This is a genomic window from Luteimonas huabeiensis HB2, assembly GCF_000559025.1.
Classification (GTDB): domain Bacteria; phylum Pseudomonadota; class Gammaproteobacteria; order Xanthomonadales; family Xanthomonadaceae; genus Luteimonas; species Luteimonas huabeiensis.
The window spans coordinates 113,523-169,759 of record NZ_JAAN01000026.1; the positions used below are offsets into that span (position 1 = coordinate 113,523).

At 74.0% G+C, this 56,237-nt stretch carries 52 protein-coding genes and 1 tRNA gene (1 of these 53 only partly in view); 20 read left to right on the plus strand and 33 right to left on the minus strand.

The features are described from left to right. The 14 genes from nuoG to Z164_RS0111390 all read right to left on the minus strand — a co-directional run. Positions 1-1,638, minus strand: the 5' portion of a protein-coding gene (gene nuoG / locus Z164_RS0111325; RefSeq protein ID WP_024890813.1) for an NADH-quinone oxidoreductase subunit NuoG. 591 nt of this gene lie to the left of the window's left edge; only the first 1,638 of its 2,229 coding nucleotides appear in the window; its start codon is at positions 1,636-1,638; its stop codon lies beyond the left edge, outside the window. A gap of 109 nt (positions 1,639-1,747) precedes the next feature. Further along, positions 1,748-3,115 carry an NADH-quinone oxidoreductase subunit NuoF gene (nuoF, locus tag Z164_RS0111330; RefSeq protein WP_024890814.1) on the minus strand — a complete coding sequence of 456 codons (1,368 nt, stop codon included), beginning with the start codon at positions 3,113-3,115 and terminating at the stop codon, positions 1,748-1,750. Positions 3,116-3,126: 11 nt separating this feature from the next. Beyond that, positions 3,127-3,654 carry an NADH-quinone oxidoreductase subunit NuoE gene (gene nuoE, locus Z164_RS0111335; RefSeq protein WP_024890815.1) on the minus strand — a complete coding sequence of 176 codons (528 nt, stop codon included), beginning with the start codon at positions 3,652-3,654 and terminating at the stop codon, positions 3,127-3,129. 109 nt (positions 3,655-3,763) lie between these two features. Further along, complete coding sequence (locus Z164_RS0111340) at positions 3,764-5,071, minus strand: NADH-quinone oxidoreductase subunit D (RefSeq protein ID WP_024890816.1); 1,308 nt, start codon at positions 5,069-5,071, stop codon at positions 3,764-3,766. Continuing rightward, entirely contained in the window at positions 5,068-5,829 is a 762-nt protein-coding gene (locus tag Z164_RS0111345; protein ID WP_024890817.1) for an NADH-quinone oxidoreductase subunit C, read from the minus strand. The genes Z164_RS0111340 and Z164_RS0111345 overlap by 4 nt, the downstream gene beginning before the upstream one ends. Continuing rightward, positions 5,826-6,410: a NuoB/complex I 20 kDa subunit family protein gene (locus Z164_RS0111350; protein ID WP_024890818.1), complete on the minus strand. Its 585-nt coding sequence runs from the start codon at positions 6,408-6,410 to the stop codon at positions 5,826-5,828. Before Z164_RS0111350 ends, Z164_RS0111345 begins: the two co-directional genes overlap by 4 nt. Continuing rightward, positions 6,401-6,757 (minus strand): NADH-quinone oxidoreductase subunit A, encoded by a 357-nt coding sequence (locus Z164_RS0111355; protein WP_024890819.1) that lies wholly within the window; start codon positions 6,755-6,757, stop codon positions 6,401-6,403. The genes Z164_RS0111350 and Z164_RS0111355 overlap by 10 nt, the downstream gene beginning before the upstream one ends. Before the next feature lie 404 nt (positions 6,758-7,161). Beyond that, a tRNA-Leu gene (locus Z164_RS0111360) sits at positions 7,162-7,246 on the minus strand. A gap of 55 nt (positions 7,247-7,301) precedes the next feature. Further along, entirely contained in the window at positions 7,302-7,724 is a 423-nt protein-coding gene (gene secG / locus Z164_RS0111365; RefSeq protein ID WP_024890820.1) for a preprotein translocase subunit SecG, read from the minus strand. A gap of 16 nt (positions 7,725-7,740) precedes the next feature. Beyond that, complete coding sequence (tpiA, locus tag Z164_RS0111370; protein ID WP_024890821.1) at positions 7,741-8,496, minus strand: triose-phosphate isomerase; 756 nt, start codon at positions 8,494-8,496, stop codon at positions 7,741-7,743. A 323-nt stretch (positions 8,497-8,819) separates the two neighbouring features. Next, positions 8,820-9,773, minus strand: coding sequence for an isopenicillin N synthase family dioxygenase (locus tag Z164_RS0111375; protein WP_024890822.1), 954 nt, complete (start codon positions 9,771-9,773; stop codon positions 8,820-8,822). A 26-nt stretch (positions 9,774-9,799) separates the two neighbouring features. Further along, a complete protein-coding gene (gene glmM, locus Z164_RS0111380) occupies positions 9,800-11,149 on the minus strand; it encodes a phosphoglucosamine mutase (RefSeq protein WP_024890823.1) in 1,350 nt (449 codons plus the stop codon). Continuing rightward, positions 11,146-12,027, minus strand: coding sequence for an acetyl-CoA carboxylase, carboxyltransferase subunit beta (accD, locus tag Z164_RS0111385; RefSeq protein WP_024890824.1), 882 nt, complete (start codon positions 12,025-12,027; stop codon positions 11,146-11,148). The genes glmM and accD overlap by 4 nt, the downstream gene beginning before the upstream one ends. 185 nt (positions 12,028-12,212) lie before the next feature. After that, a complete protein-coding gene (locus Z164_RS0111390) occupies positions 12,213-13,055 on the minus strand; it encodes a 2OG-Fe(II) oxygenase (protein ID WP_024890825.1) in 843 nt (280 codons plus the stop codon). 267 nt (positions 13,056-13,322) lie between these two features. Here Z164_RS0111390 and Z164_RS0111395 point away from each other — a divergent pair, with 267 nt between their 5' ends. From Z164_RS0111395 to gspN, 14 genes are all read left to right on the plus strand, one after another. Then, positions 13,323-14,789, plus strand: a complete 1,467-nt coding sequence (locus Z164_RS0111395) for a hypothetical protein (protein ID WP_024890826.1) — start codon at positions 13,323-13,325, stop codon at positions 14,787-14,789. Between the two features lie 91 nt (positions 14,790-14,880). After that, on the plus strand, positions 14,881-17,508 hold the full coding sequence (locus tag Z164_RS0111400) for a TonB-dependent receptor domain-containing protein (protein WP_024890827.1): 2,628 nt from the start codon (positions 14,881-14,883) through the stop codon (positions 17,506-17,508). Between the two features lie 129 nt (positions 17,509-17,637). Further along, positions 17,638-18,489, plus strand: a complete 852-nt coding sequence (locus Z164_RS0111405; RefSeq protein WP_024890828.1) for a type II secretion system protein N — start codon at positions 17,638-17,640, stop codon at positions 18,487-18,489. Next, a complete protein-coding gene (gene gspD / locus Z164_RS20430) occupies positions 18,480-20,606 on the plus strand; it encodes a type II secretion system secretin GspD (protein ID WP_043689919.1) in 2,127 nt (708 codons plus the stop codon). The genes Z164_RS0111405 and gspD overlap by 10 nt, the downstream gene beginning before the upstream one ends. Positions 20,607-20,626: 20 nt before the next feature. Next, positions 20,627-22,084: a type II secretion system ATPase GspE gene (gspE, locus tag Z164_RS0111415; protein WP_024890829.1), complete on the plus strand. Its 1,458-nt coding sequence runs from the start codon at positions 20,627-20,629 to the stop codon at positions 22,082-22,084. Position 22,085: 1 nt separating this feature from the next. After that, the gene (gspF, locus tag Z164_RS0111420) at positions 22,086-23,279 is read left to right on the plus strand and encodes a type II secretion system inner membrane protein GspF (RefSeq protein ID WP_024890830.1); all 1,194 of its coding nucleotides are present in this window, start codon (positions 22,086-22,088) and stop codon (positions 23,277-23,279) included. A gap of 402 nt (positions 23,280-23,681) precedes the next feature. Further along, complete coding sequence (gene gspG / locus Z164_RS20435) at positions 23,682-24,203, plus strand: type II secretion system major pseudopilin GspG (protein WP_425477223.1); 522 nt, start codon at positions 23,682-23,684, stop codon at positions 24,201-24,203. Between the two features lie 3 nt (positions 24,204-24,206). Next, positions 24,207-24,695 carry a GspH/FimT family pseudopilin gene (locus Z164_RS0111430; protein ID WP_024890832.1) on the plus strand — a complete coding sequence of 163 codons (489 nt, stop codon included), beginning with the start codon at positions 24,207-24,209 and terminating at the stop codon, positions 24,693-24,695. Between the two features lies 1 nt (position 24,696). After that, complete coding sequence (gene gspI / locus Z164_RS0111435) at positions 24,697-25,071, plus strand: type II secretion system minor pseudopilin GspI (RefSeq protein ID WP_024890833.1); 375 nt, start codon at positions 24,697-24,699, stop codon at positions 25,069-25,071. Continuing rightward, positions 25,071-25,661, plus strand: a complete 591-nt coding sequence (gene gspJ, locus Z164_RS0111440; RefSeq protein WP_152540927.1) for a type II secretion system minor pseudopilin GspJ — start codon at positions 25,071-25,073, stop codon at positions 25,659-25,661. Before gspI ends, gspJ begins: the two co-directional genes overlap by 1 nt. Then, positions 25,652-26,650 carry a type II secretion system minor pseudopilin GspK gene (gspK, locus tag Z164_RS0111445; RefSeq protein WP_024890835.1) on the plus strand — a complete coding sequence of 333 codons (999 nt, stop codon included), beginning with the start codon at positions 25,652-25,654 and terminating at the stop codon, positions 26,648-26,650. The genes gspJ and gspK overlap by 10 nt, the downstream gene beginning before the upstream one ends. Beyond that, positions 26,647-27,831, plus strand: coding sequence for a type II secretion system protein GspL (gene gspL / locus Z164_RS21385; protein WP_024890836.1), 1,185 nt, complete (start codon positions 26,647-26,649; stop codon positions 27,829-27,831). Before gspK ends, gspL begins: the two co-directional genes overlap by 4 nt. Continuing rightward, the gene (gene gspM / locus Z164_RS0111455; protein ID WP_024890837.1) at positions 27,828-28,301 is read left to right on the plus strand and encodes a type II secretion system protein GspM; all 474 of its coding nucleotides are present in this window, start codon (positions 27,828-27,830) and stop codon (positions 28,299-28,301) included. The genes gspL and gspM overlap by 4 nt, the downstream gene beginning before the upstream one ends. Beyond that, complete coding sequence (gene gspN, locus Z164_RS0111460) at positions 28,298-29,017, plus strand: type II secretion system protein N (protein WP_024890838.1); 720 nt, start codon at positions 28,298-28,300, stop codon at positions 29,015-29,017. The genes gspM and gspN overlap by 4 nt, the downstream gene beginning before the upstream one ends. 65 nt (positions 29,018-29,082) lie before the next feature. On the opposite strand, the gene trpA is transcribed toward gspN, so the two are convergent. The 9 genes from trpA to prmB all read right to left on the minus strand — a co-directional run bounded on the left by trpA (position 29,083) and on the right by prmB (position 39,050). Continuing rightward, positions 29,083-29,907: a tryptophan synthase subunit alpha gene (trpA, locus tag Z164_RS0111465; RefSeq protein WP_024890839.1), complete on the minus strand. Its 825-nt coding sequence runs from the start codon at positions 29,905-29,907 to the stop codon at positions 29,083-29,085. A 169-nt stretch (positions 29,908-30,076) separates the two neighbouring features. Further along, positions 30,077-31,309 carry a tryptophan synthase subunit beta gene (trpB, locus tag Z164_RS0111470; RefSeq protein ID WP_024890840.1) on the minus strand — a complete coding sequence of 411 codons (1,233 nt, stop codon included), beginning with the start codon at positions 31,307-31,309 and terminating at the stop codon, positions 30,077-30,079. Further along, a complete protein-coding gene (locus tag Z164_RS0111475) occupies positions 31,306-31,986 on the minus strand; it encodes a phosphoribosylanthranilate isomerase (protein WP_024890841.1) in 681 nt (226 codons plus the stop codon). Before Z164_RS0111475 ends, trpB begins: the two co-directional genes overlap by 4 nt. Beyond that, a complete protein-coding gene (truA, locus tag Z164_RS0111480; protein ID WP_024890842.1) occupies positions 31,983-32,780 on the minus strand; it encodes a tRNA pseudouridine(38-40) synthase TruA in 798 nt (265 codons plus the stop codon). Before truA ends, Z164_RS0111475 begins: the two co-directional genes overlap by 4 nt. A gap of 174 nt (positions 32,781-32,954) precedes the next feature. Beyond that, positions 32,955-34,769 carry a motility hub landmark protein FimV gene (locus Z164_RS0111485; protein WP_081770156.1) on the minus strand — a complete coding sequence of 605 codons (1,815 nt, stop codon included), beginning with the start codon at positions 34,767-34,769 and terminating at the stop codon, positions 32,955-32,957. A gap of 76 nt (positions 34,770-34,845) precedes the next feature. Continuing rightward, positions 34,846-35,880, minus strand: coding sequence for an aspartate-semialdehyde dehydrogenase (locus Z164_RS20445; RefSeq protein ID WP_043689868.1), 1,035 nt, complete (start codon positions 35,878-35,880; stop codon positions 34,846-34,848). 93 nt (positions 35,881-35,973) lie between these two features. Continuing rightward, complete coding sequence (locus Z164_RS20450; protein ID WP_043689869.1) at positions 35,974-37,002, minus strand: 2-hydroxyacid dehydrogenase; 1,029 nt, start codon at positions 37,000-37,002, stop codon at positions 35,974-35,976. Next, entirely contained in the window at positions 36,995-38,095 is a 1,101-nt protein-coding gene (gene aroC / locus Z164_RS0111500) for a chorismate synthase (protein WP_024890844.1), read from the minus strand. The genes Z164_RS20450 and aroC overlap by 8 nt, the downstream gene beginning before the upstream one ends. A 7-nt stretch (positions 38,096-38,102) precedes the next feature. Further along, entirely contained in the window at positions 38,103-39,050 is a 948-nt protein-coding gene (gene prmB, locus Z164_RS0111505) for a 50S ribosomal protein L3 N(5)-glutamine methyltransferase (protein ID WP_024890845.1), read from the minus strand. 144 nt (positions 39,051-39,194) lie between these two features. Here prmB and Z164_RS0111510 point away from each other — a divergent pair, with 144 nt between their 5' ends. After that, complete coding sequence (locus Z164_RS0111510; protein ID WP_024890846.1) at positions 39,195-39,833, plus strand: SCO family protein; 639 nt, start codon at positions 39,195-39,197, stop codon at positions 39,831-39,833. A gap of 5 nt (positions 39,834-39,838) precedes the next feature. Beyond that, positions 39,839-40,717, plus strand: a complete 879-nt coding sequence (asd, locus tag Z164_RS0111515) for an archaetidylserine decarboxylase (protein WP_024890847.1) — start codon at positions 39,839-39,841, stop codon at positions 40,715-40,717. A gap of 288 nt (positions 40,718-41,005) precedes the next feature. Here asd and Z164_RS0111520 read toward each other — a convergent pair whose 3' ends face one another. The 4 genes from Z164_RS0111520 to pmbA all read right to left on the minus strand — a co-directional run bounded on the left by Z164_RS0111520 (position 41,006) and on the right by pmbA (position 44,707). Next, a complete protein-coding gene (locus tag Z164_RS0111520; RefSeq protein ID WP_024890848.1) occupies positions 41,006-41,446 on the minus strand; it encodes a DUF4870 domain-containing protein in 441 nt (146 codons plus the stop codon). Between the two features lie 94 nt (positions 41,447-41,540). After that, on the minus strand, positions 41,541-42,746 hold the full coding sequence (locus Z164_RS0111525; protein ID WP_152540928.1) for a hypothetical protein: 1,206 nt from the start codon (positions 42,744-42,746) through the stop codon (positions 41,541-41,543). A 107-nt stretch (positions 42,747-42,853) separates the two neighbouring features. Beyond that, positions 42,854-43,201, minus strand: coding sequence for a DUF4870 domain-containing protein (locus Z164_RS0111530; RefSeq protein ID WP_024890850.1), 348 nt, complete (start codon positions 43,199-43,201; stop codon positions 42,854-42,856). 126 nt (positions 43,202-43,327) lie between these two features. Continuing rightward, positions 43,328-44,707, minus strand: a complete 1,380-nt coding sequence (gene pmbA / locus Z164_RS0111535) for a metalloprotease PmbA (protein WP_024890851.1) — start codon at positions 44,705-44,707, stop codon at positions 43,328-43,330. 107 nt (positions 44,708-44,814) lie between these two features. Between pmbA and yjgA the strand changes: the two genes are divergently transcribed. Then, positions 44,815-45,351, plus strand: coding sequence for a ribosome biogenesis factor YjgA (gene yjgA / locus Z164_RS0111540; protein WP_024890852.1), 537 nt, complete (start codon positions 44,815-44,817; stop codon positions 45,349-45,351). Between the two features lie 86 nt (positions 45,352-45,437). On the opposite strand, the gene tldD is transcribed toward yjgA, so the two are convergent. From tldD to Z164_RS0111570, 4 genes are all read right to left on the minus strand, one after another. Continuing rightward, complete coding sequence (tldD, locus tag Z164_RS0111545; protein ID WP_024890853.1) at positions 45,438-46,889, minus strand: metalloprotease TldD; 1,452 nt, start codon at positions 46,887-46,889, stop codon at positions 45,438-45,440. Positions 46,890-46,953: 64 nt separating this feature from the next. Then, complete coding sequence (locus Z164_RS0111550) at positions 46,954-50,775, minus strand: YhdP family protein (RefSeq protein WP_024890854.1); 3,822 nt, start codon at positions 50,773-50,775, stop codon at positions 46,954-46,956. 90 nt (positions 50,776-50,865) lie between these two features. After that, a complete protein-coding gene (gene rng, locus Z164_RS0111555) occupies positions 50,866-52,374 on the minus strand; it encodes a ribonuclease G (RefSeq protein WP_024890855.1) in 1,509 nt (502 codons plus the stop codon). Between the two features lie 235 nt (positions 52,375-52,609). Next, positions 52,610-53,173 carry a Maf family protein gene (locus Z164_RS0111570; RefSeq protein WP_024890856.1) on the minus strand — a complete coding sequence of 188 codons (564 nt, stop codon included), beginning with the start codon at positions 53,171-53,173 and terminating at the stop codon, positions 52,610-52,612. Positions 53,174-53,297: 124 nt separating this feature from the next. Between Z164_RS0111570 and Z164_RS0111575 the strand changes: the two genes are divergently transcribed. From Z164_RS0111575 to Z164_RS0111585, 3 genes are all read left to right on the plus strand, one after another. Next, a complete protein-coding gene (locus Z164_RS0111575) occupies positions 53,298-54,047 on the plus strand; it encodes an SIMPL domain-containing protein (protein WP_024890857.1) in 750 nt (249 codons plus the stop codon). An 11-nt stretch (positions 54,048-54,058) separates the two neighbouring features. Continuing rightward, a complete protein-coding gene (locus tag Z164_RS0111580; protein ID WP_024890858.1) occupies positions 54,059-54,244 on the plus strand; it encodes a hypothetical protein in 186 nt (61 codons plus the stop codon). A 361-nt stretch (positions 54,245-54,605) separates the two neighbouring features. Beyond that, a complete protein-coding gene (locus Z164_RS0111585) occupies positions 54,606-55,292 on the plus strand; it encodes an energy transducer TonB (RefSeq protein ID WP_024890859.1) in 687 nt (228 codons plus the stop codon). Between the two features lie 46 nt (positions 55,293-55,338). Here Z164_RS0111585 and rlmH read toward each other — a convergent pair whose 3' ends face one another. After that, positions 55,339-55,809 (minus strand): 23S rRNA (pseudouridine(1915)-N(3))-methyltransferase RlmH, encoded by a 471-nt coding sequence (gene rlmH / locus Z164_RS0111590; RefSeq protein ID WP_024890860.1) that lies wholly within the window; start codon positions 55,807-55,809, stop codon positions 55,339-55,341. A 13-nt stretch (positions 55,810-55,822) separates the two neighbouring features. Continuing rightward, a complete protein-coding gene (gene rsfS / locus Z164_RS0111595) occupies positions 55,823-56,221 on the minus strand; it encodes a ribosome silencing factor (protein WP_024890861.1) in 399 nt (132 codons plus the stop codon). Between the last annotated feature and the right edge of the window lie 16 nt (positions 56,222-56,237).

A 56,237-nucleotide genomic window follows, 5' to 3' on the forward strand; every position in this document is an offset into this window, starting at 1 on the left:
GACGACCTGCGCGCCGGCCAGCGCCTGCATCGCCAGCGCCTGGTCGGCGAAGTCCAGGCCGGGCTCGATGCCGTACAGCACGTAGGCCGAGCGGCGGTCGGCCAGCATCGCCTGGGCGTCGCGCGAGGCCGGCAGCACGCCGTAGCGGGCCAGGCCCAGCGCGTTGGCGCCCTGCGGGATCCGGCACAGCGCGGCGCCGTGCGCGGAGGCGAACGCCGCGGCGGCCTCGCGGATCGCGCCGGCGTGGGCGCCGGACTCCGCCAGCGCGCCGACGATCACCACCATGCGGTCGGCCTCGCCGACCGCGGCGGCCAGCTCGGCCCCGCCCAGCGTCGCGGCGATCGCCGACGGCGGCACGATCGCCCTGGACGCGACGTCGAAGGTGAAGTCGAAATCGACCGGGTTGACCACGTGCACCTTGGCGCCGCGCCGCCAGGCCTGACGCACCCGATGGTGCAGCAGCGGCACTTCGTGGCGCAGGTTGGAGCCGACGATGACGATGGTGCCGGCACGGTCGATCTCCCCCACCGGCAGGCCGAACGGCGCGGCGACGGCGTCGCCGGACAGGTCGCGCTGGCCGATGCGGTGGTCGAGGTTGCCGGTGCCCAGGCCCTCGGCCAGGCGCGCGAGCAGCGCGCCCTCCTCGTTCGAGGTCGCCGGGTGCACCAGCATGCCCAGATCGTCGGCGGCGTTGTCGCGCAGGATCTGCGCGGCGCGCGCCAGCGCCTCGTCCCAGCCGGCCTCGCGCCAGGCGTCGCCGTCGCGCAGCAGCGGCCGGGTGGCGCGATCCTCGGCGCCCAGGCCCTGGTGCGAGTAGCGGTCGCGGTCCGACAGCCAGCATTCGTTGACCGCGTCGTTGTCGCGCGGCACCGTGCGCAGCACCTCGCCGCGGCGCACGTGCACGAACAGGTTGCTGCCCAGGGCGTCGTGGTAGCCCAGCGACTCCTTGGCGATCAGCTCCCACGGCCGCGCGCGGAAGCGGAACACCTTGTTGGTCAGCGCGCCGACCGGGCACACGTCGATCACGTTGCCCGAAAGCTCCGTGGTCAGCGGCTTGCCGTCGTAGGTGCCGATCTGCAGGTTCTCGCCGCGCTGCATGCCGCCCAGCTCGTAGGTGCCGGCGATCTCGGCGGTGAAGCGGATGCAGCGCGTGCACTGGATGCAGCGCGTCATCTCGGTGGCCACCAGCGGGCCGAGATCCTCGTCGGGCACCACGCGCTTGCGCTCGGCGAAGCGGCTGACCGAGCGGCCATAGCCCAGCGACAGATCCTGCAGCTCGCACTCGCCGCCCTGGTCGCAGATCGGGCAGTCGAGCGGATGGTTGATCAGCAGGAATTCCATCACGTTGCGCTGCGACTTCAGCGCCTTGTCGCCGCGCGTGCGCACCTGCATGCCGTCCATCACCGGCGTGGCGCAGGCCGGCGCCGGCTTGGGCATCTTCTCCACCTCGACCAGGCACATGCGGCAGTTCGCCGCGATGGCCAGCTTGTCGTGGTAGCAGAAGCGCGGGATCGGAATGCCGGCCTTGTCGGCGGCCTGGATGATCATCGAGCCCTTGGGCGCGGCCAGCTCGACGCCGTCGATGAAGACGGTGACGTGGTCGGGCGGCAGGTTCGGGTTGACGGGCTGCGCGCTCATGGCTGCGCTCCAGGGATCAGGGGCCGGAGGCCAGGGACCAGGGAAAAACGCACCGGCACGGCGATCTCCGGCCTCTGGCCTCTGGTCCCTGGCCTCTGCTGCATCGCGTTCATGCCGCCACCGCCTTCGGCACCACGGTGCCGTTGCGCTCGTCGTCGACCAGGAAGCGCTTGTTGACGATCGCGTATTCGAACTCGTCCCAGAAATGGCGCAGGAAGCCCTGCACCGGCCAGGCGGCGGCCTCGCCGAAGGCGCAGATGGTGTGGCCTTCGATCTGGCCGGCGGCGGCGCGCAGCATCTCCAGGTCCTGCAGCGTCGCCTTGCCCTCGACGATGCGGGTCAGCATGCGGTACATCCAGCCGGTGCCCTCGCGGCACGGCGTGCACTGGCCGCAGGACTCCTTGTAGTAGAAACGGGCGATGCGCTGGCAGGCGCGCACCATGCAGGTGGTGTGGTCCATGACGATCACCGCGCCCGAACCGAGGCCCGAGCCGGCCTTCTGGATCGCGTCGTAGTCCATCGTCAGGCCCATCATCACCTCGCCGGGCAGCACCGGCATCGAGGAGCCGCCCGGGATCACCGCCTTGATGCGGTTGCCGTTGCGGATGCCGCCGCACAGGTCCAGCAGCTCCGCGAACGGCGTGCCGAGGCGGATCTCGTGGTTGCCCGGGCGGGCGACGTGGCCGGAGACCGAGAAGATCTTGCAGCCGCCGTTGTTGGGCTTGCCGAGGCTCATGAACCACTCGGGGCCGTTGCGCACGATCGCAGGCACCGAGGCGTAGGTCTCGGTGTTGTTGATGGTGGTCGGCTTGCCGTACAGGCCGAAGTTAGCCGGGAACGGCGGCTTGAAGCGCGGCTGGCCCTTCTTGCCTTCCAGCGATTCCATCAGCGCGGTTTCCTCGCCGCAGATGTAGGCGCCGGCGCCGAGCGCGTTGTAGATGTCGATGTCGATCCCGGAACCGAGGATGTTCTTGCCCAGCCAGCCGTTGGCGTAGGCCTCGGCGGTGGCTTCCTCGAGGTGCTCGAACGGCTCGTGGTGGAATTCGCCTCTGAGGTAGTTGTAGCCCACGCTCGAGCCGGTCGCGTAGCAGGCGATCGCCATGCCCTCGATGACCGCGTGCGGGTTGTAGCGCAGGATGTCGCGGTCCTTGGCGGTGCCCGGCTCGGATTCGTCGGAGTTGCAGAGGATGTACTTCTGCATGTCGCCCTTGGGCATGAAGCTCCACTTCAGGCCGGTCGGGAAGCCCGCGCCGCCGCGCCCGCGCAGGCCGGACTGCTTGACCATCTCGATCACGTCGGCGGGCGGGATCTTCTCGGTCAGGATCCGGCGCAGCGCCTGGTAGCCGCCGGTCTTGAGGTAGTTCTCGTAGGACCAGGGCTTGTCGAAGTGCAGCGTCGTGTAGACGGCCTGGTGCGCCTGCGGCGCCGGACCGACCGGGCCGTAGCCTTCGGAAACCTTGGGGTGGTGATGCGCCATCTCGCGTCGCCTCACTTCAATCCGTCGAGCAGCTCGTCGACCTTCTCGGGCGAGAGCTTCTCGTGGTAATGGCCATTGATCACGACGACCGGCGCGCCGCAGCAGGCGGCCACGCACTCCTCCTCGCGCTTGAGGTAGACCCGGCCGTCGGCGGTGGATTCGCCGAGCTTGCAGCCGAGCTTCTTCTCCGCGTGCGCGACCAGCTCCTCGGCGCCGTTGAGCCAGCAGCTGATGTTGGTGCAGAAGGCGACGTTGTTGCGGCCGACCTTCTCGGTCTCGAACATCGAATAGAACGTCGCCACCTCGTAGGCCCAGACCGGCGGCAGGTCGAGGTACTTGGCGACCGCGGCGATCAGCTCGTCGGAGAGCCAGCCGCCGTTCTGCTCCTGCGCCGCGTGCAGGCCCTGCAGCACCGCCGATCGCTTGCGGTCGGGCGGGAACTTGGTCAGCCAGTGGTCGATGTGCGCGCGCGTCTGGTCGCTCAGCACCACCATCGGATCGACGTTGCGCGCGTTTTCGAAGTTGCCGGTTGCTTTCATGCTTGTACTCGCCGGGGCCGGAGGCCAGAGGCCAGAGGCCAGGGAAGAACGGAGGGCCGCGATACGAAGGCGCCTCCCTGCCCTCTGGCCTCTGCCCCCTGTTCCCTGTTCATCGATCGATCTCGCCGAACACGACGTCGTAGGTGCCGATCATCGCGACCACGTCGGCCAGCATGTGCCCCTTCACCACCGCGTCCATCGACGACAGGTGGGCGAAGCCGGGCGCGCGCAGGTGGACGCGGAAGGGCTTGTTGGCGCCGTCGGAGACCAGGTAGCAGCCGAACTCGCCCTTGGGCGCCTCGACCGCGCGGTAGGTCTCGCCGGCCGGGACCGAGTAGCCCTCCGAGAACAGCTTGAAGTGGTGGATCAGCGCTTCCATGTCGTCCTTCATCTCCTCGCGGGAGGGCGGCGCGACCTTGTAGTTGTCCACCATCACCGGGCCCGGGTTGGCCTTCAGCCAGGCCACGCACTGCGCGATGATCCGCGCGGACTGGCGCATCTCGGCCACGCGTACCAGGTAGCGGTCGTAGCAGTCGCCCTCCACGCCCACGGCGATGTCGAAATCGACCTCGGCGTACTTGGCGTAGGGCTGCTTCTTGCGCAGGTCCCAGGCCACGCCCGAGCCGCGCAGCATCGGGCCGCTCATGCCCCAGGCCTTGGCCAGCTCCGGGCTGACCACGCCGATGCCGACGGTGCGCTGCTTCCAGATGCGGTTGTCGGTGAGCAGGGTCTCGTACTCGTCCACGCGCTTGGGGAACTCGCGCGCGAAGTGCTCGAGGTAGTCCAGCATCGACCCCTCGCGCCAGGCGTTGAAGCGCTTGAGCTTCTCGCCCTTGCGCCACGGCGACTCGCGGTACTGCGGCATGCGATCGGGCAGGTCGCGGTAGACGCCGCCGGGCCGGTAGTAGGCCGCGTGCATGCGCGCGCCGCTGACCGCCTCATAGACGTCCATCAGCTCCTCGCGCTCGCGGAAGGCGTAGAGCATCACCGCCATCGCGCCCAGGTCGAGCGCGTTGGAGCCGATCCACATGAGGTGGTTCAGGATCCGCGTGATCTCGTCGAACATCGTGCGGATCCACTGCGCCCGCTCCGGCGCCTCGATCCCCAGCAGGGTCTCGATCGCGAGCACGTAGGCGTGCTCGTTGCACATCATCGACACGTAGTCCAGCCGGTCCATGTAGCCGATCGACTGGTTGAAGGGCTTGGATTCGGCCAGCTTCTCGGTCCCGCGGTGCAGCAGGCCGACGTGCGGGTCGGCGCGGACCACGGTCTCGCCGTCCATCTCCAGGATCAGGCGCAGCACGCCGTGCGCGGCCGGGTGCTGCGGGCCGAAGTTCATGGTGTAGTTGCGGATCTCCTGGCGGAGTTCCGACGGGCTGCTCGCGAAGCCCTCGCTGGCCTGGTGCACGGTGCTCATTTCCGGATCTCCGCCTTGCGCGCCTGCGACTCGCCGGCGGCGGTGGCGTAGCGCGCGTCGTTGCGCACCACGCGCGGCACGCCCACGCGCGGCTCGACCGAGGTCACCGGCTCGTAGACCACGCGCTTCTTCTCCGCGTCGTAGCGGACCTCGACGTTGCCGATCAGCGGGAAGTCCTTGCGGAAGGGGTGGCCGACGAACCCGTAGTCGGTGAGGATCCGGCGCAGGTCCGGGTGGCCGCGGTAGACGATGCCGAACAGGTCGAACGCCTCGCGCTCGAACCAGTTCGCGCCCGGCCACACCGGGGTCACCGAATCCACGATCGGCAACGCGTCGTCGGCGGCGCGCACGGTCACCCGCAGGCGGCGGTTGTGCTCGATCGACAGCAGTTGCGCCACCGAGGCGAACCGCTGCTCGGGCCGCTCCAGCGCGCCCTCGCCCTCCGGCTCGTCGAGCTGGCGGCTGGGCGACTCGCCGTAGCGGAAGCGCCCGGGGCCGCGCCCCTCGACGCCGCGGCTGAAGCCTTCGGAGGACACCTCGGTGTCCCATTCGTCGCTGCCGTAGCCGAGGTAGTCCACCCCGCACAGATCGATCAGCGACTCGAAGCCGAATTCGTCGCGCAGCGCGATGCAGCCGGCCAGGTAGTCATCGGCGGAAAACACGATGCCGACCTCGCCGCGCGGCTCGGACACCGCCACTTCGGCGGCCGGGAAGCGCTCGCGCAGCCTGGCGACGAAGGCGTCCACGGTCTCGTTCATCCGCGCATCCCCGTCTTCTGCTCGCCGAAGTTGCTGGCGCGGCGGATCTTGCGCTGCAGCTGCAGGATCCCGTAGACCAGCGCCTCGGCGGTGGGCGGGCAGCCGGGGACGTAGATGTCGACCGGCACGATGCGGTCGCAGCCGCGCACCACCGAGTAGGAGTAGTGGTAGTAGCCGCCGCCGTTGGCGCAGCTGCCCATCGAGATGACCCACTTGGGATCGGGCATCTGGTCGTAGACCTTGCGCAGCGCCGGCGCCATCTTGTTGACCAGGGTGCCGGCCACGATCATCACGTCGGACTGGCGCGGCGACGGGCGGAACACCACGCCGTAGCGGTCCAGGTCCAGGCGCGCGGCGCCGGCGTGCATCATCTCCACCGCGCAGCAGGCCAGGCCGAAGGTCATCGGCCACATCGAGCCGGTGCGCGCCCAGTTGAGCAGGATGTCGGAGCTGGTGGTGACGAAGCCGCGCTCGAGCAGCGGGTTGTCGCCCTGCGGGCGCAGGATGTCGTCGACGCGACCTTCGGGCAGCGGATTGCTGGCGACGTCGGCGACCTTCTGGATGGCCTGGATCACTCCCATTCCAGCGCTCCCTTCTTCCACACGTAGATGAAGCCGAGCAAGAGCATGCCGGCGAAGATGGCCATCTCGACCAGGCCGACGACGCCCAGGTCGCGGAACACGGTGGCCCAGGGCACGATGAAGATGATCTCCAGGTCGAAGATGATGAACTGGATGGCGATGAGGTAGTAGCGCACGTCGAACCGCATGCGCGCGTCCTCGAACGCGTTGAAGCCGCACTCGTAGGGCGAGAGCTTCTCCGCGGTGGGGCGCTTGGGTCCCAGGACGTTGCCGACGATCAGCAGGGCGATGCCGATGCCGGTGGCAACGATCAGGAACAACAGGGTCGGCAGGTATTCGGCCAGCACGTGATGTTCTCTCGGCTACTTGCCGCCAGCGGCGGCCGTTGCTCGGCGCTCGCGCGCCTTCCACGCGAAGCGCCGGGCGCTCGCGCGTCGTTTGCGCAGGGAGTCCGACATATCCGGGTCGCTCCGCCCTGCCCGCCCCGAAGGACGTGTTCCGGCGGGGCTGCCCGCGGTGGCCGCGACGGATGTCGCAGGCCACGCTCGAAACAGCGCAATTGTACCGTTTCGTGAACTGGGGAGTAAACGATTTATCGGGCTTCTCCACATGTCCGCGGACGCGTCGCATTCGCGTCGCGCATCGGCTCACGCGCGCTTCACGCGCGGCCGCGGCTGCGACGGCGCACGCAACGAAAAAACCCCGCCGCGGCGGGGTGATCTCGTTCGACGGCTCGCGCCGCCGAAGGTGCTGGTGCCCAAGAGGGGACTCGAACCCCTACGACTCTCGTCGCTACCACCTCAAGGTAGTGCGTCTACCAATTCCGCCACCTGGGCCTGGATGTCTCCCGCAGCGCCGGCGGTCGCCGCGGCGGGTGCGCATTGTAAGCGCTTATTGCTCGTTTTGCGGAGCCGGGGCCGGTTGCGGCTGCTGCACGGGCGCCTGCTGCTGCGGCGGCGCCGGCACGGCCTGGCTGCCGGTCGGCGCGGGCGCCTGCGGCACCGCCCCCTCCGACGGCGCGGCCGGGGCCTGCGGCACCGACGACATCACCCCGAGATCCTGCTGCACCACCGGCTGCGCCTGGCGGGTCGCGTACCAGGCCATGAACAAGGTGATCGCGAAGAAGCTGATCGCCAGCCACTTGGTGGCCTTGGACAGGAAGTTGGACGAGCCGCGCGCGCCGAACACGGTGGCGGAGGCGCCGCCGCCGAAGCCGGAGCCGGCCTGCGCGCCGGCGCCGCGCTGCATGAGGATCAGCGCGATCATGGCGATCGCGATCAGGACGAAGAGCACGTTCAGGACCAGGAGCAGCATCGCATTCGGGACCGGTTCAGTTCGCCGCGGCGGCCGCGGCGATGGCGAGGAAGTCGGAGGCCACCAGCGAGGCGCCCCCGATCAGGCCGCCGTCCACGTCGGGCTGCGAGAACAGCTCGGCCGCGTTGGCGGGCTTCACGCTGCCGCCGTACAGGATCGGCAGCGAATCGGCGATTTTAGCATCCCGGGCCGCGACCTCGCTACGGATGAAGGCGTGCACCGCCTGGGCCTGTTCCGGGGTGGCGGTGCGGCCGGTGCCGATCGCCCAGACCGGCTCGTAGGCGACCACCGCGTCGGCGAAGGCGGCCGCGGTCACCAGGTCCAGCACCGGGCGCAGCTGCGAGGCGATGGTGTCCTCGGTCCGGCCGGCCTCGCGCTGCTGCAGCGACTCGCCCACGCACAGGATCGGCCGCAGGCCGGCGTTGACCGCGGCCAGGAACTTGCGCGCGACGTGTTCGCTGCTCTCGTTGTGGTACTGGCGGCGCTCGGAGTGGCCGACCAGGCCGAAGCGGGCGCCGACGTCGACCAGCATCTTCGCCGAGACCTCGCCGGTGTAGGCGCCCTCCTGGTTGCTGCTCACGTCCTGCGCGCCGAACTGCAGCGGGCGCCCCTCGAAATCCTCCACCAGGTCGCCCAGGTAGGGCAGCGGCGGCAGGATCACCACCTCCACGCCGTCGATCGGCAGCGATTCCGCGATGCGCGAGACCAGTTCGGAGGCGAACTGCCTGCTGCCGTGCAGCTTCCAGTTGCCGGCGACGATGCGTGGACGCATGGCGATCCTCGAATGGGTCGGGGGCGCCGATTCTAGGCCCTGCCGTGCGGCAGGGGTAGCGCGCGGCCCGCAGGCCTGCCCCGGTGCCGCCCCCGCCCCGCCGCATCGCGCTCGTCCCTTCTCCCGCAAGAGCGCCGGATGAGGGCCGCTCTGCGCGCCTGCGGCGTGTCCCCATCCGCCTTCGGCACCTTCCCCCGCTTGCGGGGGAAGGAAAAACAGGATGGCCCCCGCTTGCGGGGGAAGGGAAAAACAGCTTGGCCCCGCCTGCGGAGAAGGATCGCCTTTCCGCGCGGAATGCCGATACGTCCCGGGGCCCGCCAGCGCTAGCGCAGCTTGATCTCGCGCAGCCGCTCTTCCAGGTAGCCCTGGGCGGTGATCGGCTCGGGATAGCGGCTGGGGTTGTCGGCGGTGACCGTGGACGGCAGCACGTCGATGACGAAGTCGGGGTTGGGATGCAGGAAGAACGGCACCGAGTAGCGCGGCTTGCGCGCCTCCGCCTCCGGCGGGTTGACCACCCGGTGGGTGGTGGAGGGATACACGTGGTTGGTCAGCCGCTGCAGCATGTCGCCGATGTTGACCACGATGGTGTCGGCATCGGAGGTGAACGGCACCCACTCGCCCTTCTTCGACAGCACCTCCAGCCCGGCGGCGCTGGCGCCGACCAGCAGGGTGATCAGGTTGATGTCCTCGTGGGCGCCGGCGCGCACGTTGGGGATGTCGGGGGTCGTGATCGGCGGGTAGTGGATCGGGCGCAGGATCGAGTTGCCGGAGTCGGTCTTGTCGGCGAACCAGTCCTCCGGCAGGCCGATGTGCAGCGCCAGCGCCGACAGCACCTTCGAGCCCAGGGCGTCGAGCGCCTGGTAGAGCCCGTAGCCGTGCTCGCGGAACCCGGGGACCTCATCGGGCCACAGGTTGGGCGGCATCACGTCGCGGTACTTCGAGTCGTCCGGGATCTCGCGGCCGATGTGCCAGAACTCCTTGAGGTCGTAGTGCTGGGCGCCCTTGGCGGTCTCGATGCCGAACGGCGTGTAGCCGCGCGCGCCGCCGCCGCCGGGCACGTGGTACTTGCGCTTGACCTCCTCGGGCAGCGCGAAGAACGCCTTGAACGCGTCGTAGGCGGCGTCGATCTCCGCCTGCGGGATGCCGTGGCCGTTGATGCCGGCGAAGCCCCATTCGCGGTAGGCCGCGCCCAGCTCGGCGACGAAGGCGTCGCGGTCGGCGGGGCTGGCCGGATCGGTGAAGCGGCGGATGTCGAGGGTCGGGATACGGGAGGTCATGGCGGTCACCGGGACGGTCGGCGGGATCAGGCGGCCGCCGCGCGCACGGCGTCAGCCAGGGAGTCGAGGGTGGACTGCATCAGGGCGGCGTCGTCGGCCTCGACGGTGACGCGCACCACCGGTTCGGTGCCCGAGGGGCGCAGGAAGGCGCGGCCGCGGCCGGCGACGGCCGCCTGCGCGCGCGACAGCGCCGCCTGCACCGCCGGCGCCTCGGCCGGGCGCGCGCCGTTGGCGTAGCGCACGTTGACGGTCCGCTGCGGGTAGCGGTGCAGGCCCGCCAGCGCCTCGTGCAGGCCGATCCCGCGCCGCTGCAGCACTTCCAGCACCTGCAGCGCGCTGACGATGCCGTCGCCGGTGCTGGCGCGGTCCAGGCACAGCAGGTGGCCGGAGGCCTCGCCGCCGAGCACGCCGCCGTGCTCGATCAGCGCCTGGTGCACGTAGCGGTCGCCGACGCGGGCGCGGACGAAGCCGATGCCGTGCCGCTCCAGCGCCTGCTCCAGCCCGTAGTTGGTCATCAGGGTGCCGACCACCGGCCCCTGCAGGCGGCCGCTGGCCCGCCAGTCCAGCGCGAGGATGTAGAGCAGGTCGTCGCCGTCGACGACGCGGCCGTCGTCGGCCACGAACAGCACCCGGTCGCCGTCGCCGTCGAAGGCGATGCCCAGCGCGGCGCCGGTGGCGCGCACGCGCTCGGCCAGCGCCTGCGGGTGGGTGGAGCCGACGCCGTCGTTGATGTTGAGGCCGTTGGGCTCGATGCCGATGGCGTCCACCCGCGCGCCGAGCTCGCGCAGCACCAGCGGGCCGATCTGGTAGGTCGCGCCGTTGGCGCAGTCCATGGCGATGCGCAGGCCCTGGAGGTCGAAGCCGCGCGGCAGCGAATTCTTGCAGGCCTCCAGGTAGCGGCCCACCGCGTCGCGCGTGCGCACCGCCCTGCCCAGCTTGTCGGAGGCGACGGTGCGGAACGGCGCGTCCAGCGCGGCCTCGATCGCCAGCTCGGTGGCGTCGTCGAGCTTCTCGCCGTCGGCGGAGAAGAACTTGATGCCGTTGTCGTGGTGGGGGTTGTGCGAGGCGGAGATGACGATGCCGCCGTCGGCGCGCAGCGAGCGGGTCAGGTGCGCCACCGCCGGGGTCGGCATCGGCCCCATCAGCTCCACGTCCACGCCGGCCGCGACCAGCCCGGCCTCCAGCGCGGCCTCGAACATGTAGTTGGAGATGCGCGTGTCCTTGCCGATCACCACGAAGGGCTTGCGCCAGGCGGCCTCGCCGGCATGCAGGACGTGGCCGTAGGCGTTGCCCAGGCGCAGCACGAAGTCGGCCGAGATCGGCCCTTCGCCGACGCGGCCGCGGATGCCGTCGGTGCCGAAGTAGCGCCGGCTCATGCCGCGTCCCGGGCCGGCGCCGGCTGCCGGGTCAGCAGCGCCAGCAGCGAGGCGATGCGATCGCGCAGTTCGCGGCGGTCGCAGATCTGGTCGATCGCGCCGTGCTCGAGCAGGAACTCGGCGCGCTGGAAGCCCTCGGGCAGCTTCTCGCGCACGGTCTGCTCGATCACCCGCGGGCCGGCGAAGCCGATCAGCGCCTCCGGCTCGGCGATGTTGATGTCGCCCAGCATCGCGAACGAGGCCGAGGCGCCGCCGAAGGTGGGGTTGGTCAGCACCGAGATGTAGGGCAGGCCCGCCGCGCGCAGGCGGCCCAGCGCCGCCGAGGTCTTGGCCATCTGCATCAGCGAGAACAGGCTTTCCTGCATGCGCATGCCGCCGCTGGCGGCGAAGCAGACCAGCGGCGCGCGCGCGGCCAGCGCCTGCTCGGCGGCCAGCGCCAGCTTCTCGCCGCCGACCGAGCCCATCGAGCCGCCCATGAAGGCGAACTCCATCGCGCAGGCCACCAGCGGGCGCTGCTTGAGCGTGCCCTGCATGGCCACCAGCGCGTCGCGCTCGCCGGTGGCCTTCTGCGCGGCCTTGAGGCGGTCGCCGTAGCGCTTCTGGTCGCGGAACTTCAGCACGTCCACCGGCGACAGCGCGGCGGCGATCTCGGTGGTCGAGTGCGGGTCGAAGAACGCCGCCAGCCGCACGCGCGCGCGGATCGGCCGGTGGAAGTCGCACTTCGGGCAGACCTCGAGGTTCTCTTCCAGCTCCGGTCGGTACAGCACCGCGCCGCAGCGCTCGCACTTCTCCCACAGGCCCTCGGGCACGCTGCGCTTGCGCTGGGTACCCGGCTCGGTGCGGATGCTCGACGGCATCACTTTCTTCAGCCAGCTCAAATCGTTCTCACTCTGTCGGCGGCGCGCGGCGCCGGCGGAAAGCCGAGCCGCGGCCAGGGGCAAGAGCGCAAGTCTAGCAGGACGCCGGACCCGGCCGGTCGCCGGCGGCGGCCGCGCAAGCCACTGATTCGATTGAAGAAGGCCGCCCGGAATGCGGCGACCGGCGGCGCCGGACGGCCGCGCCGTCAGTCGTAGCGCCGCTCGCGCAGCCATTTGGTGGCGATCCACTTCTCCCCGGCCAGCACCGGCGCGCCGCCGTGCAGGGTCCGCGTCATCGGGTGCGGCCGGTCGTAGCTGAAGAACACCGCGTTGCCGCGTACCGCGGCGACCTCGAAATGCGCATCGGGGAACACCGTCGCGCCGCCGCGCGCCGGGGTGTTGAGGTACATCACCAGCGACGCCACGCGCTGGCCGCCGCGCGCCAGCACGCGCTGGCTGCCGGGCTGCTGCGGGTCGAAGTAGTCGTAGTGCGGCTTGTACTCGGCGCCCGCGCCGTAGCGCAGCACCTGCAGGCCCTCGCCGTTCTCCAGCGGCCAGTCGAGCAGCCGCGCGATGCGCGCCTCCACGCGCGCGACCGTCTCGTCCTCGCCGCGGCGGAAGAACATGCCCTCGCTGCTGCGGTCCGGGTGCGGCCGGTCGCCGCCGGTGCGCATGTCCACGGTGCGCGAACGCTGCAGACGCGCGCGGGCGCGCTCGATCAGCGCATCGCATTCGTCGCCGGAGAGCAGGCCGCCGAACACCACGACCTGCGGAAGGACCAGGTGCGCCAGGACCTGGACCTCGCGATCGCCGGCATCGATGGCGGCGGTGTCGTTCCAGGCCACCGGCGCCGGCACCCGCACCGGCGGCGGCACGCCGGCTTCGCGGGCGTGCCGGTCCAGATGGCGCCGGATCGCGGCCTCCACCGCGTCGATCGCGTCCTGCTCCGCCCAGCCCCGCTCGAGCAGCGGCGCGACCACGCGCTCGGGCGATTCCCCGGCGCGGATGCGCGCCAGGATCCAGTCGTCGATGTCCGCCGTGGTGGTCATTGCCTCGCCCGCTTCCGGCGCCGCGCCGCGACGCCGCCCGGCGCGCAGGGTAGCGCGTCGCGAAGGCGCCGGCACCGTCCGCCGGGTGGCGCGCGCCCGTCGACGGCGTCGCGCGATCGCAAGAATCCGGTCACATGCGCCCCCTATAACGGCAGCCGAACTTCACTCCAGGGGCCAGCGAACTCCATGCCGGTGCGCCGACGCGCCCCGGCCTCGCTTGACCTGCGTGCGTCGACCCCCCCGAAACCTCGATCGGAGAGATCCCAGATGGCTGCCAACAACTACCGGACCCTGCTGATGAGCTTCGGCGCGGTCCTCGCCCTCAGCGGCTGCGGCAACGGCGCCGACCGCGTCGCCAGCCCCGGCGAGGGCGCGTTCCCGCCGGCCCCGGCGCCGGCGCCGACGCCCGCCCCGGCCCCCTCGCCCACCCCGGCCCCGCCGCCGTCTGGCGGCCCGGCCGAGGGCTGCCCCAGCGGCTTCACCGACATCGGCACCGTCGCCGACGGCGGCCTGCGCGCCTGCCGCCTGCCGCAGCTGATCACCGGCAACCTCACCGTGCCCAGGCGCGACGGCACGGTCTACGCGATCTCCGGCAGCGTCAACGTCGGCCAGGACCAGGGCGGCGACGCCGGCAACCCGCACGCGGTGCCGCGCGGCGTGCTCACCGTCGAGCCGGGCGTGACCGTGTTCGCCTCGTCCGGCAACGACTACCTGATCGTCAACCGCGGCTCCGAGATCCATGCCGAGGGCACCGCCGAGGCGCCGATCGTGTTCACCGCCCGCCAGGACATCGAGGGCGAGACCGGCCCCGACACCATCGGCCTGTGGGGCGGCCTGATCCTCGCCGGCCGAGCGCCGATCAACGCCTGCCCCGGCGAGACCCAGTCCGGCACCCCGCAGTGCCAGAGCCAGGTCGAGGGCACCAACGCGTTCTACGGCGGCAACGCCCCCAGCGACAGCAGCGGCGTGATCCGTTACGTGCAGGTGAAGTACTCCGGCTTCGAGATCTCGCCCAACAACGAGCTGCAGGGCATCACCGCCGCCGGCGCCGGCAGCGGCACCACCCTGGAGTACTTCCAGATCCACAACAGCTCCGACGACGGCATCGAGATCTTCGGCGGCACGCTCAACGCCCGCTACCTCGTGGTGACCGGCGCCGACGACGACTCCATCGATACCGACACCGGCTGGAACGGCGGCATCCAGTTCGGCATCGTGATCCAGCGCGCCGGCGGCGGCGACCGCATGAACGAGTGGAGCAGCATCAACCGCCAGCCCTACTCGCAGCCGAGGGTGGCCAACATCACCTACGTCGGCCGCCCCGGCGGCGGTGCGGCGATCCACCTCAACCAGGGCACCCAGGCCTCGTTCTACAACAGCGTGGTCACCCGCGCGGCCGGCGGCACCGGCTCCGGGGAGCGCTGCCTGGAGATCCGCGACGCGAATACCACCGGCACCTTCCACTCGGTGCACTTCTCCTGCCCGGTGGCGTTCGAGGACGCCCGCGCCCAGGAAGCCTTCGAGAGCGGGACCAACAACGTGGTCGGCACCTCGAGCCTGGTCAACGGCTTCGTCAACGGCCCGCAGGAGCGCGCGGTGCCGGCGTACCAGGGCCTGGAGGCCGCGCACCCGTTCTTCCGCCAGGTGGACTACATCGGCGGCGTGCGCGACGCCAGCGACACCTGGTGGCAGGGCTGGACCTGCGGTCTGACGCAAGACGCCCCGGCCTGCTGACGGATCGACCGAAGCACGGCGGGGCGGCGGCGACGCCGCCCCGCCGCGATGGCAACCCGGGACTCCTCCGTCCGCAGTCAAGGCCCTCCCCATGAAGACGACCCCGACCCGAAACCGCCCGGTCCGGCGGCACCTGCCGTTGGCCATTTCCGCGCTGCTGGCGCCCTGCCCCGCGCTGGCCCAGGACGCCCCGCCGAGCCCGGCCGCGCAGACCGCGACCCAGCTCGATACGCTGGAGGTGCGCGGCCGCTACATCCCCGAGCCGATGCTGCAGACCTCGGAAGTGGCCTCGTTCATCACCCGCGAGGATTTCCGCCGCACCGGCGACGCCGACGCGGCCGCCGCGCTGACCCGCGTCACCGGCCTGAGCCTGGTGCGCGACAAGTTCGTCTACGTCCGCGGGCTCGGCGAACGCTATTCCTCGGCGCTGTTCAACGGTTCGCCGCTGCCCAGCCCGGAGCCGCTGCAGCGCGTGGTGCCGCTGGACCTGTTCCCGAGCGAGGTGCTCGAGGGGGTGACCGTGCAGAAGACCTATTCGGCGCGCTACCCCGGCGAGTTCGGCGGCGGCGTGATCGACCTGCAGTCGCTGACGGTACCCGATGCGCCGTTCCTGAACCTGTCGGTCGGCACCGGCGGCAACAGCGTCACCACGTTCGAGAAGGGCCTGACCTACTTCGGCTCGGACGACGACTTCTGGGGCTACGACGACGGCACCCGCAAGATGCCCAGCGAACTCTCCGACGCGATCGCCACCGGCCAGCGCGTGGACCTGGGCAACTTCTCCCGCGAGGACATCCGCCGCATCGGCCGCAGCATGCAGAGCGCCAACATCCGCGTGCTGCAGGAAAAGGACAGCATCGACCCCGACGTCAGCTTCGGCGGCAGCGCCGGCTACTCGCTGGACCTGGCCGACAGCGGCAGGCTCGGCTTCATCGCCGTGGCCGGCTTCGACAACGAATGGCGCACCCGCTTCGGCGTGCAGCAGGACCCGGTGTTCGTCGGCGAGACCGTGCAGTACAACGACCGCTACGACTTCCTCTCCACCTCCAACAACGCCAAGGTCAACGTCCTGCTCGGCGCCGGCTGGGAGAGCGAGCGGCACCGCATCGCGCTGACCACGCTGTACGTGCACGACACCATCAAGGAGGCGCGCAGCCGCTCCGGCATCGACAACCTGGCCGGCTTCGAGGTGCGCGACGACTACACCGAGTGGTTCGAGCGCGAGCTGCTCAACAACCAGATCAGCGGCGAGCACCGCTTCGGCGAGTACGACGACCTGAAGATCGAGTGGCGCGGCGCCATCGCGCGCGCCACCCGCGACGCGCCGTACGAGAGCGGCATCCGCTACGAGCTGGTGGACGGCTACTGGGCCCACGACGCCTCGCGCGTGCGCAACTACTTCCGCTTCAGCGACGTCGAGGACGAGGTGGCCAGCGGCGGCATCGACGTGACCTGGCGCCTGCCGGTGGAGCGCGACGTCACCCTGATGGGCGGCGTGGCCTATTCCGACAACGACCGCAACGCCGAGAACCGGGAATTCCGCTTCACCGCCAACGGATCGCTGCCGTTCTACAACCGCTACCAGCGCGTGGACTACCTGTTCTCGGACTACAACCTCAGCCAGGACCTGCTGCGCATCCAGGAGGTCACCGGCGGCTCGGGCGACGCCGCCTACGACGCCACGCTGAAGGTCAAGGCCGGCTACCTGCAGGCCGAGGCCGAGATCACCCCGTACGTGCGCGCCACCGTCGGCGTGCGCTACGAGGACGCGGTACAGGCCGTGCATACCTACGACATCTTCAGCGGCCAGCGCCAGGGCGGCGTCGATCCGCTGCGCAACAGCTACGTGCTGCCCGCGGCCACGCTGACCTGGAACTTCCGCGACGACCAGCAGATCCGCTTCGGCGCCTCGAAGACGATCGCCCGGCCGCAGTTCCGCGAGCTGTCGCCGCTGCAGTACCTCGATCCGGACAACGACCGCATCTTCTACGGCAACCCCTACCTCGTCGACAGCGAGCTGCTCAACCTCGACGCCCGCTACGAGTGGTTCTTCGGCTCCGGCGAGTACTTCACCGCCGGCGTGTTCTACAAGGACATCGACAAGCCGATCGAGAGCAACGTCAGCGACGCGCCCGGCGGCGGCATCCTGCAGAGCTTCCTCAACGCCCCCTCGGCCACGCTGTACGGCGCCGAGATCGAGGCGAAGAAGTACGTCGCGCTGCCGATCGAGGCCAACTGGTGGGGCGACAAGCGCCTGTACGTCGCCGCCAACTACACCTGGTCGAACTCCGAGGTGAACGTGGACGACGGCGACACCGTGCACCCCTACGGCTTCCAGACCCCCCAGCAAGCGCGCCTGTTCGTGCGCGACGGCAGCGTGCTGCAGGGCCAGTCCGACCACATCGCCAACCTCCAGTTCGGCATCGAGAGCGAAAGCACGCGCACCCAGGCCACCCTGATCGCCAACTACGTGGGCGAGCGCATCAGCGCGCGCGGCCGCCCCGGCCAGCCCGACTACGTGGAGAATCCCGGTGCGTCGCTCGACCTGGTGCTGCGCAAGGGCTTCGACCTCGGCGGCACCGAGATGACGCTCGGCTTCAGCGCCCGCAACCTGCTGGAGGCGGACTACCGCGAATACCAGGACGGCATCGAGCGGGTCGACGTCTACCGCTACAACCCCGGCGTGTCCTACTCGCTGAGCCTGTCGGCCTCGTTCTGAGCGCCCGAGCCGCGCGGCCCGTCCCCGGATGCGGGGGCGGGCCGCCTGCGTTCGCGGGCATCGCGCCGCCCGCTCGCGCGCCGGCGGCCGAATGTGGCAGCCGCAGTCAAACCGTCACAAAAGATTCTCATGCTGTTCGCACTCCAGGCCGCCCGTCGCGCCCCCGTGCCCAGAACGCCGCTCACGCCGTCGTCCATCCGCCTGCCGCGAGATCCGGCGATGCTGCGCACCGGCGTCGAACTCGCGCTGGTCGTGCTGCTCGCCGCGCAGGCGGCGCGGCTGATCTGGCTGCTGGCCGTGCCCTCCGGCCCGATCGGCGCCGCGGCCGCGGCCCCCGCGGCCGTGGATGCCGGCGCGCCCGCGCTGGCGCTGGCATCCGACCCCTTCCATCCCGGCGCCTACGCGCGCCCGGCGGCGCAGGCCGAGGTGTCCGGGTTGCGCCTGCACGGCCTGCGCGTCGCCGGCGCGCTGGGCGCTGCGATCCTCTCCGCCGGCGACGGGCCGCAGGCGGCGTTCCGGGTCGGCGACGAGGTCGCACCGGGCATCGTGCTGCAGGCGGTGGCCGCCGATCATGCGCTGCTGCGCACGGCCGGCGGCGAGCGCCGGCTCGAGCTCGACGCCGCGCCGGCGCCGGCGAGCGCGCGTCCGGTCGCGCACCGGCCGGCGCCCGCCCCCACCGTCGCGCGCGCCGGCGCCGGCGCCGTGGATCCCGCCGCGCTTCTCGCCCAGGCCGGCCTGAGCGCACGGACCGAAGGCGGCCGGATCACCGGCTACGCGCTGATCCCGCGCGGCGACGGCGCGCTGCTGCGGCAGGCCGGGCTGGAACCGGGCGACGTGCTGCTGGCCGTCAACGGCAATCCGCTCACCCCCGAGCGCCTCGGCGAGCTGGAATCCGAACTCGCCCGCGGCGGCCAGGCCCGGCTCACCGTGGAACGCGACGGACGCGCGCGCACCCTCAGCCTGCGGACGACATCGCCTTGATCCCCAGACCCGTTCCGCTCGCGCTCGCCGCCGCGCTGGCGCTGGGCGCCGCCCCGCCGACGCTCGCGCAGGACCCGCCGGCCGCGTCCGCGGCGCCGGCGCTCGACGTCCGCAACGCCGACATCCGCGCCTTCATCCAGGACGTGGGACGCGCCACCGGCACCACCTTCCTGATCGACCCGGCGGTGCAGGGCACCATCACCCTGTCCAGCGAGGACGCGCTGACCGAGCCGGAACTGCTGGGCATCCTGGTCGCGACGCTGCGCGCCAACGGCCTGGTCGCGGTGCCCGCCGGCGATGGCGTGTACCGCGTGGTGCCGGACGAGCAGGCCGCGCGCCAGCCGGGCGCGCTGGCGGCCGGCGGCGCCGGCTTCGCCACCGAGGTGTTCCGGCTGCGCCACGTCGATGCCGCGGCCGCGGTGGAGACCGTGCAGCCCCTGGTCGGCCGCGGCGGCGTGGTCCTGGCCACGCCGCAGGGCAACGGCCTGCTGGTGGCCGACTACGCCGACAACCTGCGCCGCCTGCGCGGATTGATCGCGCAGATCGACCAGGATCGCGCCCGGGTCGAGGCGGTGAGCCTGCGCAACAGCTCCGCGCGCGAACTGGCCGCGGTGGTGGCGGGGCTGTACGGCCAGGGCGGCGGCGCGGCGCTGGCGGTGCTGCCGGTGGAGAGCAGCAACGCGGTCCTGCTGCGCGGCGATCCCGCGCTGGTGGAAACGGTGCGCCGGGTGATCGAGGACCTCGACCGTCGCGCCGAGAACAGCGGCGACGTGCGGGTGATCCGCCTGCAGCACGCCAACGCCGAGGAACTGCTGCCGGTGCTGCAGCAGGTGATCGGCCACCGCGGCGAGGGCGACGCCGACCCGCCGGCCGTGGCGGGCGCGGCGGCGGGCGCGGGCCGGCTGTCGATGCCGGCGCGCGACGGCGCCTCGATGTCCTCCCCCGGCCTGCCCGCGGCCGGCGCCGACGGTACCGCACCGCTGGCCGCCTCGGTGACGCTCGCGCCGGGGCGCCGCGCCACCATCGCCCGCTATCCCGGCGCCAACGCCATCATCATCAACGCCGACCCGGAGACCCAGCGCCTGCTGGTGGACGTGATCAACCAGCTCGACACCCGGCGCGAGCAGGTCCTGGTCGAGGCGCTGGTGGTGGAGATCTCCGACGAGGCCGCGCGCCGTCTCGGCGCGCAGTTGCTGATCGCCGGGCGCGACGGCCGCATCCCGTTCGGCTACACCAACTTCCCCGGCGGCGCGCCCGGCGCCGGCGCGCTCGCCGCGGCCGCGCAGCGCATCCGCGACGGCGACACTTCCTCGTCCACGGTCAACCAGGCGCTGCGTTCGCTGCTCGACTTCAACGGCGGCCTCGGCGGCATCGCCGGCCAGACCGGCAGCGCGGTGTTCGGCCTCATCATCGACGCGGTCCGCAGCGACACCGCCTCCAACCTGCTGTCCACGCCGTCGATCCTGACCCTGGACAACGAGGAGGCGCGCATCCTCGTCGGCCAGGAGATCCCGATCACCACCGGCGAGGTGCTGGGCGATTCCAACAGCAATCCGTTCCGCACCATCCAGCGCCAGGACGTGGGCATCCAGCTGGTGGTGCGCCCGCAGATCAACGCCGGCGGCGGCATCACCCTCGCCCTGCGCCAGGAGGTCTCCGCCGTGGCCGGCCCGGTCAGCGAGGACTCCAGCGAACTGCTGGTCACCAAGCGCGAGATCGAGACCCGGGTGCTGGCCGACGACGGCGCGATCGTGGTGCTCGGCGGCCTGCTCGACCAGGCCGACCGCAACACCGTGAACAAGATCCCGGTGCTGGGCGACATCCCCGGCCTGGGCGCGCTGTTCCGCTCCACCTCGCGCGCGCGCAACAAGACCAACCTGATGGTGTTCCTGCGCCCGACCATCGTGCGCGACGCCGCGCAGGCGCAGGCGGTCACCGCGCCGCGCTACGACTACATGCGCGCCCAGCAGCTGGGCAGCGGCGGTACCGACGGCAGCGGCCGCGCCCTGCTCGATGCGCTGATCCAGGACTATTTCGGCACCGTCGCGCCGGTGGTGCCCCCGCCCGCGCTGCCACGCCCCGCAGCGCCGCCGGCGCCGGCCGGCCCCAGCCCGTGAACGCCGCCGCGCCCGAGGCGATGCCGCTGGCCTACGCGTTCGCGCGCCGGCACGGGCTGCTGTTGCTGGAAGCCGGCGCGCGCGCGCGCGTCGGCCTGCGCGAGGGCTCGCCGCCGGACGGGCTGGTCGAGGCGCGGCGCGCGCTCGGGGTGCCGCTGGAGGTCGAGGTCCTGCCGCGCGCGGCCTTCGACCGCCGGCTCTCGGAAACCTATGCCGGCAACGGCCTGGCCGATGCCGGCGGCCTCGAGGGCGCGACCGATCTCGACGCCCTGGCCGAGGACCTGCCGGCCGCCGCCGACCTGCTCGACGCCCAGGACGATGCGCCGGTGATCCGGCTCATCAACGGGCTGATCGCCGAGGCCGCGCGCAACGGCGCCTCCGACGTGCACATCGAGCCGTTCGAGAGCGCGCTGCGGGTGCGCCTGCGCGTCGACGGGGTGATGCGCGAGGCGCTGAGCTTAGCGCCGCGGCTGGCGCCGATGCTGGTGTCGCGGGTCAAGGTGATGGCGCGGCTGGACATCGCCGAGCGGCGGGTGCCGCAGGACGGGCGGATCTCGGTCACGATGGGCGCCAAGGCGCTGGACGTGCGCGTCTCCACCCTGCCCGCCCGGCACGGCGAGCGCGTGGTGATGCGCATCCTCGACAAGGACCAGGGCGCGCGCGCGCTCGACGCGCTGGGCATGCCGGACGCGGTGCTGGCCGCGTTCCGCGCCGCGCTCGCGCAGCCCAACGGCATCGTCCTGGTCACCGGCCCCACCGGCTCGGGCAAGACCACCACGCTGTACGCCGGCCTGCAGGCGCTCAACGACGGCAGCCGCAACATCCTCACCGTGGAGGACCCGGTCGAGTACGCGGTCGAGGGCGTGGGCCAGACCCAGGTCAACGCCCGCGTGGGCATGAGCTTCGCCGCCGGCCTGCGCGCGATCCTGCGCCAGGACCCGGACGTGGTGATGGTCGGCGAGATCCGCGACCCGGAGACCGCGCAGATCGCGGTGCAGGCCAGCCTCACCGGCCACCTGGTGCTGTCCACCGTGCACACCAACGACGCCCTCGGCGCGATCACCCGCCTGCGCGACATGGGCACCGAATCGTTCCTGCTCGCCAGCACCGTGCGCCTGGTGCTGGCGCAACGGCTGATCCGGCGCCTGTGCCCGCACTGCCGGCGGCCGCGCGCGGCCGATGCGCTCAGCGCGCGGCTGATGGGCGCCGCCCATGCCGGCCCGCTGTACGCCGCCGGCGGCTGCGCGCATTGCCAGCACACCGGCTTCGCCGGGCGCATCGGCGTCTACGAGGCGGTGACCGTGGACGAGCGCCTGCGCGCGCTGATCGCCGCCGGCGCCGACGAGGACGCGCTGGCGCGCGAGGCGGCGGTGTCCGGCGACTGGCTGGCCGATTCCGCGCGCGCCTGCGTGGCCGCCGGCGTCACCACGCCGGAGGAGGCGCTGCGCGTGGTGCGCCAGGACGAGCGGAGCGGCTGACGTGGCCGCGTTCGACTACGCCGCCCTCGACGCTCGCGGCCGCACCCGCACCGGCACCGTGTCCGCGGCCAGCGAACGCGAGGCGCGCGCGCGCCTGGCCGGGCGCCGGCTGGTGCCGGTGCGGCTCTCGCCGGCCGCGCCGGCCGCGCGCGGCCGCGGCCGCTTCCGTGCCCGCGACCTGGCCCTGGTCACCCGCCAGCTCGCCACCCTGGCGGCGGTGGCGCCGGTGGAGGAAGCCCTGCGCACGCTCGGCCAGCAGGCCGAGCGCGCCGCGGTGCGGCGGGTGCTGCTGGCCACCCACGCGGCGGTGGTCGAAGGGTTCCGCCTGTCCGAGGCGATGGCGCGCCAGGGCCGCGCGTTCCCGCCGCTGTACCGCGCGATGGTCGCCGCCGGCGAAGGCACCGGCGCGCTGCCGGAGATCCTGGAACGCCTGGCCGACCTGCTCGAACGCCAGCAGCAGGTGCGCGGCCAGCTGGTCGCCGCGCTGGTCTACCCGGCCGCGCTGGCGGTCACCGCGCTGGCGGTCCTGGCCGCGCTGATGACCTTCGTGGTCCCGCGGGTGGTGGAACAGTTCGACTCGATGGGCCGCAGCCTGCCGTGGCTGACCCGCGCGGTCATCGCGGTGTCCGAGGCATTCACCGGCTGGGGCCCGCTGCTGCTGGCCCTGGCCGTCGCCGCCGCGCTCGCCGCGGGCGCGGCGCTGCGGCGGCCGGGCCCGCGCCTGCGCTTCGATGCGGCGATGCTGGCCGCGCCGCTCGTCGGGCGGCTGCTGCGCGACCTGCACGCCGCGCGCATGGCCCGCACCCTGGCGATCATGCTCGCCGGCGGCCTGCCGCTGATGGAGGGCCTGCGGATCACCGCCGGCACCGTCGGCAACCGCGTGCTGCGCCAGGCCACCACCCGCATGGCCGACGACATCCGCGAGGGCGCCAGCCTCGCCAGCGCCATGCGCCGGGCCGGCGCGTTCCCGCCCACCCTGCTCTACATGGCCGCCAGCGGCGAGGACAGCGGGCGCCTGGCGCCGATGCTCGAGCGCGCGGCCGACTATCTCGAACGCGAGTTCAACACCTACACCGCCACCGCGATGAACCTGCTCGAGCCGGCCATCATCGTCGCCATGGGCGCGCTGGTGGCGCTGATCGTGCTCGCGATCCTGCTGCCGATCCTGCAGTTCAACACGATGGTGCTGGGCTGATCCCATTTTTCCCGGAGCGATTTCATGTCGTACGGTAATCCCGCGTTCCTTGTGCTGGCGATGCGGCTTTTCCCTTCTCCCGCGAGCGGAAGTCCATACCGGTTTTCCCCTTCTCCCGCGAGCGGGAGAAGGTGCCCCGAAGGGGCGGATGAGGGTGCTTTTCGATCCACTGCCGCGCCGCAGGTAGCCCCACCCGCTACCGCGAGGCGGGAACGGGGCATCGGTGGGATCCGCGGCGCGTCCGCCCTCACCCTACCGTCCGCTCCGCGGACGGTCCCCCCTTCTCCCGCTGGGCGGGAGAGGGGCATCGGTGGGGTCCGCGACGCGTCCGCCCTCACCCCACCGTCCGCTCCGCGGACGGTCCCCCCCTCTCCCGCGAGGCGGGAGAGGGGCATCGGTGGGATCCGCGGCGCGCCCGCCCTCACCCCACCGTCCGCTCCGCGGACGGTCCCCCCCTCTCCCGCTGGGCGGGAGAGGGACGTCGGCGGGCGGCCTGCGGCCGCCGTTTTACAGGGGGGGTTCACCCTGGTCGAGCTGATGGTGGTCATCGTCATCATCGGCCTGCTCGCCACCGTGGTGATGATCAACGTCATGCCCAGCCAGGACCGCGCGATGGCCGAGAAGGCGCGCGCGGACATCGCCGTGCTGGAGCAGGCGATCGAGACCTACCGGCTGGAGAACCTCAGCTACCCGGGCAACCAGGACGGCCTGCAGGCGCTGCTGCGGCCGCCGGCCGGGCTCGCCCGCCCGGAGCGCTACCGGCCCGGCGGCTACATCCGCCGGCTGCCCGAGGATCCGTGGGGCCACCCGTACCAGTACCGCCAGCCGGGCCGCCACGGCGGCGCGTTCGACGTGTATTCGTTCGGCGCCGACGGCCGCGAGGGCGGCGAAGGCGACGCCGCCGACATCGGCAACTGGCACTGAGCCATGCCCGCGCACGGCACGCGACGGCCCGGCGCGATCCCGCCCGCAGCGGCGGCCGGCTTCACCCTGGTCGAGCTGATGGCGACCCTGGCCGTGATCGGCCTGCTCGCGGCCGCGGTCGCCCTCACCGCGCCGGCCCCGGTGCCTGCGCTGCGCCGCGACGCCGAAGCGCTGGCCGGCACGCTCGCGCGCGCGCGCGAGGAGGCGATCCTCGGCGGCCGCCGGGTGCGGGTGGAGGCCGATCCGCTCGGCTACCGCGTCGCCGTGGCGCGCAGCGGCGGCTGGCAGCCGCTGTCGGCCCCGCCGTTCGCGCCGGTGCGCTGGCGCGATGGCGTGACGCCCGCGCTGGCCGACGACCCGGCGCTCCGCGGGTTCGCGTTCGATCCGCTCGGCGGCGCCGAGCCGGCGGCGCTCGAACTGGCCCAGGGCGGACGCCGCGCGCGCGTGGAGGTGGCCATCGACGGCAGCGTCCACCTGTCGGAGGCGCGTTGACATGGGCCGCGCCCGCCGCCGCGCGCGCGGCTTCACCCTGCTGGAACTGCTGGTCGCGCTGGCGGTGTTCGCGCTGGCGGTGCTGGCGCTGCTGAACCTCGCCGGGGAAACCACCCGCACCGCGGCGCTGGTGGAGGAACGCGTGCTGGCGGGCATCGTCGCCGGCAACCGCGCGGTCGAAGCCAGCGTGGAACCGTTGCCCGCGCTCGCCGCCCGGGCCGAGGGCGAGGAACGCCAGGGCGACCGCGACTGGCGCTGGTCGCGCACGCTCGAACCCACCGACGACGCCGCGCTCGTGCGCATCGAGATCCTGGTGCGGCCGGCCGGCAGCACGCACGTCGCCGCCCAGGCGGTGCTGCTGCGCGGGGCGCGCTGATGCGCGCGCGCGGCTTCACCCTGCTGGAAATGCTGGTCGCGCTGGCGGCGTTCGCGCTGCTGGCCGCGGCCGGGGTCGGGGTGATGGGCTACGCGGCCGGTCACCAGGGCGTGGCCCAGGCGCGCATGGCGCGGGTGGGCGAGCTGCAGCGCGCGCGCGCGCTGCTCGGCGCCGACCTGGCCCAGGCCGCGCCGCGGCGCACCCGCGACGCCGCCGGCCAGGCTGCGGTGCAGGCGTTCGCCGGCACCGCGCGGCCCGGCGACGGGGTGCTGTTCGCGCTGGTCAGGCGCGGCTGGGAGAACCCCGCGCAGGCGCCCCGCGCCTCGCTGCAATACGTGGAATACCGGCTGCGCGACGGCCGCCTGGAACGCGCCGCGCGGCCGATGCTCGACGGCGCGCGGCTGCAGCCGCCGCAGGTGGTGATCGCGGGGGTGCGCGGCGTCGAGGTCGCCTACCGCTTCCAGGGCGAGTGGATGGACGGCTGGCCCGGCGGCGCCGACCGCGTCCCCGAGGCGCTGCGGCTGGCGCTGGACCTCGAGGGACTGGGCCGGGTCGAGCAGGCGTTCGCGATGCCGGGGAGCTGGCCGTGAGCGCGGGCGGGCGCCAGCGCGGGGTGGCGCTGCTCACCGTGCTGCTGCTGGTGGCCACGATGTCGGTGCTGGTGGTGGCCATGCTCGACGACGTGCGCTTCGCGCTGCGGCGTACCGCCAACGCCGAGGCGCTGGCGCAGGCGCAGTGGTACGCGCTGGGCGCCGAGGCGCTGGCCGCCGCGCAGGTCGAGCGCCTGGTCCGCCGCGACCCGGTCGCGACCACGCTGGACGGGGACTGGAACGGCCGCGCGTTCGTGTTCCCGGTCGAGCACGGCGCCATCCGCGCCCGGCTGCGCGACGCCACCGCCTGCTTCAATCTCAACAGCGTGGTCCAGGGCGCCGGCGACCTGCTGTCGCGGCGCCCGGAGGGCGTGCGCCAGTACATCGCCCTGCTGTGCGCGCTGGAATTTCCCGACGCGCAGGCGCAGGCGCTCGCCGACGCGCTGGCGGACTGGGTGGACAGCGACCAGCAGCGCGAGGGCCTCGGCCACGAGGACGCCGGCTATGCCCGCGGCCGCGGCGGCTACCGCACCGGCGACACCCTGCTCGCCGAGCCCAGCGAACTGCGCGCGATCCGCGGCTACACCCCGGAGGTCTACGCGCGCCTGCGCCCGCACGTGTGCGCGCTGCCGACGACCGCGCCGTCGCCGGTCAACGTCAACACCCTGCAGGCGGCCGACGCGCCGGTGCTGGCGATGCTCGCCGGCGGCGAGCTGGACGTGGCGCGCGCGCAGCGCGTCATCGCCGCGCGCCCCGCCGGCGGCTGGCGCAGCGTCGCCGCGTTCTGGGACGCGCCCGGCCTGCGCGGCGCGGTCCCCGCCGACGCGGCGCTGTCGCAGGTGCGCCTGACCACGCGCTACTTCCGGCTGCGCGCCGAGGTCGATCACGGGCCGGCGCAGGCCCAGCTGAGCGCGCTGATCGAATACGACCCCGACCTGCCCGATGCGCGGCCGCGCATCCGGGTGCGACGCTGGAGCCACGAGGAATGACCCCGACCGATCCGATCCCGGCCGCCGCGCCGCCCGCCGGCACCGCGCTGCAGGTGCTGCTGCTGGCCGCGCCCGGCGGCGCGCCGGTGCGGCTGAGCGTGGCCGGCGACGGCCGCGTGCTCGCCCGCGAAACGCTGGCCGCCCCGGCGCCCGCCGCCGCGCCGCCGCGCCGCCGCCCGCGGCTGGTGGTGGTGGTGCCCGGCACCGAGGCGCCGGCGCGCTGGCTGGCGCTGCCCACGCGCTCGCTCGCGCAGGCGCGGGCGGCCGCGCGCGAGCTGCTGCGCGACGAGCTCGCCAGCGACGCCGGCGAGGCCCTGCACATCGCCGTCGGCGAAACGGATCGACTCGCCGAGCCGCGGCCGGTGGTGGCGGTGGCGGACGCGCGCATGCGCGCCTGGCGCGAGGCCGTCGAGTCGCTCGGCCTGAGCGCGGACGCGATGGTCCCCGACCACCTGCTGCTGCCGCACCCGGCCGAGGGCGAGCCCGCTCGCGTGCTCGCCGCCGGCGGCGACTGGCTGGTCCGCGGCGCCGCGCAGGCGTTCCGGGTCGAACGCGCACTGGCCCGGCGGCTGCTCGGTGCCGAGGCACCGGCGCAGGACCCGGCGGACGCGGCCGAGGCGTTCGAGGCAGCGATGGCGCTCGGCGCGCTGGCGCCGCCGCTGGACCTGCTGCAGGGCGCGCACGCCAGCGTGCGCCCCGGCGGCGCCCGCGGCGGCGCGGCGTGGCGGCGCAGCGCCGTGCTCGCCGGCCTGCTGGCCGCATCGGTGCCGTTGTCCTGGGGCGTGGAAGCCTTGCGCCACCGGCTGGCGGCACGGGCGCTGGAGACGCGCCTGGCGCAGCGCGTCGCCGAGGCGCTGCCCACCGCGCTCGCCGGAACGCCTGCCGAGGCCGTGGCCGCCGCCGACGAAGCGCTGGCGCGCGCGCGCGCCGGCGACACCTTCCCGCGCGCCGCCGCGGCCCTGTTCTCCGCCCTGGGGTCGGTCGCGGGCGCCGCCGTGGAGCGCATCGAATGGCGCGCCGGCGGCGCCCTGCGCGCGCGCATCGAGCACGGCGCGCGCGAGGACCTCGACGCGCTCGGCGCCGCCGTCGCCGCGCACGGCCTGCGGCTGGCGCCCGCCGGCAGCCGCCAGGCCGATGGCCGCCTGCACTCGGACCTCGACCTCGAGGCGCCCGCGCCGTGAGCCGCATCGCCGCCTGGTGGCAGGGGCTCAGCCCGCGCGAGCGCGCGATGGTCGCGGCGATGTGCGCGGCGATCGCCGCGTTCGTCGCCTGGTTCGGGGCGCTGGCGCCGCTGCGCGCCGCGCGCGACGAGGCCCGCCAGCGCCACGCCGAGGCCGTGCGCGCCGCCGCGCACGTGGACGCCGCGCTCGCGCGCATCGCCGCGATCCGCGCCCAGCGCCCGCCGCCGCCGGCTGCGGATGCCTGGCAGGCGATCGTGATCGACAGCGCCGGCGCGGCCGGGCTGGGCCTGGAGCGGCAGGACGTCCTGCCCGACGGCGCCCTGGCCATCGGCATCGGCGGCGCCGCGGCGCCGGCGCTGTTCGGCTGGCTGGACGCGCTGCGCCTGGAACATGCCATCGCACCCGACGTGGTGGACATCGAGCGCCGCGACGGCCGGTTGCGCGCGAGCCTGCGGTTCCCGCCGCCATGAGCGCGCGCAGGCTCGGGCTGGTCTTCGTGCTGGCGCTGGCGGCGATGCTGGCCGCCTTCCTGCCGCTGCGCCTCGCGCTCGACCTGGCCGGCGCGACGCGGGCCGGGCTGGCCGCCGCGAACGTCTCCGGCAGCGTCTGGCGCGGCCGGATCGCGGGCGCCACGCTGCACGGGATCGCGCTGGGCGATCTCGACGTCGGCCTGGCGCCGCTGCCGCTGCTGATCGGGCGCCGCGAACTGCGGCTGGGCGACGAGGAGGTACGGCTGCGGCTGCGCGCCGGCGAGGTGCGCGGCCTGCAGCAGGCGGACGGCCGGCTGCGGATGCCCGCCGGCGCGCACGGAATCGGGCTGGAACTGCGCGCGCAGGCGCTGCGGCTGCTGTTCGACCGCGACGCCTGCCGCGCCGCCGCCGGCACCCTGGCGCTGGCGCTGCACCGGCCCGGCAGCGACGACGCCTTCGCCACCCTCGCCGGCAGCCCGGCCTGCGACGGGCGCGACGCGCGCATCCCGCTGCAGGGCGGCGACGGGCCGATCCCAGGACTGCAGGGCGAGCTGCGGCTGCATGCGGACGGCCAGTGGGAACTCGACGCCCGCGTGCCCGGCGCGATCGAGCCCGGCATGCGCCTGGTCCTGGAAGCGGCCGGGTTCCGGCCCGGCCCCGGCGGCTGGAGCACGACGCTGCGCGGTGCGCTGGCGCCGCTGCCGCCGCCGTCCTGAAGACGATCCGAGGCCGGAAGCGCTGCGCGGCCGCGACCGACGCGCGCTGGCGCCCGCGCCCGGCTTCAGCCCGCGGCCGGCGCCGTGGCGCGGTCCAGTCCTTCGCGCAGCGGCGCGAGGAACGCCCGCGCGCGCGCGGCGGCCTCGTCCGCGCTGGCGGCGCCCTCGAGCGCCGCGACCAGCGCGCTGCCGACCACGACGCCGTCGGCGGCCTGCGCCATCGCCACCGCGCCGGCGGCGTCGCGGATGCCGAAGCCCGCCACCACGGGCACCTTCGCGCGCTCGCGCAGCGCGCCCAGGCGCTCGCCCGCGGCCTGCGCGTCCAGGCGCTCGGAGGCCCCGGTCACGCCGGCGAAGCTGACGTAGTACAGATAGCCCTGCGCCTGCTCGCACAGCAGGGCCGCGCGATCGGCGACGGTGGTCGGCGAGGCCAGCAGGATCAGGGCGATGCCGGCGCGCTCGAACGCGGCGCGGAAATCGGCCGCCTCCTCCGGCGGCAGATCGACCAGCAGCACGCCGTCCACCCCGGCCGCGGCGGCGGCGGCGGCGAACGCGTCGGCGCCGCGGATCTCGACCGGGTTGAGGTAGCCCATCAACACCACCGGAGTCGCGGCATCGCGCTCGCGGAAGGCGCGCACCGCGCCGAACACGTGGTCCAGGCCGCCGCCGCGCGCGATCGCGCGCTCGGAGCTGCGCTGGATGGTCGGACCGTCGGCCATCGGGTCGGAGAACGGTACCCCCAGCTCGATCACGTCCGCGCCGGCGGCGACCAGCGCATGCATCACCGGCAGCGTCGCCTCCAGCGAGGGATCGCCGGCGGTGACGAACGGGATCAGGGCCTTGCGGCCTTCGGCGGCAAGGCGGGCGAAGCGAGCATCGAGGCGGTTCATGGGGCCGGAACTCCGGAAGCCGTGACGCGGGAAAGGCAGGAAGCGGCTCGCGGAGCGTTTGAGAGGTTCGCGTTCGCTCCAAGACCGGCCCAACGTGTCCCCTCCAGACGACGCCCGGCGCTTTTCCCGGGTCCCGGGTCCCGGGTCCCGAGTCCCGACTTTCCGCCCCTCATACCTCCACCCCTTCGCGCGCGGCGATGGTGTGCACGTCCTTGTCGCCGCGGCCGGACAGGTTGGCCAGCACCAGCGCGTCGCGGGGCAGTTCGCGGGCGAGCTTGATCGCCTGCGCGATGGCGTGGCTGGATTCGAGCGCGGCCAGGATGCCCTCGGTGCGGGCCAGCAGGTGGAACGCGGCGAGCGCCTCGTCGTCGTCGATGCCGACGTACTCGGCGCGGCCCTGCTCGGCGAGGAAGGCGTGCTCGGGGCCGACGCCGGGGTAGTCCAGGCCGGCGGAGACCGAGTGGGTCTCGACGATCTGGCCGTCGTCGTCGCACAGCACGTAGGTGCGGTTGCCGTGCAGCACGCCGGGGCGGCCGGCGGCGATCGAGGCGGCGTGGCGGCCGCTGGCGATGCCTTCGCCGGCGGCCTCGGCGCCGACGATGCGCACGCCCGGGTCGTTGAGGAAGGCGTGGAACAGGCCGATGGCGTTGCTGCCGCCGCCCACGCAGGCGGTGATCGCATCGGGCAGGCGGCCGTACTCGGCCAGCATCTGCGCGCGCGCCTCGCGGCCGACCACCGCGTTGAAGTCGCGCACCATGCGCGGGTACGGGTCCGGCCCGGCCACGGTGCCGATGATGTAGAAGGTGTCGGCGACGTTGGTCACCCAGTCGCGCATCGCCTCGTTGAGCGCGTCCTTGAGCGTGGCCGAACCGCTGGTCACCGGCACCACCTTCGCGCCGAGCAGCTTCATGCGGTAGACGTTGATCTTCTGCCGCTCGATGTCGGTGGCGCCCATGTACACCACGCATTCCAGGCCCAGCCGCGCGGCGACGGTGGCCGAGGCCACGCCGTGCTGGCCGGCGCCGGTCTCGGCGATGATGCGCGGCTTGCCCATGCGGCTGGCCAGCAGCGCCTGGCCGATGGTGTTGTTGATCTTGTGCGCGCCGGTGTGGTTCAAGTCCTCGCGCTTGAGCAGGATGCGCGCGCCGCCCACCTCGCGGCTGAGCCGCTCGGCCTCGTAGATCGGGCTGGGGCGGCCGACGTAGTGCTTGAGGTCCTTCTCGAACGCGGCGACGAAGGCCGGGTCCACGCGCGCGGCGTCGTAGGCCGCGGCCAGTTCCTGCAGCGGGCCGATCAGGGTCTCGGCGACGAAGCGCCCGCCGAAGCGGCCGAAGTGCCCGCGTGCGTCGGGCCAGGCGTGGAAGTCCAGCGCGCCGTGCGCGTCGTGCGATCCGGCGCTCATGCGCAACCGCCCTCGCACAGTTCCTCGCAGTCGGCGCGGCGCACCTCCTCCACGAACCGGCGCATCAGGTTGCCGTCCTTCAGCCCGGGCTCGCTCTCGATGCCGCTGCTCACGTCCACGCCCCAGGGCAGCACCGCCAGCGCGGCGTCGTAGACGTTGTCCGGGGTCAGTCCGCCGGAGACGAAGTACGGGACGTCGACGCCAGGCTTGAGCCGCTTCCAGTCGAACGCGCGGCCCTCGCCCGGGGCCTCGCCCTTGCCGTGGCTGTCGAACAGGAAGCCGGACGCGCCGGCATAGCGCACCCGCAACGCGATCATGTCGACCACGCCGGTGCCGCTGCCGGCGCCCATGCCGACGGCCTTGATGTAGGGCACGCCGAAGCTGCGGCAGAAGGCGTCTTCCTCGCCGCCGTGGAACTGCAGCAGCGTGGGCCGCACGCGGCGGATCACGTCGCGCACCTCGTCGCTGCCGTTGTCGCGGAACACCGCGACCGTATCGACCAGCGGCGCCAGCGCGTTGCGCATGGCCCGCGCCTCCTCCGGATCGACGCGGCGGCGGCTGTCGTGCGCGAACACGAAGCCGACGGCATCGACGCCGAGCTCTCCGGCCAGGCGCACGTCGCCGGGACGGGTCATCCCGCAGAACTTGATGCGGGTACGGAACAGGGTGCGCTTCACTCGGGGAAGTCTCGTTCGGTGACCTCCGGGGGCAGGCCCCGGCAGGCCGGATACAGCGGTCCCAAAAACAACAGACCCGCCGGAGGGGCCGTGGGCCCGGCGAGAGTGCGGTCGCGCGCGGCCAGGAGTTCGCCGATCCAGGCTTCCGGCCGCTCGCCGGCGCCGACTTCGATCAGCGAGCCGACGATGTTGCGCACCATATGATGCAGGAAAGCGTTGGCCTGCACATCGACCGCGATCTCCGCGCCCTCGCGGCCGACCGCGATGCGCTGCAGGTTGCGGCGCGCGTGCGGGGCCTGGCAATGCACGGTGCGGAAGCTGGAAAAGTCGTGCTCGCCCAAGAGCGCCTGCGCGGCGCGGTGCATCGCCGCCGCGTCCAGCGCGCGCCGCGACCAGGACAGGTACTGCCGCCCCAGCGCCGGGCGCACCGGGCGGTCCAGCAGGCGGTAGCGGTAGCGGCGCGCGCGCGCCGAGAAGCGCGCGTGGAAGTCCTCGGCCACCGGCACGCACCAGCGCACCGCCACCGCTGGCGGCAGGCGCCCGGTGGCGCCCAGCACCCAGCCGCGCGGCTCGCGCAGCGCCTGGGTGTCGAAGTGCACCACCTGGCACTGCGCATGCACTCCGGCATCGGTGCGGCCGGCGCAGACGGTCTCCACCGGCGCGTCGGCGACCGCCGACAGCGCCGCCTCGAGCGCGCCCTGCACGGTCGGCGGGCCGGCCTCGCCGGGCTGGCTGAGCCGCTGCCAGCCGAGGAAATCGGTGCCGTCGTACTCGACGCCGAGGGCGAAACGCATGGGCGGACCATCGATAAGGAAGGCGAGCATCTTAGGGCCTGTCGCGCGTGCGGAGCACGCGCGCGCCGCGGACGTGGCGCAGGCTGAACCGTTCAGAGCGATCGCCCGCCGGCATCGCTGCTCGGGCCCGCGCGCGATGGACATCGCGGCGCAGGCCGCTCGCGCGACGCGCGCCTACCTCGGGGGCGCGGCGTCCAGCCGGCGCAACAGCGCTTCGGCCTCGGCGCGCTCGGGCGCGGATCCGCCGTCGATCGCCTCGCGCAGCAGCGAGCGCGCGGTCTCCGGGTCTCCCAGTTCGACGTAGGCGCGCGCCAGTTCGATCCGCTCGCCGGCGGCGGCGGCGGCATCGCTCGCGTCGGCCGGCGCCTCGTCGACGGCGGCGACCGGGGCCGGCGACGGCGCGAGCCCGGCTTGTGCCGGGGGCGCGGCGGCGGCGGCGCCGTGGGTGATCGGGTCCGCCGCGGCGCGGCCGGAGGCGGCATGCCAGGTCGGCGATGCGGACGGCGACGGCGCGGCCGGTGCCGGCGGATCGGCGACCGGTGCCGAGGACGGGGGCGGCGCGCGGAACGCCGGCGCGCGGTCGGCGCGCCGGCGCAGCAGCCAGGCCACCGCGAGGGCGAGCAGCAACCCGGCGATCCCGCCGCCGATCCACGGCATCGCGCCGCCGCCACCGGCGGGCGCCGCCTCGCGGTTGGAGGTCTCCAGGCGCTGCTGCGCGGCCGCCAGCTCGCCGTCCTTGAGCGCGATCAGTGCCTGCTGCTGGCGCTGCAGCCGCTCCAGCTCGTCGAGCCGCGCCTTCAGCTCCTCGACCTCGGCATCGCGCGCGGCCAGGGTTTCCTGCACCTGTTGAAGTTCCTGTCGAAGCATGTCGCCCTCGCCGCCGGCCGCGATGCCGGACCGTGTCCCTGCCTGCTGCGCGCCGCCGGCCGTCGGCGGCACGATCTCGAGCCGCGCGTCGCGCGCGGCGGTGGCCGTCGGCGCCGCCGCGTCCGGCGCGCCGGCGGCGCCTTCCAGCGGGATCGCGGCCGGCTCCGGTTGCGGCGCCGGCTGCGACAGCTCGCGCCAGCGCGCGACCTGCGCCGCGATCTCGGCGGTCGCCTCGCGCGCGCCCAGCGCGACCGCCTCGTCCCGGCTCGGGATGCGCAGCACGGCGCCTTCGCGCAGCAGGTTGACGTTGCCGCCGATGAAGGCTTCCGGGTTGCTGCGCAGAAGCGCCAGCATCATCTGGTTGACGGTCACGTCGTCGTCCGGTGCGATCCGCTGCACGATCTGGCTCAGCGTGTCGCCGGCCTGCACCGGCCCGTAGAGCCCCGGCGTCGAACGACCGGAGGTCGCCGCCACCGGCACCGGCAGCACCGGCGGTACCGGCGCGGTGGCGGCCGGCGCGGCATCGGCGTCGACGGATGCCGGCCCGGGCGCAGCGGCGTCCACCGCCGCCGGATCGGGCGCGGCACCGGCCGCCGCCTCGCGGACGATGGCGCCGGCGCCCGGCGCCGCCGCGGGTCGCGGCGCCTGGATCGGCGGCTGCGCCGGCGCGGCGACGGTGGCCGGGGCGTCCAGCAGCGCGGAGTACTCGCGCACCAGCCGGCCCTGTCCCCAGTCGACCTCGAGCAGGAAGGTCAGCAGCGGATCGCGCACCGGCGCCAGGGTGGTGACGCGGATGACCGGGCTGCCGCTCGCGTCCAGCGCGACGTTGAACTGCAGGTCCGACACCGCGCCCTGCGGCGGCTCCAGGCCGATGCGGGCGAAGGTCTCGGGCGAGGCCAGGCGCGCGCGCAGCTCGCGCAGTTCGGCCGGGTCGGTGGAGACCACCGGGATCTCCGCCAGCAGCGGCTCGCCGGCCTGCGAACGCACCTGGATCTGGCCCAGGCCGAGCGCGGCCGCCGGACCGGCGGCGAGGCTCAGCGCCAGCAGCAGAAGCGCCGCCGCGGGGCGCACCGCGCGCCCGCGCTCGACGACCGCTCCCAGTCTCCGCCAGACTCCCGGCATGCCACTCCCCTTCATCGGGCCCAGACTCTAGCAGGGTGCCCGGGAACGTACATCCCGCGCCACCGCCGCCGCCCGCTCAGCCGCCGGCGCGCTCGGCCGCGACCAGCTCGGCCAGCTGCACCGCGTTGAGCGCGGCGCCCTTGCGGATGTTGTCGGAGACGATCCACAGGTTCAGACCGCGCGGGTGCGAGATGTCCTCGCGGATGCGGCCCACGTACACCGCGTCGCTGCCGGAGGCGTGGGTGACCGGGGTGGGATAGCCGCCGGCGCGGCGCTCGTCCACCACCACCACGCCCGGCGCGGCCTCCAGCAGCGCGCGCGCGGCCGCGGCGTTGAGCTTGTCGCGGGTCTCGATCGCCACCGCCTCGGCGTGGCCATAGAACACCGGCACCCGCACCGCGGTCGGGTTCACCAGGATCGACGCGTCGCCGAGGATCTTGCGGGTCTCCCAGACCAGCTTCATCTCCTCCTTGGTGAAGCCGTTGTCCTGGAAGTCGTCGATGTGCGGGATCAGGTTGAAGGCGATCTGCACCGGGAAACGCTGCGGATCGGCGCCCTGGAAGTTCAGCAGCGCGCCGGTCTGGCGGCCGAGTTCCTCCAGCGCCGAGCGCCCGGCGCCCGAGACCGACTGGTAGGTGGCCACGTTGATGCGCTCGATGCCGGCCGCGCGATGCAGCGGCGCCAGCGCCACCAGCATCTGCATGGTCGAGCAGTTGGGGTTGGCGACGATGCCGCGCGGGCGCCGGGCCAGCGCCTCCGGATTGACCTCGGACACCACCAGCGGCACGTCGTCGTCGTAGCGGAAGGCCGAGGAGTTGTCGATCACCACCGCGCCGGCGGCGGCGAACTTCGGCGCGTAGGCCTTGGAGACGTCGCCGCCGGCCGAGAACAGGGCGATGTCGATGCCGGCGGGGTCGAAGCTCGCCAGGTCCTGGACCAGGATCTCGTCGTCGCCGAAGGCGACGTGGCCGCCGGCGGAGCGCTCGGAGGCGAGCGCGACGAGTCGGCCGACCGGGAACCTGCGCTCGGCCAGGATGGACAGCATGGTCTCGCCGACGGCGCCAGTGGCGCCGACGACCGCGACGTTGAAGCGACGGGAATCGAGGGACATGGAGGGGTCTCGTGGAAGGGGATGGGAACGGATTCGCGGCGGGACCGTGTTCGGGGAACCTCCCCGCGCCCTGGATCGCGCGTACGAGGCTCCCTACCGTTTCCGGTCGCGGGTTCCGAGGGTCTCGGCGACGGCGTCGGCATTGACCGGGCTCGGCGGCCGCCCGGCGTGCGGGCCCGCGCCCAGGGCCGCGATCAGGTTGTCCACCGCCAGCGCCACCATCGCCCGGCGCGTGGCGAGGCTGGCGCTGCCGATGTGCGGGGTCAGCACCACGTTGTCGAGCGCGAGCAGTTCCGGCCGCACCGCGGGCTCGCCCTCGAATACGTCCAGCCCCGCTGCGGCCAGCCGCCCGGCGGCCAGCGCCTCGGCCAGGGCCAGCTCGTCGACGATGCCGCCGCGGGCGATGTTGACTAGGGTCGCGGTGGGCTTCATCCGCGCCAGCGCGGCGGCATCGACGATGTGGTGGGTGGCCGCCGAGTACGGCAGCACCAGGACCAGGTGATCGGCCTCGGCCAGCAGGCGCTCGAACTCGAGCCAGGTGGCGCCGAGCGCGGCCTCCGCCTCGCCGGGCAGCGGCCTGCGGTTGTGGTAGACCACGCGCATGCCGAAACCATGCGCGCCGCGGCGGGCGATGGCCTGGCCGATCCGGCCCATGCCGAGGATGCCGAGCGTGCTGCCGTGGATGTCGGCGCCGAGCAGGGTCGAGAACGACCATTGCCTCCAGCGGCCGGCGCGCAGCCAGCGCTCGGACTCGCCGATCCGGCGCGCGGCGGCCATCAGCAGCGCGAAACCGAGGTCGGCGGTGGTCTCGGTCAGCACGTCGGGGGTATTGGTCGCCAGCACGCCGGCGGCCGAGAGCGCGTCGATGTCGAGGTTGTTGTAGCCCACGCCGACGTTGGCGATCGCGCGCAGGCGGCTGGCGCCGGCGATCTCGTCGGCGCCGATGCGCTCGTTGAGGGTCACCAGCGCGCCGTCCGCGTCGGCCAGCGCGCGGGCGATGTCGGCCGGGGCGTAGGCGGCGACCGCGCTCGCCGCGCGCACCTCGAAGTGCGCCGCCAGCCGCGCGACGATGTCGTCGAACAGCGGCTGGCTCACCCAGACCCGCGGCCGCGGCTCAGCCATCGGCCTGCCCGGGGATGCGCGGCGCCACCGCGCCGACGTCGCCGCACTGCGCGCGATGGCGCAGCGCCTGGTCCATCAGCACCAGCGCCAGCATCGCCTCGCAGATCGGCGTGGCGCGGATGCCGACGCAGGGGTCGTGGCGGCCGGTGGTGACGATCTCGACCTCGTTGCCGTCGGCGTCCAGGCCCTCGACCGGCAGGCGCAGGCTGGAGGTCGGCTTGAACGCCACCGACACCACCACCTGCTGGCCGGTGCTGATGCCGCCCAGCACGCCGCCGGCGTGGTTGCTGAGGAAGCCCTGCGGCGCCATCGCGTCGCGGTGCTGGCTGCCCTTCTGCGCCACGCTGGCGAAGCCGTCGCCGATGGCCACGCCCTTGACCGCGTTGATCGACATCATCGCCGCGGCCAGCTCGGCGTCGAGCTTGCCGTAGACCGGCTCGCCCCAGCCCGGCGGCACGCCGTCGGCGACCGCGGTCACCTCGGCGCCGACCGAATCGCCGGACTTGCGCAGCGCGTCCATGTAGGCCTCGAGCTGCGGCACCTGCGCCGGGTCGGGCCAGAAGAACGGGTTGTCCTCGACCGCGCTCCAGTCGTGCGCGGCCGGCGCCAGCTCGCCCAGGCGCGAGAGGTGCGCGCGCACCGTCACCCCGTGGCGCTCGCGCAGCCATTTCTTGGCGATCACCGCCGCGGCCACGCGCATGGTGGTCTCGCGCGCCGAGGCGCGCCCGCCGCCGCGCGGATCGCGCACGCCGTACTTCTGCCAGTAGGCGTAGTCGGCGTGGCCCGGGCGGAACTGGCGGGCGATGTTCGCGTAGTCCTTGCTGCGCGCATCGGTGTTGCGGATCAGCAGCGCCACGGGGGTGCCGGTGGTGACGCCCTCGTAGACCCCGGAGAGGATCTCCACCGCGTCGGCCTCGCGGCGCGCGGAGGTGTGGCGGCTCTTGCCGGTGGCGCGGCGCGCCAGGTCGTGGGCGAAATCCTCCGGCGCGATCGCGATGCCGGGCGGGCAGCCGTCGATCACGCAGCCGATCGCCGGCCCGTGCGACTCGCCGAAGGTGGTGACGCGCAGCAGCCGGCCGGTGGTGTTGCTCATGGCCGCCCTAGAACAGCCCGGCCGACGGCGCCGCGCCGGCCTCGCGCTCGGCGGCCAGCCGGGCGATGCGCGCGTTGTGCGCGACCAGGTCGCGGCGCTCGGCCACGAACACGCCCATCTGCCCGACCTTGAACTCCACCCAGGCCAGCGGCAGCTCCGGCAGCAGCCGGTGCACGGCGCGCTCGGCCTCGCCGACCTCGCAGACCAGCAGGCCGTGGTCGGTCAGGTGCAGCGGCGCGTCGCGCAGGATCCGCAGCACCAGGTCCAGCCCGTCGGCGCCGGCGCGCAGGCCGAGCTCCGGCTCGTGGCCGTACTCCGGCGGCAGCGCGTCGGTCTCGTCGTCGGTCACGTAGGGCGGATTGGTCACGATGAGGTCGTAGCGCTCGCCCTGCAGGCCGGAGAACAGGTCCGAGCGCAGCAGGCGCACGTGTCCGGCGCCCAGCCGCTCGCGGTTCTCGGCCGCCAGCGACAGCGCCTCCTCGCTGAGGTCGACCGCGTCCACCCGCCAGTCCGGCCGGTAGTGCGCCATCGCGATCGCGATGCAGCCCGAGCCGGTGCACAGGTCCAGCGCGCGCGTCACCTCGCGCCCGCCCAGCCACGGCTCGAAGCCCGACAGGATCAGCTCGGCGATCGGCGAACGCGGCACCAGCGCGCGGCGGTCGGACTTGAAGCTCAACCCCGCGAACCAGGCCTCGCCGGTGAGATAGGCGGCCGGCACGCGCTCCTCGATGCGGCGCAGGAACAGCCCCAGCACCTCCTCCTTCTCCGCCAGCGTGACCCGCGCCTGGCCGTAGACCGGGCTGAGGTCGTGCGGCAGGTGCAGCGCGTGCAGCGCCAGCTGCGTGGCCTCGTCCAGCGCGTTGTCGTAGCTGTGGCCGAAGGTCAGCCCGGCCGCGTTGAAGCGGCTGGCGCCGTAGCGGATCAGGTCGATGATCGTGTGCAGTTCGTCGGCCATGGAAACGCGCCCGCGGGCGCGGACGGTGCGTAAGGGTGACCGCGAAGTATAAAGCGTGCGGCGGGCTTGCGGCCGCTTCCGGCCGGCGCGCGCACCAAGCGCCGGGTATCATGGCGCCGCCCTCCCCTTCGCGGACGCAGCCCCTTGTTCAACCGCCCCACCCTCGTGATCCTCGTGCTGGCGCTGGCCGGCGGCCTCGGCCTGCTGGCCGCGCAGAAGCTGCTCTCCGACCCGGTACCGGCGGCGCCGCAGACCCGCGCAGTGACCCTGTTCCCGCAGCCGCGCGCGCTGCCGCCGTTCCAGCTGCAGCAGTCCGACGGCACCCAGCTGGTGCCCGGCGAGCTGCACGGCCACTGGACGGTGGTCTTCATCGGCTTCACCCACTGCCCGGACGTGTGCCCGACCACCCTGGCCGAGCTGGCGCGCGCGCAGGCGCAGTGGGAGGACCTGCCCGATGCGGTGCGCCCGCGCGTGCTGTTCGTCTCGGTGGACCCCGAGCGCGACACGCCCGACCGCATCGGCGAGTACGCCGCCGCCTTCCACCGCGACAGCCTCGCCGCCACCGCCGACATCCCCGCGCTGGAAGCCTTCGCGCGCTCGCTGTCGCTGGTGTTCATGAAGGTGCCGCCGCCCGAGGGCTATCCCGAGCACCAGTACAGCATCGACCATTCCGCCGCGCTGGCGGTGCTCGATCCGCAGGCGCGCATGGCCGGGGTGATCCAGCCGCCGTTCGACCCCGACGCGATCGCCGCCGACCTGCGCATGCTGACCGAGGCCCGCTGAGGCCCATGGACCCGATCACCCGCCTCAGCTACGTGCTGCCGCACCGCTGGCTGTCCGCGCTCGCGCGGCGGCTGGCCTATTCGGAAAACCCGCGGGTCCGGCGCTGGCTGATCGACACCGTGGTGCGGCGCTTCGGCGTGGATCTGACCGAGGCCGCGGAACCGGACGCCGGCGCCTACGCCAGCTTCAACGCCTTCTTCACCCGCGCCCTGCGCGCGGACGTGCGCGTGGCCGATCCCGATCCGCGCGCGCTGCTGGTGCCGGCCGACGGCCGCGTCAGCCAGTGCGGGACGATCGGCCACCCCGACGAGCGCGGGCGCATCTTCCAGGCCAAGGGCCGCTCGTTCACCGCCGCCGAGCTGCTGGGCGACGCCGCCGACGCCGAGGCCTTCGACGGTGGCGCCTTCGCCACCATCTACCTCTCCCCGCGCGACTACCACCGCGTGCACATGCCCTGGACCGGCCGCCTGCGCGAAACCGTGCACGTGCCGGGCCGGCTGTTCAGCGTGGGTCCGTCGGCGGTATCGGCGGTGCCGCGGCTGTTCGCGCGCAACGAGCGCCTGGTCTGCCATTTCGACACCGACTTCGGCCCGATGGCGGTGGTGATGGTCGGGGCGATGCTGGTCTCCGGCGTGGAGACGGTGTGGAGCGGCGTGGAGATCCCGAAGTACGCGCGCCGCGTGACCCGCCGCGACTGGCGCGCGCGCGGCATCGTGCTGGAGCGCTTCGCCGAGATGGCGCGCTTCAACTACGGCTCCACGGTGATCGTGCTGCTGCCGCCGGGCGTGGCCGAGCTGTCGCCCGCGCTGGGCCCGGAATCGCCGGTGCGGGTCGGCCAGGCGCTGGCGCGGCTGCGCGCCCCGGCCGCGCGGCCGGCGTCCTGACGCGCTAGGCTGCATCGACATTCAGCGCGCGAAAGGCCCGCTGTTGGAGGCGCGCTGTCTCTGGCCTGCCCCCGCAAGCGGGGAGCATCCTGTTTTTCCCTTCCCCCGCAAGCGGGGAGCATCCTGATTTCCCTTCCCCCGCAAGCGGGGGAAGGTGCCGAAGGCGGATGGGGGGCACGCCGCAGGCGTGCAAAATGAGCCCGCTCGCGGGAGAAGGGACGGCATGGGCCCGCTTGCGGGAGAAGGGACGGCATGGGCCCGCTTGCGAGAGAGGGAACGCGATACGCGCTAGCCGATCAGGCGGATGCTCAGCGGGTAGCGGTACGGCTCGCCGTTGAAGGCCTTGACCGCGGCGATCACGCTGAACACCAGCCACAGCAGCGCGATGATGCCGGCCGCCGCCAGCAGCGCCAGGCCCGCGGGCAGGGTCAGGATCGCGCCCAGGCCCAGGGTCAGCACCGTGGCCCCGACCAGGGCGACGCCGATCGCGCAGGCGACCAGCGCGTAGATCAGCATGCTGAGGTTGAAGTTGAGCGCCTCGCGGGCGTGCTCGGCGACGAAGGGCGAGTCGTCGCGCTTGAGCAGCCAGACGATGCCCGCACCGACCACTCCGGCGACGCCGGCCAGCCAGCTCGTGAGCAGGGCCAGCACCAGCGCGGCCAGGTGCGCCGCGGCGGCCCAGCTGCGCTCGCCGGACGTCGGGGCGTTGAAGGCTTCGGTACTCGACATGGTCGTATCTCCGGCGGCGCGGACATCGCGCCTTGTCCGCATCATGGGTCCGCACGCAGCGCGGGCCAACCCAACCGATGGCACCCCGGCCGGGTCAGTCAGCGGCCTGCGCACCCCAGGGACGGGCGGCCGCGTCGCTGCCCGGCCAGCGGATCTGGTCGAGCTTCCAGCGCCCGGACGGAAGCGCCACCAGGGCCAGCGTCAGCTCGGGGGCGCCGGGCGTGCGCAGCACGGCGGTGGCGTGGCGGCCGTCGATGCGGGCGGGTTCGGCGCGGGTGGCCGGCGACAGGGCGAAGGGCAGCGCGCCCAGCGCCGCGGCGCGCAGGAGCAACGCGTCGAAGCGGAGGCCGAGGTCGGTGCCGTACTCGTTGAAGGGCGTGACGTCCGCTGCGACCTCGCCGTCGCTGCGCGGCGCCGCCAGCCACGGCAGCGTCCCGTCCAGTTCGCGCAGCCCCAGTCCGGGCGTCAGCGCCTCGAAGCGCAACCCCTCGATCGCGCCCGTCGCGCCCCACTCCGCATCCGGCGACAGCAGGTGGTGGACGCTCAGGTAGTCGCGCCGCGTCCAGGCCCGGACGAAGGCGCGCACGGTGGCGTCCGGCGACGACATGTCCAGCGCTTCGTAGAACGTCCGCAGCCGGCCGGCGTCCTCCGGCGGCGCGGGCGCCGCCTCCGCGCCGCGCGCCGGTCCGGCCGCGCCGTCCCAGGGGCGGGCGGTGTCGCCGCTGCCCGGCCAGCGGACCCGGTCCACCTTCCAGCGCCCGGAAGGCTGGCGCAGGATCGACAGCGTCAGCGTGTCCGCACCGGGCGTGTGCAGCGCGACGAGCGCCTGCGCGCCATCGGCCTGCCCTGCCTCGACCTGCGTCTGCGCGGTGATCGCGAAGGGCAGCTTGCCGCGCGCGGCCGCCTGCCGCAGCAGCGCGTCGAAGCGCCGGGTGGGATCGCCATCGAACTCGCCGTTGGGCGAAGCGCCGGCCAGCACCTCCTCGACGGTCTTGCCGGAGGTCCGGTAGAGCGGCGAGTCGCGCGCATCGGCCTCGTCGAAGCCGGGCACCAGCCGGTTCGGCTCGTAGCCTTCGATGGCGCGTGCGACGTCGTGCTCGCTCTGCGGCGACAGCAGCAGGTAGACCGTCATGAAGTCCTGCGCCGCCCAGGCCTGCGCGAAGCGCCGCGCGCTCGCCTCCGCCGAGGACATGTCGAGCGACTCGTAGTAGGTCCGCGCCGCCGGTGCGGACTCCTCGGCGGACGCGGGCGCGGCCAGGGCCGCGGCGACGAGAACGCAGGCCGCGGCGAACCGCGCCACGCCCGCAAGCGCGAAGACGCGGCGAGGCGGCAGGCGCCCGGGCGGGCGCCGCGGCCCCCCGTCGCGCCCCGGCATCGCGAGACGCGACGGCCTGCGGGCCCGGCGCATCACTTCACCAGGCGGATCGCGAACGGATAGCGGTAGGCGATGCCGTCGTTGGCCTTGACCGCGGCGACGATGATGAACACCAGGGCCACCAGGCCGAGGATCGCCATCAGCGGGCCGACGAGCAGGAAGCCGATGCCCAGGGTCAGCACGCCGATCAGGAACAGCACGACCATGATCGCGGCGACGGTGATGTTGAAGTTCAGCGCTTCCTTCGCCTGGTCGTCGACGAACGGCATGGTCTCGCGCTTGAGCAACCAGATCAGCAGCGGGCCGAGCACGCAGCCGACGCTGGCGCCCCAGCCGGCGGTGAGCAGGCCGCCCAGCAGCGCCGACAGGTGGGCGAACATCGCCCACTGCCGCTGCTCGGCGCTGACGCCGTTCCTGTCGGCGGACACGGGGGGGGCGGGTTCGTAGGGCTCGGTCATCGCGCGTCTCCTGGGGTCGGCGCCGGACGGCGCCCGCGCCATCCTACGTCAACCGGTACCGGCCACGGTCATCCGCTCGACCAGGATCGGGCCGGTGCGGATGTGCGAGCGCGGATCGACCTCGCTTCCCACCGCGCGGATGCCGGCGAACATGTCGCGCAGGCGCCCGGCGATGGTGATGCCGTCCACCGGGTAGGCGACCTCGCCGTTCTCCACCCAGAAGCCGGATGCGCCGCGCGAGTAGTCGCCGGTGACCGCGTTGACGCCCTGCCCCATCAGCTCGGTCACCAGCAGGCCGCGGCCCATGTCGCGCGCCATCGAGGCCAGGTCGCCCGCGTTGGCCGGGATCTCGAGGTTGTGCACGCCGCCGGCGTTGCCGGTGGTCTGCAGCCCGAGCTTGCGCGCCGAATAGCTGCCCAGCACGTAGCGCTGCAGCACGCCCCCTTCCACCAGCGCCGACTCCCGCGTGGCCACGCCCTCGTCGTCGAAGGCCGCCGAGCGCAGGCCGCGCATCAGGAACGGCCGCTCGTGGATCGAGAACCAGTCCGGGAACAGGCGCTCGCCGACGCTGTCGAGCAGGAAGCTGGCCCGCCGGTACTGCGCGCTGCCGGAGACCGCGCCCAGCAGGTGCCCGATCAGCGAGCGCGCGGTCTCGACGGAAAACAGCACCGGCCACTCGCCGGTCGGCACGGTACGCGGGTCCAGCCGCGCCAGCGCGCGCTCGGCCGCCTTGCGCCCCACGGCCTCGGGCGACTCCAGGTCCTCGCGCGCGAGCGCCAGCGTGTACCAGCCGTCGCGCTGCATCGCCTCGCCCTCGCCGGCGATCAGCGCGCAGCCGAGGCTGTGATGGGTATCGCGGCTGGCGCCGAGGAAGCCGTGCGAGTTGGCGTACACGCCCAGCGACTGCCCGCTGCCGAGCGAGGCGCCGTCGGAATTGGCGATGCGCGCGTCGGCGTCGCGGCCGGCGGCCTCGCAGGCCAGCGCCAGTTCGACCGCGGTGTCCGCGTCCAGCGCCCAGGGGTGCCAGCTGTCGAACTCGCGCAGGTCGGTGGCCATCAGCGCCGCGTCGGCCAGGCCGGCGGCCGGGTCCTCCTCGGTGTAGCGGGCGATCGCGCAGGCCTGCTCGACGGTGGCCTCCAGGCTGCCGGCGCGCAGGTCGGCGGTGCTGGCGCTGCCCTTGCGGCGGCCGAAGTAGACCGTGACCGCGACGCCGCGGTCGTGCGAGGCCTCCACCGTCTCCACCTCGCCCAGGCGCACGCCGACATTGAGTCCGCGCTCCTCGGAACAGGCCACCTCGGCATGGTCGGCGCCGCGCGCGCGGCACAGGGCGAGCGCGCGCCGCGCCACCTCGGCGAGCTGGTCCAGGCGCGCGGCGGCGTCGGCATCGGAAGCGGAAACCGGATCGGCAACGGCGGGGTTCGGGGTCAATGGCTTATCCTGCACGAATGGGGTCCGGGGCGGCCGGCGGCATGCGCCGCGGCGCGCGCGGACCGTGGACAATGCGCCGGCGCCAGGCCGGCCGAGGAAGGCAACGCATGCGCGGCATCGACGAAGACACCGGCGAATATCTCTCGCCCAGCCGCAGCCAGCAGCGGCGCGAGGCGCTGGAGGTGCTGGCGCTGGGCGAACGGCTGGCGGGGCTGAGCCCGGCGCAGCTCGGGCGGCTGCCGGTGCCCGAGCGGCTGCTGCCGCACATCGCCGAGGCGCGCCGCATCACCTCGCACATCGCGCGCAAGCGCCAGCTGGCCTACCTGGCCAAGCAGATGCGCCGCGAGGACGACCAGACCCTGGAGGCGATCCGCGACGCGCTCGACGCCGGCGGCGAGGCCGCGCGCCAGGAGACCGCGCTGCTGCACCGCGCCGAGCAGTGGCGCGAGCGGCTGATCGCCGAGGGCGACGCCGCGCTGTCGGCGCTGCTCGACGCGCACCCGGGCGCAGACCGCCAGCACCTGCGCCAGCTGGCGCGCAACGCCGCGCAGGAACGCGCGCGCGACAAGCCGCCGCATGCGCAGCGGGAACTGTTCCGCGCGCTGCGCGAGACGCTGGTTCAGGGGCCAGAGGCCGCAGAGTAAAAGCGGAGACCGCCCTCCAAGCGGGATCGCCACGTGCGCTTTTCCCTGACCTCCGGCCCCTGGCCTCCGGCCTCTGGCTCCCGCCCTCACGCCTTCGTCCCGCCCACCGTCAGCCCGTCGATCAGCAGCGAGGGCTGGCCGACGCCCACCGGCACGCTCTGCCCGTCCTTGCCGCAGATGCCCACGCCCTCGTCGAGGGCGAGATCGTGGCCGATCCGGGTCACCTTGCGCATGGTCTCGGGGCCGTTGCCGATCAGGGTGGCGCCCTTGACCGGCGCGGTGATGCGGCCGTCCTCGATCAGGTAGGCCTCGGTGGCCGAGAACACGTACTTGCCGCTGGTGATGTCGACCTGCCCGCCGCCGAAGTTGACCGCGTACAGGCCGCGCTTGACCGAGCGGATCATGTCCTCGGGATCGTCCTGGCCGGCGAGCATGTAGGTGTTGGTCATGCGCGGCATGACCAGGTGCGAGAACGATTCGCGGCGGCCGTTGCCGGTGGGCGCCACGCCCATCAGGCGGGCGTTGTGGGTGTCCTGCATGTAGCCGGCGAGCACGCCGTCCTCGATCAGGGTGGTGCAGCGGGTAGGCGTGCCCTCGTCGTCGACGTCGAGCGAGCCGCGCCGGCCCGGCAGGGTGCCGTCGTCGACGATGGTGACGCCCCGCGCCGCGACCCGCTCGCCGATGCGGCCGGCGTAGGTACTGGTGCCCTTGCGGTTGAAATCGCCCTCCAGGCCGTGGCCCACCGCCTCGTGCAGCAGCACCCCGGGCCAGCCGGGGCCGAGCACCACCGGCATCACCCCGGCCGGCGCGTCCACCGCCTCCAGGTTCACCAGCGCCTGCCGCAGCGCCTCGCGGGCGAAGCGCTCGGGCTTGCCGTCGGCCAGCAGCGCGTCGTAGCCGTAGCGGCCGCCGTAGCCGGCGTAGCCGGACTCGCGGCGGCCGTCCTGCTCCACGATCACCTGCACGTTGAACCGCACCAGCGGCCGCACGTCGCCGGCCATCACCCCGTCGGAACGCACGACCAGCACGGTATCGACGTTGCCCGACAGGCTCACCATCACCTGCTTCACCCGCGGATCGGCCTCGCGCAGCAGGCGGTCCACGCGCCGCAGCGCCTCGACCTTGGCCGCGCTGTCCAGGCCCTCGACGGGATCGATCGCCGGGTACAGGCGCGCGCGCGCCGGCCGGCCGGCATCGGCGCGCTGCGGCGCCAGCGCGCGGCCGTCGCGCGAGATCGCGCGCGCCGAGGCCGAGGCCGCCAGCAGCGCCTCGGGATCCAGGTCGTCGGAATAGGCGAAGCCGGTCTTCTCGCCGGCGATCGCGCGCACGCCCACGCCCTGCTCGATCGAATGGGTGCCGTCCTTGACGATGCCGTCCTCCATGCTCCAGCCCTCGCGGCGCGAATGCTGGAAGTAGAGATCGCCGAAATCGATGCCGGGCCCGAGCAGGGCGGAGAACGCGCGGTCGAGCTGGCGGTCGTCGAGGCCGGCGGGCGACAGCAGCCGGGATTGGGCGATAACGAGCGGGGAATCGGTCATCCGCGCAGGATGGGGGCGCGTCGCGGAGCGCGCAAGGCGAACGCGCATGCGCGCCGGCGCGCGGTTATCGCTGCGGCGGCTGCGCCGGCGCCGCGCTGCGCGACTGTTCGGCGCGGATCACCTCCACCTTCGGATCCGCCCACGGCCCGGTCACCCGGTAGGTGCTGGCGCCGAGTTCGCCCAGCGGCCGGCGCAGCACCGCGTTGGCCGCCGCGCCCACTGCCGCGCCGAGCGGACCGCCGGCGATCGCGCCGACCGCGGTCAGCAGGTTGCCCGATTTCGGATGCACCTCGATGGTCTGGTCGTAGACCTGCGCGCGCAGGTCGGCGCTGCCGGCGATCCGGATCTCCGCGGCCGGGCCGTCGATCGCCAGGTCCTCGGCGCGCGCCAGCCCGCCGCCGAAGCGGACTTCGCCGCCGATGCGGTTGAAGGCGAAGCCCTTGTCGAAGAAGTCGCGGAAATCCAGGGTCAACCGGCGCGGCAGCTCGGCCACGCTGAGCAGGCCGAGCACGCGCCCGGCGCCGGGCTCCACGTCCACCAGTTGCCCTTCCTTCACCAGCAGCGACAGGCGCCCGTCCAGCGCATCGACGCGGAAGCCGGTGGGGCCGCCCGGCCACGCGGCCTCCAGCCGGAGCTCGCCCTCGCCGCCGCGCAGCCGCTCGCCCTGGCCCAGGCCGGCCAGCAGCGCGCCGTAGTCCTCGCTGCGCACCTGGGCGTCGATGCGGGTGCGCTGGGCGGCGCCGCGCCCGGCCCACTCGCCGCTCACGTCGATGCGCTGGCCGGCGCCGCGCGCCTGCAGCGCCTCGATCCGCAGGCCGTGGGCCATGGGCCGGGTATGCAACCGCGCCTCGCCGAGCCGCGCGGTGCCCACGCGCAGGTCGGCGACGTCGATGCGCAGCTCCGGCAGCCGTGCCGGATCGACCGCCCCGTCCGCCGGGGCTTGCGCCGCGGCGGGCGCTGGCGCGGTGCCGGCCTCGCGCTGCCAGTGCACCCGCTCCAGGCGCGCCACCACCGGTCCCGCGCCATCGGGCAGGTGCACCGAGCCGGCCAGCGCGGCGCCCTCCAGGCCCAGCGAGGTGCCGCCGGCCACCGGCGCGGCGCGGATGCGCACGCCCGGAAAGCTGCCGCCCAGCAGCGCCAGCCGGTCCACCTGCAGATCGATGCGGCGCAAGGGCAGGCCGCCGCCCTCCTCGCCGGACGCCAGCAAGCCGACCCAGTCGGCCGCGGCCAGCGCGTCGGTGCGGCCGGCCAGGACCAGGCCGGCGGCCGGCGGCGCCGGCGCCGCGGCACCGCCCAGTGCGATCCCCAGACCGGTGGCGGCGCCGGCGCGCGCGCGCAGCGCGAGCCGGTCGCCCAGGCGCACCGCCACCTCGTGGCCGGGGGTCTCGACCGGCAACGGCACCGCCACCTCGGCGGCCAGCGCCTGCGCCGCCGGCTTGCTCAACGGATCCGGCAACGCCAGCGCGGTGCCGCGCAGGTCGGAGCGCAGGCGCAGCAGCGGCGGCGCGTCGCGCCCCGCCTGCGCCTGCGGCACCTCCACCGCGACCGACCACGCCGAGCGGCCGCTGGCGTGGGGGCGCAGCCAGGCCAGCGCGTCCACGCGATCGACCAGCGCGCGCACCGGCAGCTCGGCGCGCAGTTCGCCCTCGAAGACGTGCCCGGGATCGCGCACGTGGCCCGGCCCCGCGGCCAGGCGCAGGCGGCCCGGGCCGCCCTCCGCCCGCACCGCCAGGTCGGCGGCGGACAGGCCCCGGGCGTCGTAGCGCAGCGTGCCGCGCACCTGGTCCAGGTGCAGCGTCCAGTCCGGCTCGCTGACCCGCACGCCGTCCAGCGCGACCTCGCCGTCGATCGCCGGCCGGCCGCCCTCGCGCAGTCCGAGCGTCATCGCGAAGCGGCCGCGCGCCGGGCCTTCCGCGCGCAGCCCGTCCAGCGCCTCCAGCCCCTCGTACAACGGCGTCTGCCGCAGCATCGCGAACATCGCGGCGACGTCGGCGCTGGCGTCGGCGCCGACCCGCAGCTCGGCATCGCGGAAGGCGGCGATGCCGCCCTCCAGCCGCGGCAGCTCGACGCCGGCCAGCGTGGCGCTGCCGCGCAGCACCTCGAAACCGTCGCCGACGAAGCGCACGCGGCCGTCGAGGCGCTCCAGCGGCGGCCAATCCGGCTGGAACCGCAAGGTCAGGCCGGCCAGATCGGCCTCGGCGTGGAACACGCCGGACGCGGCACGGCCCGGGGCGGCCCGGAACGGCCAGTCGTCGAGATCGCCGTGGACCACCGCGCGGCCGTTGCGCACGCGGCCGGCGCGCAGCGCCTCGTCCAGCCAGCCGATCGCCGCCTCCGACATCGCGTGGTGCAGCCAGAAGCGCGAGGCGGTGGTCACTTCGGCCTCGTCCACCTCGGCGGCGAGGTCGATCCACGGGCGGCTGCCGTCGCCCTGGAAACGCAGCCCGCCGCGCACGTCCGCGCCATAGCCGTCGCCGTCGATGCGCAGCGCGGGCGAGGCCACCTCCCAGCCGTCGTCGCCGCGCCAGGCGACCAGGCGCCCGCGCACGCCGAACAGATGCGGCGCGGAGAACCCGCCCGGCCAGTCCAGCCGCCAGCGGGCCGCGGGGTCGGGCTCGAACACCAGGCCGCCGGCATCGCCCGCGAGGCGGCCCGAGATCCCGGACAGCCCCGGCCGCTCGCCCACCGCGGCGAACGCGGCGGCCTCGATCCGCGCGCGCAGGCGCAGGTCGCCGCCGGGCCCGCGCACGTACTCGACGTCGTGCAGCACCGCGCCGGGCCGGGCCTCGCGCAGCCACGCGCGCAGGCCCTCGCCGAGCCGGTCCGACAGCGGCAGCAGCGCCAGCAGCGGACCGGCATCGATGCGCTGCGCGACGAAGGCCTGGCGCGCGCCCCCGGCCAACGCCGCGCCATCGAGCGATTGCTCGGCGCCGCCGCTGCGCAGCCGCAGCCGCCGCGCGTCCAGCCGCCAGCCGCCGTCGTCCAGCCGCCAGTCCAGGTCCGCGTCCAGCCGCTCGAAGCGCACCGCATCGGCGGCCGGCTCGGCGGCCAGCGTCTGCAGCGCCACGTCCTCCAACCCGGCGCGCGCGCGCACCGCCACGACCCGGCGCGCGCGCAGCGACACCCAGGCGCCGGCATCGCCATGCCCGTCCACCACCGCAACGCCGGCCAGCCGCAGCAGCGGCGACCAACCCGCGAGGCCGGCGCGCTCGATGCCGGCCCAGGCGCGGCCGTCGCCGCTGCCGCGCGACAGCGTCAGCGCCATGCGCACCGGCGCGCCCGACTCGACCCGCCACGCGCGGGCGGCGGCGCGCACGCGGTCGCCGTCCACGCGCAGGCGCAGGTCGATGCGCGGCACATGGGTCCGCAGCCCGATCCCCGGCGCATCGATGTCCAGGCGACCGCCCAGCACCTGCACCTCGCCCAGGCGCTCGAGCCCGGCGAAGGGGTCGTCGCCGTCGGCCTGCTCGCCCGGCAGCCCGCGCACGTGCCAGCTGCCGTCGTCGCGTCGCTGCAGGTGCAGGTGCAGGTTGCGCAGGCGCAGCTCGGTCAGCGAACGCCCCGGCAGCAGGCCGGCGTACTGCGAGACCAGGATCTCCGCCGCGCCCACCGAGACCGGCTGCGCGCCCTCGCCGATGCGCAGTCCGTCCACGCGCAGCAGCGGCCCGCGCCGGGTCCACTCGGTCTCCAGCGCGTCGAAGCGCACCGGCCGGCCGCTGCGCTCGCTCAGCCACTGCGCCACCCGCTCGGGGTGGCGCTCGGCCAGCGGCAGCAGCCACAGCGACGCGACGCCGTAGGCCAGCGCCATGACCGCCAGCAGCATCGCCAGGGCGTACCACAGCCAACGACCGACGAAGCGAGCGCCGCGGCGCGCGCGCGTGGTCATCGGCGCCCCGCTCCGAACGATCGCGGACGCCCACCGCGCACGCGGCGCAGGCCTGCCCGGGTCCCGAGTCCCGGGTCCCGGGCCCCGGCTTCAAAGCAGCACGACATCGAACTGTTCCTGCAGGTACTGCTCGTCGGCCTGGAAGCGGATGGTCTTGCCGAGGAACTCCTCCAGCTCGGCGACCGCGGTCGATTCCTCGTCGGTGATCCGCGCGACCACCTTCGGCGAGGCGATCACCAGCAGCCGCGCCGACTCGAACTGGCGCACCGCGCGCACGATCTCGCGGAAGATCTCGTAGGTCACCGTCTCCGCGGTCTTGAGCATGCCGCGGCCGCCGCAGGTGTGGCAGGTCTCCGACAGCTGCCGCGCCAGGCTTTCCACCGTGCGCTTGCGGGTCATCTCCACCAGCCCCAGCGGCGAGAAGTCGTACACCGTGGTCTTGGCGTGATCCTTGGCCAGCGACTTCTCCAGCGTGCGCAGCACCTGGCGGCGGTGCTCGGGATCGATCATGTCGATGAAGTCGATGATGATGATCCCGCCCAGGTTGCGCAGGCGCAGTTGCCGCGCCACCGCCTGCGCCGCCTCCAGGTTGGTGCGGTAGACCGTCTCCTCGAGGTTGCGCTGGCCCAGGAACGAGCCGGTGTTGACGTCCACGGTGGTCATCGCCTCGGTCTGGTCGATGACCAGGTAGCCGCCGGACTTCAGCGGCACCTGCTTGTCGAGCGCGCGCTGGATCTCGTCCTCGACGCCGTACAGGTCGAAGATCGGCCGCGCGCCGCCGTAGTGCTCGATGCGCTCGGCCAGCGGACCGCCCTCGCCGTCGGCCAGCGCCGGCATGTAGCGCGCCGCGAAGGCGCGCAGGCGCTCGAAGGTCTCGCGCGAATCGACCTTGACCTTCTCCACGTCGCGGCGCATCAGGTCGCGCACCGCGCGCATCGGCAGGGTCAGGTCCTCGTACACGCAGGCGCCCACGCGCGCGGCCGCCGAGGCCTCGCCGACCAGCGCCCAGACCCGCGCCAGGTAGGCGATGTCCTCGGCCAGCGCCTCGGCCGGCTGCCCTTCGGCATTGGTGCGCACGATGTAGCCGTGGCCGCCGGCCCGCTGGGCGAGGTCGGAGACCAGGGTCTTCAGCCGCCGCCGCTCGGATTCGTCCTCGATGCGCGCCGACACCCCGACCACGCTCGACTGCGGCAGCAGGACCAGGTAGCGCGAGGGGATGCTGATCTGCGTGGTCAGGCGCGCACCCTTGGTGCCGATCGGCTCCTTGACCACCTGCACCACCACGTCCTGGCCCTCGCGCAGCAGCTCCGCGATCGGCGGCACCGGCACCGGCAGCGCGCCGGCCTCGGCGTCCATCTCGGGCGCGGGCAGCGCGCGCATCACGTCGTTGGCGTGCAGGAAGGCCGCGCGTTCCAGGCCGATGTCCACGAACGCGGCCTGCATGCCCGGCATCACCCGCTGCACCCGGCCCTTGTAGATGTTGCCCACCACGCCGCGGCTGCCGCCGCGCTCGATGTGCAGCTCCTGCAGCATGCCGTTCTCGACCACCGCCACGCGGGTCTCGCGCGGGGTGACGTTGATCAGGATCTCCTCCGACATACCTTGTCCTACTTCAAGCTAGTGCCGCGGCCGCGGCAGATCACGATCATCGCCGTTCCCGCACGGCCCCACCTCTCCCTCTCCCGCATGCGGGAGAGGGATGGGGTGAGGGAAGGCGAGGCCGCAACCCGCTGACGCCGCGGCCGGCGCCCATCATCGCCGCTCCCGCCCGGCCCCGACTCCCCCTCTCCCGCCCGCGGGAGCGGGACGGGGAAGGCCAGCGACGCCGCCGCACTCACAGCAGCCCCGCCGCGCGCAGCAGCTTCGCGGTGGCGTGCAGCGGCAGGCCCATGACCCCGGAGTAGCTGCCCGACAGCCGCGACACGAAGCGCTCGGCGCCGCCCTGGATGGCGTAGCCGCCGGCCTTGCCCAGCGGCTCGCCGGTGGCGACGTAGGCGGCGAGATCGGCCTCGTCGATGCGGTCGAAGACGACTTCGGTCTCCACCAGCGTCTGCTCCAGCCCCGCCGCGGTGCGCAGCGCCACCGCCGAGAGCACGCGGTGCGCCCGGCCGGACAGGCTGCGCAGCATCCGCGCCGCGTCCGCGCCGTCGGCCGGCTTGCCGTAGACGCGGTCGCCCAGCACCACCTCGGTGTCGCTGGCCAGCACCGCCGCGGCCCGATCCGCCGCCGCGCACCAGCCGGCCTCGGCCTTCTCGCCGGCGACGCGGCGCACGTACGCCTCCGGGCTCTCGTCGGGCCGGCGCACTTCGGCGACGTCGATGTCCAGGGCCGCGAACGGCACGCCCAGACGCCCCAGCAGCTCGCGGCGCCGGGGCGATTTCGAGGCAAGCAACAGCATGCCGCAAGGATACCCGCTGAGGCGCCGCGAACCGCGGGCGCGCGGCGGCTCGACCCCATTCAGGCTCACGGGCCGTTCACTGCGGCGCAACGACCCTTTCCCCCTCCAAGGAGACACATTCATCATGACCCTGCGCCCTCTCGCCGCGGCCCTGGCCGCCGCCGGCCTCGCCCTCGGAACCTTCGCCGCGCCCATGTCCGCCAACGCCCAGTCCCCCTCGCCGGTCCAGGCCGCGCCCGTTCCCGCCGACGGCACCCTGCTGTCGGTCAGCGCCCAGGCCGAGGCCAGCCGCGTGCCGGACGTGGCCACCCTGTCGGCCGGAGTGGTCACCCAGGCCGCCGACGCCAACGCCGCGCTGCGCGCCAACGCCGAGCAGATGACGCGGCTGATGCGCGCGGTGCGCGCGGCCGGCATCGCCGAACGCGACGTGCAGACCTCCGGCCTCAACGTGCACCCGCAGTACCGCCACAGCGACAACGAGGCGCCCACCATCACCGGCTACCAGGCCAGCAACACCGTCAGTCTCAAGGTGCGCGACGTCGCCAAGCTCGGCGATGTGCTCGACGCCCTGGTCGCCAGCGGCGCCAACCAGGTCAACGGCCCCAGCTTCGAGATCGACCAGCCCGAGGCGGTCTACGACGAGGCGCGCCGCAAGGCGCTGGACCTGGCGCAGAAGCGCGCGGCCATGTACGCCGAATCGCTCGGCCTGCGCGTGCGGCGGATCGTCAGCATCAGCGAGGGCGGCGGTTTCGTGCGTCCGATGCCGCAGATGAGGATGGTGGCGATGGCCGCCGATGCCGTCGCCAGCCCGGTCTCGCCCGGCGAGAGCACGCTCAGCGCTTCGCTGGACGTGGTCTTCGAGCTCGGCCGCTGAGGGCGTACGCGATGGCGCCCTCCCGCAAGGACACCCCGGCCGGCGACGACGCCGACAAGTCGGGCTACGCCGAACGCCAGCCGCGCGACCGCGACGACGCCCGCAACCTCGGCAAGCGCCGGCGCCCCGAGCCCGACCAGGGCGGTCTCGACCGTAAGCCCGGCGACGATCCCGATCCCGCCGGCGACGCCGGCTGAGCGGCCGCGCACCGCACCTTCCGGGCCCGCCTCGTGCGGGCCCGTTCCGTTTCGGGGCGGCGCTTCGACTCGTGCGCGGCCGGTCGCGGCGCGCCAGCAGCGATGGGCGCGCGCGACCCACCCCCGCGGGCGGGAGCAGGGACGGCATCGGCGCCCAGGCCGAATGTCGAAGCCCCCAGCCCACGGCCCCTGTCGCGGGCGGCTTTTTTGCGCTGCAGCATCTTGCGCCGGCGGCCCGATGGGCGCGATGCTGGCCGTGCCGGCGTCCGCGGGCGGCCGGCGGGGCACGGCCGCGGGCCGCGAACCCCGACGCGATCGCTCGCGCGTTGTCGGCGTCACCCCAACGCACAGGAGGTGGTCCATGGTCCTGCAGCCGTCGCAACACGCGTCCCGCCCCGATCCCGTCCGCATCGCCGGCATCACCGGCACCCTGCTGCTCAACGCCGGTGCGCTCGCGCTGCTGCTGGTGCCGCTCAGTCGCCCGCAACCGGCCAGCCTGGCCGAGGCCACCCCGGACCTGACCGTGGACTGGATCGTGCCGCGGCCGAAACCGCCGGCGCCCCCGCCACCGCAGCCCATCGACGTGGACCTGGTGCGGCCGCGCCCCGCCACGCCGGTCGCGCCGCCGCAGCAGGTGGCGGTCGCGCCCCCGGCGGTCGCGCCCATCGCCTCCGATCCGCCGCTGCCGATGCCCGCGCTGGCCGAGGTCGCCGACACCGCGCCCGAGGCGCCCGCCGCGCCGGTGGCCGCCGAGAGCGGGCCGGCCACCGGCATGCAACTGGCCTACGCGCAGGCCACGCCGCCGCCCTACCCCGGCGCCGCGCTGCGCGGCCAGCTGCAGGGCACCGTGCTGCTGCAGGTGCTGGTCGATGTGGACGGCCGGCCGATCGAGGTCCGCGTGCATCGCAGCAGCGGGCACCGCTTGCTCGACGATGCCGCGCGCCGGCACGTGCTGCGGCAGTGGCGGTTCCAGCCGGCGGTGCGCAACGGCCAGCCGGTGCAGGCGCTGGGGCTGGTGCCGGTGGACTTCCGCCTCGACCGCCAGTAGCGCAAGGCGACGCGCCCCGCCCGCGCCGGCGCGCGGGGCGCCACCCTCAGGCGCGGTGGTAGGGGTGGTTGGCCAGCAGCGCGGCGGCGCGGTAGAGCTGCTCGGCCACGACCAGCCGCACCAGCATGTGCGGCAGCGTCAGCGGTCCGAGCGACCATCGTTCGTCGGCGCGCGCGACGACCTCGGGCGCGTGACCCTCGGGGCCGCCGATCAGCAGCGCGAGGTCGCGGCCCTGGCCGCGCCAGTGTTCCAGGCGGCGGGCGAGCTCCTCCGAGGTATGCGCGCGGCCGCTGCCGTCCAGCGCCACCACGCAGGCGTTCTTGGGCAGCGCGGCCAGCACCCGCGCGCCCTCGTCCTGGCGCGCGCGAACGGGGTCCCGGCCCTTGCCGCGCAGGCCCGGCTCGATCTCGACCAGCTCCAGCGGCAGCCAGTGCGACAGCCGCTTGCGGTACTCGGCGTAACCTTCGGCCACCCAGCCGGGCGCGCGCTCGCCCACGGCGATCAGCCGCGCCTTCATCGCGCACCCGACGCTATGCGGACACGGCGTCCGGCGGCTGGTCGCCCACCGTCCACAGGCGCTCGAGCGCGTAGAACTCGCGCACCCGCGGCAGCATCACGTGCACCACCACGTCGCCCAGGTCCACCAGCACCCATTCGGCCTCGCGCTCGCCTTCCACGCCCAGCGGCTGCACGTCGAGCCGCTTGGCGTACTTGACCACCTCGTCGGCGATCGACTTCACGTGGCGGCTCGAGGTGCCGGAGGCGACGACCATGTAGTCGCAGACGCTGGTCTTGCCGCGCACGTCGATCTCGACGGTATCGCGCGCCTTCAGTTCCTCGGTGGCCGCGCGGATCTGTTCCAGCAGGGCGTCGGCGGAAGGCGGCGGGACGGGCAGGCGGGTCTTGATGACTTGGGCGGGACTGGTCAATGCGCTGGACTCTGGG

Coding starts and splice junctions, on each gene's coding strand:
- nuoF (WP_024890814.1), bottom strand. CDS start 3,115: ATGGCGCATCACCACCCCAAGGTTTCCGAAGGCTACGGCCCGGTCGGT.
- nuoE (WP_024890815.1), bottom strand. CDS start 3,654: ATGAAAGCAACCGGCAACTTCGAAAACGCGCGCAACGTCGATCCGATG.
- Z164_RS0111340 (WP_024890816.1), bottom strand. CDS start 5,071: ATGAGCACCGTGCACCAGGCCAGCGAGGGCTTCGCGAGCAGCCCGTCG.
- Z164_RS0111345 (WP_024890817.1), bottom strand. CDS start 5,829: ATGAACGAGACCGTGGACGCCTTCGTCGCCAGGCTGCGCGAGCGCTTC.
- Z164_RS0111350 (WP_024890818.1), bottom strand. CDS start 6,410: ATGGGAGTGATCCAGGCCATCCAGAAGGTCGCCGACGTCGCCAGCAAT.
- secG (WP_024890820.1), bottom strand. CDS start 7,724: ATGCTGCTCCTGGTCCTGAACGTGCTCTTCGTCCTGATCGCGATCGCC.
- tpiA (WP_024890821.1), bottom strand. CDS start 8,496: ATGCGTCCACGCATCGTCGCCGGCAACTGGAAGCTGCACGGCAGCAGG.
- Z164_RS0111375 (WP_024890822.1), bottom strand. CDS start 9,773: ATGACCTCCCGTATCCCGACCCTCGACATCCGCCGCTTCACCGATCCG.
- glmM (WP_024890823.1), bottom strand. CDS start 11,149: ATGAGCCGGCGCTACTTCGGCACCGACGGCATCCGCGGCCGCGTCGGC.
- Z164_RS0111390 (WP_024890825.1), bottom strand. CDS start 13,055: ATGACCACCACGGCGGACATCGACGACTGGATCCTGGCGCGCATCCGC.
- Z164_RS0111395 (WP_024890826.1), top strand. CDS start 13,323: ATGGCTGCCAACAACTACCGGACCCTGCTGATGAGCTTCGGCGCGGTC.
- Z164_RS0111400 (WP_024890827.1), top strand. CDS start 14,881: ATGAAGACGACCCCGACCCGAAACCGCCCGGTCCGGCGGCACCTGCCG.
- Z164_RS0111405 (WP_024890828.1), top strand. CDS start 17,638: ATGCTGTTCGCACTCCAGGCCGCCCGTCGCGCCCCCGTGCCCAGAACG.
- gspE (WP_024890829.1), top strand. CDS start 20,627: ATGCCGCTGGCCTACGCGTTCGCGCGCCGGCACGGGCTGCTGTTGCTG.
- Z164_RS0111430 (WP_024890832.1), top strand. CDS start 24,207: ATGCCCGCGCACGGCACGCGACGGCCCGGCGCGATCCCGCCCGCAGCG.
- gspI (WP_024890833.1), top strand. CDS start 24,697: ATGGGCCGCGCCCGCCGCCGCGCGCGCGGCTTCACCCTGCTGGAACTG.
- gspJ (WP_152540927.1), top strand. CDS start 25,071: ATGCGCGCGCGCGGCTTCACCCTGCTGGAAATGCTGGTCGCGCTGGCG.
- gspL (WP_024890836.1), top strand. CDS start 26,647: ATGACCCCGACCGATCCGATCCCGGCCGCCGCGCCGCCCGCCGGCACC.
- gspN (WP_024890838.1), top strand. CDS start 28,298: ATGAGCGCGCGCAGGCTCGGGCTGGTCTTCGTGCTGGCGCTGGCGGCG.
- trpA (WP_024890839.1), bottom strand. CDS start 29,907: ATGAACCGCCTCGATGCTCGCTTCGCCCGCCTTGCCGCCGAAGGCCGC.
- trpB (WP_024890840.1), bottom strand. CDS start 31,309: ATGAGCGCCGGATCGCACGACGCGCACGGCGCGCTGGACTTCCACGCC.
- truA (WP_024890842.1), bottom strand. CDS start 32,780: ATGCGTTTCGCCCTCGGCGTCGAGTACGACGGCACCGATTTCCTCGGC.
- Z164_RS0111485 (WP_081770156.1), bottom strand. CDS start 34,769: ATGCCGGGAGTCTGGCGGAGACTGGGAGCGGTCGTCGAGCGCGGGCGC.
- Z164_RS20445 (WP_043689868.1), bottom strand. CDS start 35,880: ATGTCCCTCGATTCCCGTCGCTTCAACGTCGCGGTCGTCGGCGCCACT.
- Z164_RS20450 (WP_043689869.1), bottom strand. CDS start 37,002: ATGGCTGAGCCGCGGCCGCGGGTCTGGGTGAGCCAGCCGCTGTTCGAC.
- aroC (WP_024890844.1), bottom strand. CDS start 38,095: ATGAGCAACACCACCGGCCGGCTGCTGCGCGTCACCACCTTCGGCGAG.
- prmB (WP_024890845.1), bottom strand. CDS start 39,050: ATGGCCGACGAACTGCACACGATCATCGACCTGATCCGCTACGGCGCC.
- asd (WP_024890847.1), top strand. CDS start 39,839: ATGGACCCGATCACCCGCCTCAGCTACGTGCTGCCGCACCGCTGGCTG.
- Z164_RS0111520 (WP_024890848.1), bottom strand. CDS start 41,446: ATGTCGAGTACCGAAGCCTTCAACGCCCCGACGTCCGGCGAGCGCAGC.
- Z164_RS0111530 (WP_024890850.1), bottom strand. CDS start 43,201: ATGTTCGCCCACCTGTCGGCGCTGCTGGGCGGCCTGCTCACCGCCGGC.
- yjgA (WP_024890852.1), top strand. CDS start 44,815: ATGCGCGGCATCGACGAAGACACCGGCGAATATCTCTCGCCCAGCCGC.
- tldD (WP_024890853.1), bottom strand. CDS start 46,889: ATGACCGATTCCCCGCTCGTTATCGCCCAATCCCGGCTGCTGTCGCCC.
- Z164_RS0111550 (WP_024890854.1), bottom strand. CDS start 50,775: ATGACCACGCGCGCGCGCCGCGGCGCTCGCTTCGTCGGTCGTTGGCTG.
- rng (WP_024890855.1), bottom strand. CDS start 52,374: ATGTCGGAGGAGATCCTGATCAACGTCACCCCGCGCGAGACCCGCGTG.
- Z164_RS0111570 (WP_024890856.1), bottom strand. CDS start 53,173: ATGCTGTTGCTTGCCTCGAAATCGCCCCGGCGCCGCGAGCTGCTGGGG.
- Z164_RS0111575 (WP_024890857.1), top strand. CDS start 53,298: ATGACCCTGCGCCCTCTCGCCGCGGCCCTGGCCGCCGCCGGCCTCGCC.
- Z164_RS0111580 (WP_024890858.1), top strand. CDS start 54,059: ATGGCGCCCTCCCGCAAGGACACCCCGGCCGGCGACGACGCCGACAAG.
- Z164_RS0111585 (WP_024890859.1), top strand. CDS start 54,606: ATGGTCCTGCAGCCGTCGCAACACGCGTCCCGCCCCGATCCCGTCCGC.
- rlmH (WP_024890860.1), bottom strand. CDS start 55,809: ATGAAGGCGCGGCTGATCGCCGTGGGCGAGCGCGCGCCCGGCTGGGTG.